The organism is Nostoc sp., from assembly GCF_036917815.1.
In the GTDB taxonomy this organism is placed as follows: Bacteria; Cyanobacteriota; Cyanobacteriia; order Cyanobacteriales; family Nostocaceae; genus Nostoc.
In genome coordinates, this window is sequence record NZ_JBALEK010000041.1 from 1 (window position 1) to 57671 (window position 57671).

Consider the following 57671-nt stretch of genomic DNA (forward strand, 5'->3'; position numbering starts at 1 on the left):
GTGAAGCGTCAAAAATCTCAAAGTAATTTCGCTAAAGACAGGCTAGAGGATGTAGAAACCTCTAGCTCAAGCGAAGCTAGCTAGAGGTAGTTCATTTAACCTTCATATATAGTAAATTCGACACCAGAAACTGTATATTTAACTTCTGTAAATTGGCTGACATCCAAAAAGTCTTTCAAAGTGTTACTCAGATAAAACTTGCCAAACTGACCTTTATCTTGAGCCATTTTGGAAGCAACATTCACTGGATTACCAGCGATGTCTCTACCACCGAGTGCTAAATCAAAAATTAAAACTGGGCCGGCATCAATACCAATACGAGTAGCAATACCTTTGGCTGCAAATTCTTGGCGTAATGCTTGGACAAAGTTGAGCGCCACGGTAGCCTCATCAAAAGTATAAATTCCGATAGTACCTACTACTTTGATTTCTGTACCTTGATTTTGCTCTAAAAGACGCAATCCTACATCTTTAATAACAGCAGAAAGCGACAGATTAGTAAATAAAGCAGTTTCATGAGCTTCTGTTTCTTGACTTTCCCGCTCAATTAGAACAACAACTTTATTTTGCAAGTACTTATCAGCTAACTGTTTACCAAAGTTGCTATCAGTCAGTCGGCTTTCATAAGCTACCAAGTCAGCATAAAAAGTTTCAGAATAGGGAATAGGATATTGGGTATTTAAAGGCGGCACATCTGGTAAACTCGGTCCATCTACCACACGGAAAATATTACCTATCTCTGTTGCTAATTCGCTTCTTTGAGTCATAGTGAAATTGTGGTTAGCTGGCAACAGGTCATAAAAGGCTTGGCTAATAACTATCTCACCACCTTCGGTTTCATTTTCAGCAACCTCTTCGATGGCATCTGCTTCTAATCCATACAATCCACCGTTAATGTAGTAAAACTCGCCATAGTGTGCGCCCAATCCAATTTTAATTTGGCAACGTTTACTAATTTCCTGTTGAACTGTTAGCAGTGAAGACAAAATAGTTTCTGGACTAATGGATGCCGGATAAAACATTTGAGTATTGTCAGCAGCCCAAATACCAACTCCTTTGCCACCAATGGTAGTACCAAAGCTGTAGACAATTTCTTTAGGCTGGTTAATGATTGCCAAAATTTCTAGCAAGCCCTTTTGCTTAGTCAACTTAGTCAGTCCAGCAGAGTCAGAAGATACGCTATAACCTGTGACTTTATATGGTTCGAGTAATTTCAAGGCGGCTTCTGGGGTTTGCTCACTCTCCAACCACTCTTTAATTAGTTTCAGTGGTAGTGTCCCAATGATGTCTTGGGTGATATCAAATAAGGCTGGGGAGTATAGATTGGTGGTAAATTTGCTGGTCATATTGTGTGAATTAGACTTTTAACTCAAGTGCTTCAAAATACTTACCTAAACCTATCTAAACGTGTTTAGAGATTTCTTCCCGTGTCCACCAAGGCAGTCGGCTGCTTCTTGTTAACGGGCGTAAATTCCGGTCAAGCCAACCGTATTTTATCAAGAGGGGCATCCCTTAAATTAGTCGCGGCGTTCTCATCGCGGTCTTGAGTATTGCCACAGTTTCCACAGTTATAAACCCTTTCTGATAAAGGCATAGGTTGAATATGCCCACAATTGCAACACATCTTTGATGATGGGAACCATCTATCAACCAACTCAACTTTAGTCCCAAAGAAGGGTTGCTTGTATGTAAGCATTCGCCTAAACTCATAGAATCCGAGATTAGCGATCGCATTTGATAACTTATGATTAGCCATCATCCCGCGCACGTTCAGATCCTCAATGCGAATCCGGTAGTAGTTACGGCTAATATCAGTAGTAGTTTTCTGTAAAAAGTCCTGCCGAATATTTCCGATATGCGCGTGAGTTTTAGCTATCTCACCAAAATACTTCTTAGCCTTACTTGATGCTCTAATGCCCTTGCGACGGTTGCCAAAATGCTTATTACGATTACGCCACTGCTGCTTACTTAACTTGATTTTCGCTATTTTCAACTGCGGTGGTGCTGTAATTGTTTTACTGTCTGACAAGGTAGCAAAGCACTTTATACCCAAGTCAATTCCAACTGACTCTACAGCATGAATTATCGGTGGGATTCTCTCGGCATCCAACATAAACGCAACATACCATTTATCAGCAGTTCTAGAAATTGTAAATGTCTGACTAGAACACAGAAATGGTGCTGGACGTTTTAGGCGAAATTCTCCTAATCCAGGGATGCTGATTTTATTTCCTGGATGCAATACTTGCCTGTTTGTAAATGGCAGAAAAGGTTCACCCTTGACAGGATAAATACCAGCTTTTTTTAAAACGGTAAAACTATCGCCGCGCTTCTTTGATTTGTACCTCGGAAACTCAGAATCACCTTTGCGCCATCTATCAAAAGCTTTCCCTAAGTTACGTAATGCCGACGAATAAGTAGCTGAGGCATACTGCTGCATCCATGAGTAAGCAGGATTGGTTTTTACATAGTTGGTGAATATTTTTTCTATTGCCGAGAGTCGCTTAGAATCGCTTGCTTTTATACCTTCAAAGTCCCAAGACTGGGTAAGCATCGACAGCCCATAGTTGTAAACAAATCTCGCAAACCCCGCGCATCCACTAAGCCGAGTTTTTTCCTTGTTATTCAGTTTTAACTCTAACTTTAGTGAATACATAGTGAGTTGATTCGCTTGCCTACACTATAATTAGTTTAGTCTCCCAAGCTGGATTTAGTCAATGAGAAAAGGTAAAAAAGCCACACGGAATCAACCACTATTCTATGAAGAGTTGAAAAAGAAGCATGGAATATGGCTAACAAATACATCTTGGGAGATTTTAGTTATGCAGGCTGCCATTGAAGAGATAAGTATTAGTGAATTCCTAGAGAGATACGCCAGAAGCTTTATTCGTGAGGAACTATGAGTAAGTTCACGGAAGTTTTTGGCTATTTAATCTAACTCTAAAGAATTTACTGGTTATTATTCTACACTTCTAGTAATGACTGACCGAGATAACCTCCAACAGCTTTGACACCAGGTAAAGCGAAGAAATATCCACCACCAATTGGGCGAATATACTCCTCTAAAGGTTCTCCAATCAAGCGATTTTGCACTGTCACAAAACCCTTTTCTAAATCAGCTTGAAAACAGACAAACAACAAACCCATGTCTAACTGTCCAGCTTTGTCAAACCCGCGTGAATAGTTGAAACCACGCCGCAGAATCAAACTCGACTCTGATTTACGAGGATTAGCAAGGCGGATATGAGCATCTAGGCGGATTTGTTCACCTTTGGGATCTTGAGCATAATTGGGAATATCTTTCTCGTGATTCATCCCCAAAGGTGCGCCAGAGTCCTTACTGCGTCCAATAATTGTCTGTTGTTCCTGTAGTGGTGTACGATCCCAGTGTTCAACTAAGTTGCGGATCACCCGCACAACTTGATAGCTTCCCCCTACTGTCCAAGCCGGTTCATCGTTGTTTGGCTCTACCCAGACAATGCGGTTCATCAACTTTTCATCGCTAGCATCTAGATTTGCTGTGCCATCTTTGAAACCAAGTAGGTTTCGCACTGTGGTTTTTCCCAGCTTTTTATGAGTATTCGGCGGCAGAAAACCTTCTATTTGCCAACGCAGAGTGATCAAATCAGACAGATTCTTGATAATATCCCGTAAAGCGTGGATATTCCCTTCCTCAGTATTGGCACAAAATTGCAGCAGTATATCCCCATGACACAAATCTGGGTCAAGTTGGTCATTGGGAAAACCTGGCATGGTATTTAACCGTTTCGGTTTCAATTTGCCAAGTCCAAAACGGTTATCGAAGAGCGAGTCACCTACTGCTAGGGTGATGCTGAGGTTATCGGGAACCACTACAGGCCCAAGAATTCCCGAATCACTGGGTGGAAATTTGGAGTCGCGTGATTTGGGTGTTCCCCCTGCCATGAGAAACTGAATGCGATCGCTCAAGGTTTGAAACAACCGCACTAAATCGGCTTTGGTTTTAGCAGTTGTGTCAAATGCCACCATTAGCGCTGAAGCTTGGGCCGGGGTAATAATACCTGCTTGGTGAATACCAAAAAATGGCACAGTCTCTTCAGATGGGTCTTCGGTAGTTTCCGAAGCAGCGTGATAACCCAAACTGGTCAAAGCTGCTACTCCACCTGCTGCTGCCATCCCTATGAGCAAGTCACGACGCCTGATGCGGGGAGTAATGCGTAAACTTGGTTGCTCTGAACTAGACATAGTTTACTCCTCTAGAATGATTCAAAAATTTAGTTAACGCCTAGAGTGCCACGCAGCTGAGACAAATCTTCAGCAAGGGCAGCGATCGCTGTTTTCATCTCTTTCTTGTCTGTTTCACTCACCTTGTCGTAGTTAACAAAACCACCATCAGGGGTTTTGTATTTAGCAAGTCCTTGGTCAACTTTGGTGAAATTTGCATCCACACGCGCCAGTAGTTCTGGGTTGGCTTTTTGGATGGCGGGGCGCAATAACTCCACAATCTTGTGGGAACCATCGACATTGGCGCTGAAGTCCCAGAGGTCAGTACGGCTGTAACGGTCTTCTTCTCCAGAAATCTTGGTTTTACCCACTTCTTCAATCAAGTCAGCAGCACCGCCAACCATGTTTTTCGGTTCAATGGTCAAGGTGGCAATGCGCTTTTGTAAATCTAGTGCATCTTTCTGTAGCTTTTCGGCATAGGGTTTCATGCCTTTTGTCGTTTTGTCCTGGAATAAAGCTTTCTCTAGGCGATGGTATCCGGTGAATTGTGGATCGGCCTCTTTTTTGGCAAAGTCATCAGCACGGGAATCCATGCTTTTGTCGAGGTCGGAGAACAATTCAGCGATCGGTTCTGTGCGTTCATAGTGAAGATGGGCAGATGCATAACTTTTCTGAGCCTTGGGAAGGTCGCCAGCAACCACGGCATCTGTCAATATCTTGGTCTTAGTAACCAGTTGGTCAATTTCTTTGATGATGTAGACTTTATATTCTGCGATCGCACCGACTAATTGACCTTGATTTACAGTCCCCTTCGCTTGAGAATCTCCTCCAGCCTTGACTGTGAGTTTGCCTTTGGGATTGCTGCGTAAACCGCAAGCCATGTCATAGTCACCCGGTTCTAGGTTGGTTTTGAGTTTTTGAACGAAACCAGGAGCAATATTTTCCTTTTCCTCAACGACTTTCACCCCAGACAATATCTCCCACTCCACAGGTTTGCTGCTTTTGTTGGTCAACACAAAGCTGTTTTGCCCAGATGCTACTGTCAGCTGATTGGGTTCGCAACCTGTATCTGTCACAGCCAAAGCAGTTTCCACAGAATTGCTGCTAGAAGTATCGCTGGCTACTTTCGCCTCTGGAGTATTATTCGCGGAAGTATCGCTTGATTTGTTGGATTCACAGGCGGCTACTGTCAAGGCAATTAGACAGATAATTGTTGAATACTTTAAAACATTTTTCATTGTTGTCTTTTCCTAAAAGTTATTGAAGTAGCTAAGAATGCCTTGCTGTAGTCTTCTGTCCAGCATTCTCCCCTAAGAAGAACAGCGACATGGTAGGAATTAGATAGCCAAGATAGGCGATCGCCTCGCTAACTGTGGGGGCATCGTTATAGCCAAAAAATCCTGCCAAAAGTGAACCGAGAAACCCGTTATTGGGAAGTACCCCGCTAGCATCGAATACCACTGTTTGTAGTAAATTCCACACTCCGGCTTCATGAAAAGCTCTCACCCCACTTCCTAAGAGTCCAGCCGCAACCAGGATAATGAAGGCTCCTGTCCATTTAAAAAATCGCCTCAAGTTGATGCGGATACCACCCTGATAGATGCCTACACCAACGGCTAGTGCGGCTGCATATCCAAACAATGCCCCCACGGGAGCTTGGATTCCCAAATTTTGCTGAAACGTGGCCAGCAGAAACACTACTGTTTCCAGACCTTCCCGCAGGACTGCAAAGAATGACATCCACACCAGTGCTGTACCCCATTTATCTCCCGACTGAATGGCAGTTTCAATCTGAGACTGTAACTCGCCTTTCATCGAACGAGCCGCACGGCGCATCCAGAAAACCATCCAGGTGAGAACCCCAACTGCGACGATGGAAATTACCGCTTCAAATAGTTCCTGTTGTTTCTGCGGAAACTCCTGACTGGTTATTTGCAAAATAATCCCAGCTGCTAGACAAATAAAAGTCGCTAGGGCGATGCCAATCCAAACTGACTTCATCAAATGGGTACGTCCAGTTTGCTTGAGATAACTGGCAATTATCCCCACGACAAGTGCAGCTTCAACGCCCTCTCGGAACATGATCAAGAAGGGAAAAAGCATGGATAACCTTATTAACTATAATTACTATCAAATCATCATGAGAATAATAGCTTACTTGAGAAGATTTGTATATAAGCGCGAGTTCAAAAATCTCTAAAATTCTAGAAGCATAAATTTTCGGATAAAGGACTGCAACAGGTTAAGGCAAGAGACGCGATAAATCGCCGTCTTTACAATAATCAGTCCTTTGTAGAGACGGCGATTTATCGCGTCTTTGCTTTGCGATTAGCGGCGTGTCATCAAAAAACCTTATCCGAACCGTATTGCGACTTCTCTAAGAAGTCGGGGATCTGAGTCTTGTGATTTGAACGAATTACAGCAGTTTTCATGTATTTGAACCACATCTGTCGTAGGGGCAATTCATGAATTGCCCCTACCGCGTGGTATATTTACCTGAAAATCGCTGTAAAATAACGTAAGTTCGACAAGTCTTATTTGACCTCTCCCCCAGCCCCTCTCCGTGTCGGAGAGGGGAGCAAAAAGCTGAATTTTTCGTTGCTCTTTCCGTTTCGGAGAGGGAGGCTGGGAGGGAGAGATTCATCGAACTCACGTTAAAATAATTGATACGTACTTCTACTTGTACTCTTGCAAAGCCCCTAACTTCCGAATTCCCGGCCAAATCATGGCTGTAGCAATCACTACTACAATTGTGCCAATTCCACCACCCACAACTGAAATCACGGGGCCAAATAAAGCCGCAGTCAAGCCTGATTCAAAGCCCCCCAATTCATTGGAGGCACTAATAAACACGCTATTAATAGCAGCAACCCGACCACGCAAATGATCCGGTGTTCTGATTTGAACTAATGTATGGCGAATCACAACGCTAATACTATCTAATGCGCCACCAAGGATTAGCATCAACATAGATAGCCAAAAGGAACGAGAAAGTCCAAAGATAATTGTGACAACCCCAAAGCCAACTACTGACCACAATAAGGCCGGGCCGGCTTTGCGTAATGGTGGTAAATACGCCAGGGTAATGGCCATAGTTAAAGCACCGATGGAGTTGGCTGCTTGTAGATATCCCAACTCCACTGGCCCCACGTGTAAAATATCTTTGGCAAAGATGGGTAGCAAGGCGATCGCACCACCCAACAAAACAGCAAACATATCCAAGGTAATCGCGGCTAAAATTAACTGATTCTGCCAAACAAATTTAGCACCAGCCGACAGTGCTTTAAATGAGATTGGCTCGGTTGCGCGGATAGCTTTTTGCTCTTTAATCGCCAGTGTTAAAATAAAACACAGCAACGCCGCGATCGCAGCTACTACATATACGCCTGTAGCATTTCCGAACAGCGCAATCCCGAATCCTCCGAAGGCTGGACCAATGACTGCGGCTAACTGAAAGCTACTACTATTCCAGGTGGCTGCATTGGTAAACGCACTGACAGGTATCAACTGCCACATCAGAGCATCACTGGCAGGTCTGAGGAAAGCCCTAGCGACTCCTGTTAATAGCAAGCAGGCGTAAATTAGAAAAATTGCACCCTTAGTATAGGAAAGCACTGCCAAAGCCAGGGAGCAGAGAGCCAGCAACATCACCGACAGTAAGATGATGAGTTTGCGATCGCGGCGATCGGCAACATGGCCGACAATTAAGGTGAGAGCAATCATCGGCAAGACTTGCGCCAGCCCTACACCACCTAAAGCGATCGCTGAGTTAGTCCGCTCATAGAGTTCCCAGCCGATGGCTACAGTTTGCATTTGCGATCCCACGAACAGCACTAGCCGTCCAATGGTAAATAGCCGATAGTCTCGAAACTTAAAGGCTGCAAAGGGATCGTGCTGTGCAACCTCAGAGTTAGGGGGATTTGAGTTCTGTTTGCTCGAAGACATTTTTTAGTAGAGTTAAGCCTTCTTCAATGTTGGAAATTTGGTCTTCTGTCAGACCTTTCAGCAAGTCGGTAATATGAGCGCGAGTTTGATCTTGGGATTGCTTGAGATGATGTTTTCCATCTTCAGTTAAATTCAGCAGCACCCGCCGCCGCTCTTTCGGATGAGCAATCCGTTGCACGAAGTCGCGTTGTACCAGGCGTTCTATAGTTGCTGATGCTGTGGCTGAGGTGACACCTAAATGCTCTGCCAACTCACATAATGAAGTTCCAGGATTACGGTTGATAAATGCTAGCGATCGCAATTGAGGTATAGATAAAAAGGCGGCACTATGGGCACGCATATCCGCTCGGATAAACCGCATCATTAATGGAACTGTTTCCATTACCCTAGCGGCACATTCTTCGGAAGTTGCAGGTTTATCCAAGGTCATGGGCTTGTTGTTCTCCTGATTACATGGCCACCCGTGGATAAAGTTTTCCACCAATGATGGCCAAAATTATTAATGTCAATAAGAGAATTGTACAATCCAGACCAAAGCCATAGATGCTAGTGCCATTCAGCAGCATACTGCCGCGTAAGCCGTCAACCTCATAAGTCAAGGGATTTAAATGGGAAACGAACTTTAACCAACTGGGCATCAGCGAGATCGGATAAATGGCATTACTAGCAAAAAATAACGGCATAGTTAACAATTGTCCAATACCCGTCATCCTTTCTCGGCTTTTCACCAAGCAGCCAATAATCAAGGAAAAAATGCAAAATGTTCCCGCCCCCAGTATGACTATCACTAGTACTTGGAGAATAGCTAAAGGATGAAGATTGAGTTTGACACCTAATAAAAATGTCAATGCGTAGATGAATACTACTTGAGATAAGCACCGCACCCCACAGGCTAGAGCTTTACCCAAAACCATCGCCTCACGGGGTGTTGGACTAGCGAGAAATTTATGTACAATCCCTAAATCTCGCTCCCAAATTAGGGTCATCCCACCAGAGAAAATTGCCACAAATAGAATACTCTGAGCCAAAATGCCAGCAGAAATGAAGTCTAAATAGGGTAAGTTTCCCGTAGGAATCGCGTGAGTTCGGGAGAAAACTTGCCCAAAGATCAGGAGCCATAATGCTGGTTGCACAGATCGAACTACTAAATCAGTGGGATCGTGGCGGAGTTTACGCACTTCCAATTCTGCGATCGCCAGGGTTTTTATAACTAGCTCTTTAATTGCAGAGATGATATTTTCTCGGTGAATAGCTGGGGTTTTAACCCAACCGTTGAGCAGTACGTCTGGTTCTTGCTGTGTCACGGTAGTTGACTCCTGATGTTAACTGGTTGCCTGTATAGTGAATAAAGACATCATCTAAAGTTGCGTTCGGCTTATCTAAAGAGGCTTTTAAGTCGCTTGGTGCGCCTGTAATTACCACTTCACCTTGCTGCATAATCGCCACGCGGTTACACAAGATGTCTGCTTCTTCTAAAAAGTGGGTTGTTAAAAATATAGTTGTGCCGTAGTCAGCACAGAGTTGTTCTACAAGCTGCCATACTTGAGTTCGAGCGATGGGATCTAATCCGACAGTCGGCTCATCAAGAAACAGAATTTGGGGTTGATGTAAAACTGATATGCCAATTTCCAGCTTGCGGATCATCCCACCAGAGTAGTTTCGTACCAAGCGTTTCGCCGCATCTTCCAAACCCATGTATTCTAAAATTTCATAGATGCGGCGATCGCGTCCTTTGGCAGGTATTCCATACAGTTTGGCAAAAATTAACAGATTTTCGTAACCGGTGAGACTACCATCAGCAGAGAGCGCCTGGGGTACATAGCCGATCGCCCGTCTCACAGGATTAGATTGACGAGTCACGTCATAGCCAGCCAGAGTTGCTTTCCCTGCACTGGGAGGCAGTAATGTTGTCAACATCTTAATAACTGTACTTTTCCCTGCTCCATTGGGGCCAAGCAGTCCAAATACTTCACCCTGTTCCACAGATATGCTCAGGTTATTAACAGCCGTTAACTTCCCAAAACGGCGTGTGAGTCCCTGAGTTTCCAAAATCAACGGTTTTGGCTCTTCTTGAGGTTCTGACCGATTTATTTTTCCCGTCAGTATTGTCACAAGTTTGATGCACTTTTATTAATTAGTTTAGCTAACTATTAGTCTCTCAATATATTTGCCTGAAGTCAATAGACTTGTTACAAAAATCTGAATCAGAGTAAAATGAAACTCAGTAGAGTGGCGGCGAGGTTATCGATGGGTGAAGTATGACTGACAAATTAAGCGCAAAGACTTGCTAAGATAGCCAATAGGTGAGGAAATGTTCAGAATGCCTACTGCTGCCCAGCTAGAGAGTCTATACCGCATCGCCTATCAACTGACTTATGTTATGCTTCAGCCGATACATCTTGTTTGTGTTGATAATCGCACTCGCAATCTGTATTTATTAGCTGGTTATAGCGAAGAACTAGAGTTTCAAATTCTACCCAACGGGGAGTTTGCTGATGAGCCGCGTTAACTATGATGCAATGTCTAATGCCGAGTTGAGAGAGTATTTTCTCAAACATCGTAAAGATGAAGCTGCATTTCAGGCGTACTTAAACAGAATTAACCAACGTCCACTCAGAATTATTGCATCTCTCAACGACCCTGATTTTGATGAAAAGGTTCAGGTAGCTATTCGTCAAAAGTTAGAAGCTGCAAGAAATGTTAGCAACCAGCCATCTAACACAGCATTGGAGCCGCAAGATCAAGATTGATCACAGTCTACCCATCGCCCGCAAGTTCTTTATATCTTGTTCAAAATCCTCGACCCCGTAATGCACTGAAATTTGACGACTTGCGAGTAGATGCTGAAATGCTATACGATTCATCCCTGCAAGCCGGCTGGCTTGAGCAAGGGTTAACTTTTCTTTTTGAAAGAGCATCACCGCAATTTCCTGCTTCATTTCGCCTTCAGTCATCCGAGTTGCGGTTAATACTTCATTAGGAATGACGACGCTCATAATTATAATCCTCTTTATCACTACTATTCTAAGCAGCTTGGCGATCGCCAATTCATAATCAGGTCAATTTGCAGTCAGTATTTAAACCATCACCAGTGTAATGGAAAAATAAGGTTTACAATATTCTCTAATGAGAGAAAAAAGAGCGTTAGGAGAAATTGATTTATGAGTTTGAAATATATTGCCAGTAAAGCCGTTGAAGAAAGTGCAGAAATTGCTATAGAAAAAACTTTAGGCATTAAAAATAAAGACCTAAAAACGGTACGAGCGATTGCAGAGACTGGCGCTGCTGCTGGTGCTGCTGTTAGTGCTGCTACAGGGTTATCTGTTGCAGCAACTTCAGGAGCGGGAATTACTTCGGGTCTGGCTGCGGCAGGTGGTGTAGTTGGTGGTGGCATGGCCGCTGCTCCTGGGGTATTGGCAGCAGGCCCAGCTTATGCTGGCGCAAAAATAATGAATGAAACTTTGTTCAAAGACCAACTGGATTTGTCTCAGGAAGAACGTCAAGCTCGTGCAGCTGCAAGAACAGCTACAAATATTGGGGCTGCTGCTGGTGTGGCTGGTGCTGGTGCTGTAACAGTAGCTGCTGGTGCTTCTGGTGCTGCAATTATGACTACCCTTGCAGGTATAGGTGGTGTTGTTGGGGGAGGTGCAATTGCTGGTACTGCCATAGTTGCTGCTGCACCTGTTGCTGCTGCGGCAGCTATTGGATACGGGATATACAAACTTTTCGGGGGAGGTAAATAGCGTTAGACGATGTTTGAAAAGTTGAATAAAATTCAATAAATACTCCCTTGCTAAGAAATGCATACCGCTATGAGGGAGACAAAGCACAAGCCGCCTCTTAATTTCTTTAAAGTGTTGTAACTATTTGTACGATCTATGCAATTATCAATTAAGTCTGCTCTATCATGGCTGGAAAAACTGCTGCCTTTGAATTTTCAAGCAATTCTGTTAGTTTGTCTATTGACATGGACTCCTTTACTTGCAATCACTACTTTGCAGGTTCAGCACTCTTGCAACCCTATGATTCATTGGTCTGGTGAATTTCCAGCAGAATGCAAACAAATAGCAACTGAATCAAAATCTTCCATTAATCAGCAAAACAAGACTACTAAAGTTAAACCGGACAGTAAACCTAAAAGTGAAGTCTACAAGCCTCTAAATATAATTACGGAACATAAAAGCAGTCCCGAATGGGAAGAAGAAAGAGCAATTTTGGAAGCTATAAAAGAACAACCTGATATTACTGGTGGTGCAATTGGTATAGCTGTTGCAACAGGTGTTGCTTTAATTGGAACCGCTCCAGCACTTATTGTTGTTGGCTCTGGATTTCTAATTTGGCTAGCTATTAGAACAGCTTTGTCAATTGATTCAATTGAATTATCTAATTTCAAATAGTCAGACACTTCTTTTAGGAATAGCTCAAAATGCAATCTCCATCTCAAGATAATAATTATTCAGGCAATAGCGCACAACAATCATCAAATTCTTCTATCGATACAACAAGCTCTAATAATCAACTTGGTAATAATGCAGGAATACGAGTATGAGCTTGATTGAAATCCGCAATGTTTCTAAAACCTTTCGGAAAGGCTTTAATGAATACCCGATTATTCAAAACATGGATTTTTTTGTTGAAAAAGGAGAATTTGTAGTATTGCTAGGAAACAATGGTGCAGGCAAAAGTACATTACTTAATTTGATTTTAGGGCTTGTCCAGCCCAGTGAAGGAGAAGTAAAACTTATGGGTCTTTCTCCTCAACAATCTTCTGCAAAAAAAGCTGTAGGTGCCGTTTTACAAGAAACAACAGTTCCTAAAAATTTGAAAGTTAAAGAACTTGTGCAGCTTGTACGAAGTTACTATCCTCAGTCATACACAGTTCAAGATATTTTGAAAAGGGTCGGTCTTGAAGATAAATCTGAAGCATGGGTTAGTGAGTTAGCCGGTGGGGAAAAACAACGTTTGTATTTTGCTCTTGCTTTAGTGGGTAATCCAGAACTGCTTATACTTGATGAACCTACAAAAGATTTTGATAAGAAAGGTCGTGAAATGTTTTGGCAAGAAATAAGATTTTGCCAAAAGCAGGGAATCACAATTTTAATGGTGATACACCCTGAACAACCTGAGTTAGATAAACTTAGCCCACTTGCCACTCGTTATGTCACTCTCCATGAACTTTCTGAAGCACCACCAGAAGGTCAACTTAGTGAAGATACGAGTCAAGAGATAATTCAAATTGATAATCAAAAAGTTTCACAAGGTATACCTGTAATTCAACCACAAGGTGCTGCATTTATCTTTTTGCAGCAAATGCGGGTAGAAATAATTCAGCTATTTCGTACACCTCTCTTTTTATTAGGTATTATCCTGTTTGCGTGTTTCAGCAGTGTTCTTCCATTTCATGGTGAATTAGCAAAACAAGCACTAACATCATTTAGTGTATTAATTTTATTGACGATTGCCATTGATAGGTTAGGTAAGAGAGTCTCAGTTGAACGCGCTGAAGGTTGGTTAAAATTGCTCCGTATAACTCCATTACCACCAGTTATCTATATCGCTGCAAAAGTTGTAACAACTCTGATATTATGCGCCATAATTATTACCTTAATTATGATATTAGGGATTTGGCGCTTAAAAATAGATATTAATCCTGAACAACTATTGCTTCTTGTCTTCAGCTTAGTGTTGGGAGTTATACCTTTTGCTGTTTTTGGTCTAGCACTAAGTTATTTAACAGAACCTAAAAGTTATGACTCTATTGCTGGATTATCTATTCCACTTGGGTTAGCAAGTTGTGGTGCTTTACCTCTAACTAATCCACGTTATTTACAGGATTTAGTTGCTTTCTCCCCTTTTTACCACTATAGAGAACTAACCCTATGGGCAGCAGGTCTAAATTATGACAAACACCTGTTATTACATTTACTATGGCTATTGTGGGCTGGAGGTATGTTTGGATTGATAGCTGTATGGGCGTATAAACGCGATTCGGTAATTCAATAGCCTTTTCTCGTCTATATAGAACATAATGCGATCGCCTATTGTAGTGATGAGTGCGATCGCATTCCAATTTGATGTGTTTTTGGTTAACTTCGACTAGACGATTTACAGTGTAGACGTAGGTTGGGTGGAGCGGAGCGCAACCCAACACATACCAGGATGTTGGCTTTGGCAAAGCCTCCACCCAACCTACAATTATTTTGTAACATTTTAGCCTTGACACGCCACTACAGTACCTAATTTTGTTCAAAAATCAAATAGTAATCCTATAGCAAACTCAAAATCTTTGATGCACTGCTAGACGGCAATCATTGAGAAGTATGTCAAGTTCTTTTACAACTGTCAAGGGATTTCTAACTCTAAATACAGCAGCGATACCTTCGGTAGGCTTCGCTAACGCAGCTTCATAAGGATTTCTACCTGTTTTTTTGACAGCATTTATTGCAGCTTGCTTTGATAATCCTCGGACACTAACTAGCCAAGCCGCTAACACATGTCCAGTACGTCCAATTCCACCAGCGCAGTGTACAACAACTTTCTCATTTTGTTTATCGGCTTCTATTAAGAAAGGAAGTATTTTTTGTGTGAGAGTTTCTAAATTAGATAAATGGAAATCTGCAATTGGTGCCCAACAAACTAGCTGATTCCCAAATTCTTGTTTGTATATATTTAGAAGATCAGAGTAAGAAGCTAGCTGTTGTTCAGGAAGAAGACAGCAAACACGCTTGATATTTTGGCGCTTCATGAATTCTATCCAATCCTGAACATTGTTGTCAGTGTATCCAGGCCGCGCAGCACCAAAGACTATTTGCTCTTTCTCCCAAGCTGGGGCAAACTTGTACATATTTATCTGTCTAGAGTCGGGGTTGGTAAATCTCATCAATGGCAGAAAATGGCGATCGCAGTCTAAGAGGATGTTTGAAAAGTTTTTTTTATACGCCTAACCCTTGGAGATCCCCCTAAATCCACGCCACGTGCTTCTCCCAAGGGGAGACGCTGCGCGAACAAGTCGGGGAACCGCAAGGGCGCAGTGGCTCCCCTTAAAAAGGGGGACTTTGATTCCGGTTCCCCCCTTTTTAAGGGCAGGGCTGTTTCATTCGTTCAGATCAGAATTTTGTCAAGAGTATCAACCAGAAAATTTAGTGAGTTGGTAATCGAAAAATTACTGTTTCAATCGGTAAATTTAAGTGCGATCGCCTGGTTTTTGACCCAATTAGAGTGTTTAAAAACCTGATTTTTTTGACTGATACGCTTGTAAATTAAGGTCTTTTAGGGAATGAATCAGCCCTGCTTTTTAAGGGGGGTTAGTGGGGATCAATGAGTGCCTAAAATCACACCTAACTACTTTTAAAACAACCTCTAAAAATCCACTTACACCCTGTGCTAACTAAAGTAACTATATCAAAGACTTAGGATAATACCTACGTATACCCTAATATCCTGCTGTAGGCTGATACTGCACTGTATCCAACCTGGAAGAGAATAAAATAAATCGAATGGTAATAATAAAGTTTTTCAATAAATTTTATATTTTTGTGAATTGCATTGCTGGCTATATTACCTCTAATGCTTATATTTAGGGCTTTTGCCCCTTACCTAGCAAACTCAGTTGTTACCTTGACTAATCAATGAGGTTAAGAGAGACTAACTAAATACTGATGTATATGCTTATAATATTAATAAGTTTTGTAAAGATTCTGAGATATATATGTTGGAATATGAAACATTAGTTAGCAAATAGCAAGTTTGTATCTAAGTAAAAATGTTCCTAAGGCTATATTTTTAGCCGTCTGCGAAGGCAGTACAATTTAAGTTTACTTATCCTGGTTGGCCAACAACATGGAGACATTAGAGTTCATAATCTATCCAGACGGTCGGGTACAAGAGAAAGTCACTGGCATTGTGGGTAATTCTTGCGCTGAGGTTACAGCAGCAATAGAAGCGCAGCTGGGACAAGTACTTAATCATGAGCCAACCTCAGAATATTTCGCCGCTCAGGTGCAGCAATCAAATGTGGCGAATACACACACCACTTACAGCGATTGGTAAGTTTTCACAGTAGTTTAGTGTTATTAATTCACAACCACCATGTCACACTTTAGCCAAATTAAGACTCAAATCCGTAACCTTGATTCTTTGAAAGAAGCTTTGACTGAATTGGGCGTAGACTGGAAACCCGGCCCGCGTGAAGTCCGTGGCTATCGCGGTCAAACCCATCCTGCGGAAGTTAGTATTGAGCAGGAAAATGGCTATGACATCGGCTTTAGATGGAATGGCAAGGAATATGAACTGGTGGCTGACTTGCAATATTGGCAACAAGACCTGTCTGTAGACGGATTTTTGCGCCAGGTAACACAGCGTTATGCTTATCAAACAGTTGTGAAAGAAACCGCTCGTGTTGGCTTTCAAGTTTCTGAACAACAAAAAAATGAAGATGGTTCAATTCGCCTAGTAGTACAGCGCTGGAGTGCGTAATGGCTGATTTTCTGCCGTCGCCGGAAGAACAAGAAGATAACCGTTCCGGTTTGGAACCAGAGTTAGGGGGTTTTTTACGGGATGCCCCAGAACGTTCTGGTTTAGAACCGGAATTGGGTGGTGTGTTGCGGCAAAATGGTGTTTACGTTGACGAAATCACCTGTATCGGTTGCAAGCATTGCGCTCATGTTGCGCGTAACACCTTTTACATTGAACCAGATTATGGGCGATCGCGGGTGGTTCGGCAAGATGGGGACGGTGAGGAAATTATCCAAGAAGCAATTGACACTTGTCCAGTTGATTGCATTCATTGGGTTAATTACACTGAACTGAAAAAGTTAGAAGAAGAACGCAAATACCAGGTAATTCCTGTAGTGGGTTATCCGGTAGAACAGGCAGTTGCGGCTGGGGAACATCGGCGTAAAAAGCAAAAATTAAAGACTAAAAAATCCCGTTATTAAGATAAAAAAGTTAAATCAATATAATAAAGGACTGGTATATCCAGTCCTTTTGTTTTCGTCATTGTCTAGATCACGTCAAGTTTTATATTGCTGAAACAGCTTTTTTGTAAAGCCTGTTCATCCAAAATTGGTATATAGCGGTTCCCACTCAGATGCGGTATAAAATTAGATCGCAAGGTGTAGGGGCAATTCATGAATTGCCCCTACGGGTGCAATACTGTTCGGTTAAGGCAAGAGACGCGATAAATCGCCGTCTCTACAATAATCAGTCTTTCCTCTTGACGGCGATTTATCCCGTCCTTGTGATCATATAATTTTCATCAAAAAACCTTAACCGAACTGTATTGCCTACGGGTGTACCTCACGTGAACGAGAACCGCTATAACTCCATTCATTTGAAATTTAGAGGATCGTGTTGTGAAAGCAATTTTTCTACTTTTGCCTCGTCTAACCCCTCCCCGCAAGCGGGGAGGGGAGAGTTTGCATTAGCAAATGCGGGGTGGGGTTCTTTATTTTTGATTTATTCAAGAGGTCTAAGCTCAAGAGCAATTGGAGTAAGTAGAAACTGGCACAAGATTTGTACCAGTTTTACAAGTGGCATTAAACGGATTAATTTACTTATTAATCTGGAAAAGTCTGTACCTTGCCATCAGGACTGAGAACAGCTCGAATTCTAAAATTTTGTCCGCGTGTATTGGGGGAAACAAAAGGTTTACCAACTTCAGGCATCCCAGCACTATCAACGAATTCTCTTGCCGCCTTATTGAGGGGAAAAATTCGTTCAACTGTGCCATCAACACTGACTATCAAACTATACTCTAATGTTTCTGTTAGTCCAGCAGGTGGTTGCCAACGCTTTTTTAGGTATTCTCTAGCTTCTGCTACTTGAGGTGTATCAAATAATGTGCCAGTAGCTACTTCTGTGGATGTGGGAGTTTTGCGTACATTCCCTAATTGATCGATAAAGGGATTATTATCGCCAGTTCTAGAAGAGGAAAGTTTTGAAGTCGGTTTCTCTCCAGCAGAAGATTGCTGTAGGGAATTGATTGTTTCGTCTAGCTGTTGTGAGTTTAATGGGGTGGGTTGAGTAAGGCCACCACTATTATTGGGTATGGTGTCAAGAGAGGGGGGGACTACTGGTGAGATATTAGTTGGTAAACTGCCTGGATTAGAAGATAGTCTGGGTGGCAAATTCCGCCGATGAGGGAGACCACCAGCTTGGGAACTTGACCCTGTAAGGTTCTGTTCCAGATTTGGTAATATGGCAATTTCCTTTCCGGGAATTTTGCTAGATGGTGCGTTAGAGAAGCTCGCCGTTCGCGGAGCGTCTTGTAGAGTTGGCATCGCACCATTCTTGAGAAAGGTTGAAGTCGTCCCCTGAGATATTGTCAGTCCCTTATTTAGATTTAAAGGTGGCGATGGAGAGAAACTAGAACTGGGGACTGTTAGAGGTGCTTGGGGCAAAGTGGATGTGGGAAGTGGAGGGGTGGAACCTAGCAAATTATCTGATGGCGTGGTGAGTCCAGCTTCAGGCGTGGGAAAGTTTAGTGGGGGTGAAGGTTCTAAAGCAATCTTTACTGCTGCTGGATCTGCTGTTTTGGCTGTGTGCTGTTGCTTTTCCCTAATGTTGTTAGCATATTGCCAGGTAACTGGTAAAAAACCTACACCTAATACTAATACTGCGGCAACAGGTGCCCAAGCAGGGAATCTCAGAGTGGAACTCGTGCTGTTGAGAGTTGGGAGTGCCATGACATCAGTCGAGTATTCATCTAAAGCACTTGCTAAATCAAATAGTTGTAGCAGGCTGAGTTTAATTACGGGGCCAGATGAGTGGTTGGCGAGAGAACCGAGAACTAAATTGTGATTTAAATAGCCACTGGGTTCTAAGCGGATACTTGCCCCTGGAATCTGGGTACTAAAGGAATTTAATGTTTTTGTTGAAGACTTTAATTCCGGTTCATCCAGTGTTGTGCTTGACTGCTCTTGACTGGAGAAACTGACCCGAAAGCTTTCTGGAGGCTGTTGGAGAAATTGCTGTACATAGTTGGTGACGGCATCACATAAAGCTTCAAGTTGGTCGCGATCGCCTCGAATTGGCACTCTGTTTTCTTCTGGTAGTCGGGGATCATCAAAACATAGCTCAAAGCTTAGGTGTTTAAGGACAGTTTTCCCCATCCAACGGGACAGAGGTGAGCTTTGGGCGAATACTTCTAGCGTGCAAGTCGGGGGTGTGTAGCGACGAATGACAGAATTTGATAGAGGCATAGCAGGAACTGCGAGGAAGACTATTTGGGATTTTGCAAAAAGTTGAGCCAGTTGCTTGCAAAGAAAAGTTGAAACAGAACTTTGTCAGGTTCCTTCCCTTATCGAAACTGGTGTGCAAGGAGGAAGCAGTGCTGATAGTGCATCGCCCAAGGGCTAGCGAACATCAAAAGGGAATCCTTACCTAGCAAACAAATCACAAGCGAATTTTGGTTGAGGAATTTCAAATCTAAAATTTAAAATTTTGTCGAACGGTCTATAAGTGCTAGCCAGAGACGGCGATGCCCACCAGTAGCGCTGTAAAAAAGTAAATCTACAAGCAGTTTTAGTGCCAGGTTGGTTAGTAAATCCGTTGAGATTTGCTCGTCCTCTTCCATCCGCTCTTGGTAGGTGTTGCAAAAAGCATCAATATAGTCTCCAAGTAAAGCAGCCTGGTGAGGTTCCCGGTTATTTTCTGCCATTTGTTCCAACAGGCCAACAGCGCGGCGAATCAATTCCTGGTGCTGTTTGGCTAGGTAGCAGATAATCAGAACAAGCGATCGCGCTTCTTCGACATCTAGCTTTTTTCGCCCTCCTTGACCTTTGCGTAGGGGATTTGATTGGCGCAATCGCCATAAAGCTACGCGGTCTGGCACTCTTGACTCTAAATTCAGATCAGTTGCCGCCGAAAGCATAGCCTCTGAACCAATGCCAGTTAAGGTTTCTAGCGCCAACAGCACCAAGTCTAATTGGGTTTTGATATTGTCCCATTGAACTGTGTTTGGGGCTGGAAGCTTGATTAAATCCTCCCACTGGGAATTTGGAGTGGCTGAGTTGGCGGCCGAGTGCATAACTTTTAGCATAGGTGATCAAGCTGATAGGGGATGTTGCTGTTACCCATTTTGAAACCAGACTCTCAAGCATCAAGCTTGGTTTCCCATTTTCTATGTGGTAAACAGCAGGTATCTCTGTCCTACTCTAGATGAAAATTTATTTTGGACAAAGTAGAAAATTATCAATTCTAGTTAAGGTTTACCCGACTTTTGCTGCTAGTTCCGTACAAGAGTATAAATAAACTATTGTTTTGAATACTAAACGCTAATTATTTAGAATACCTCTTAATTTATTTGCGGTTTTAAATTTTGAAATTTCTTGATGTTTATTACTTGGTCTTCATCTATACATAATTACTATACAAATCTTTTGCCTGTTTGCTAAAGGCGCTTCTTGCTGCTTTCCATCATCCCACCACATTTTCACTGATGTGCAACCTGTTATTTCAGGACAGGCTGGGCAATATCAGGATGATTCATACCTCCATAAAACTGAGGACAAGCTTAAAAGTTTGATCGAGTTAGGGTTTCAATATCTTGAGCTATTGATTTTCTCCAACTTAGTTGGTAGTATAGCTCTAACCGGAAACCACGCACATCTCAAAACTCATTTATAAACTTGATGAGGGGAGTAATTATTTATACGTTTAGCCGAAATAAATACTTGAATAATACTTGCAAATAATTCACTCAATAGTAATAGCAACACAATAATATAACAACTATGAAAAAGCATTTTTTTGCCTTTTCACTGATAGCTTGTGCTATCGGTGTGACTCTGCCAACTCAGGCATTCGCGGTTAAACTATACGGTGCTGGTAGTTTGCGCGATAGCCTCACAGAAGTAGCTAAATCTTTTAAGGAGAAATATGGGATTCCAGTAGAAACGCAATTTGGCCCGTCTGGTTCAATACGAGAACTTATAGAACAAGAATTATCCAAAACTGGAAAATCCGCAGATGTTTTTGCCAGTGCAGATATTAATAACCCTCAGACGTTGTTTGAAGAAGGTTTAAGTGAACCTGTAGTGAACTTCACTAGCAACCGCATGACTGCTGTTGTCAGATCAGGACTTGGTATCACATCAGATAATTTGTTGGATTTTTTGCTAAAACCCGAAATCAAAGTGGGAACCTCCACACCTGTAGCAGATCCATCTGGTGACTATGCATGGCAGATATTTGATAAGACCAATCAGATTAAACCTGGTAGCTCTCAAATTCTGAAGAATAAAGCTTTGCAATTAGTAGGTGGTAATCCTAATGCTCCTATAGTTCCTAATGGTAAAAATAATTTAGTCTACTTTCTAGAACAAACAAAGCAGGCAGACATCTTTTTAGCTTATTACACCAGTGGGAAGGCTGCTCAAGCAATATTAGGTAGTGACAATCTCCAAATAGTAGAATTACCCGACTATTTAGCAACAAAAGCTAATTATGGATTGACTACACTGAAAAATGCCGATCCTGATGGGGAAAAATTAGTTGAATATATCCTCTCACCAGAAGGGCAAGAAATTTTGGCCAAGTATGGATTTAGCGCACCCTCTACTTCTGTTCCCGAACATCAGGGTGGGGGTGGAATTTTACTGGCTGTAGGTGTAGCTTTCATCTTGAATAAAAAGCAATTAATTAAATTAGACTACCACCGTTAAAAACTTACTAATCTTGTCTTTTTTTGAAGGTGATAGTACATTCAATAAGGAATCAAAATATGAAAAAACTGAATATATTTCCTTTTCTCTCTGAAAAAATAGCAAAGGCGAGTATAGGTCTGATAGCAGGAATTTCATCAAGTATTCTCCTTGCTAGCCCTATTTATGCAGCCACCCTTGGTCAAAATCTTATTGTTAATGGGGATGCAGAACAAGGGCAAGGAGATCCCATTGGTAATGCTGTTGGGACTGATATCCCCTTTATCCCTGGCTGGATTCCAACTGATAGTTTTAGTGTGCTGCAATATGGAGCAACAGGTTTTGAATTTACTAACCCTTTGGGCAATATAGTTGCTGTTAGTGGACTTCCTGATCCTAATAGTTCAGGGCCAAGTGTACGTGGAAAAAATCTCTTTTATGGTGGTGCTAATAGAGGCTCATCAAGTGGTTCTCAACTAATTGATCTAGCTGACATTGCTTCTATAATTGATGCTGGTCAAGGAGCATACGATTTGAGCGCTTGGTTAGGTGGCTACGGCACTGATTTAGATAATGTGAAGTTTAGTCTTAATTTCCTCAATCAAGATGGTCAATCTCTAAACACAGCATTCATTACTTCTCCCACTCCAGACGAAAGAAATAATACAACAGGTTTATTATTTAAGTCCATCCAGGGTTTTGTTCCTGTCGGTGCAAAACAAATTAATGTTGCTCTAGATATGAACTATGTTCGCGGGCGCGTCAATGATGGCTATGCTGATAACCTCTCGTTAGTAATCACCAAAGTTCCAGAACCAACAATCTCAGGTTTCTTGCTAGTTAGTTCATCTTGTTTGATGGTATGGAAATTACGTAAAAAGCGCCAATTATTGCCGTAGATTACATTATCTTCATCCTAACTTTGGGTGGTGAAATCATAAATTGGTGACAGGGAATAAGAAAAGACATTGACGTTTTTTTGAAGAAGCAGCTAACAATAGTTTTATCCCACTAGTAGTCTGTCCCATTAATTATTTCCAGCACGCCTTGACTGTAAGCTATGCGATAACTGCGATTGTCTCCCAATTCTGCTAAAATGCGTTTGTATGCCGACCAGGAGACATCTTTAATCAACGACTGATGACCGGCTCTAAGAATTAGTTGATTGAGTTCAAATAACATAGCATTCCTGCTCTTTATTTTATGTGAGCAACGGTAACACCACTGCCCCCATCTGCTTGTTCTGCTGGTTCGTAGTTCTTAATTCTGGGATGCTGTTGCAAAAAGGCGTGGACACCTAACCGGAGCTTACCAGTACCGTACCCGTGAATAATCCAGAGTGGGCTTGTAGCTTCAGAAATGGCTTTATCTAAAATGTATTCGGCATCAGCTACCCGTTTACCACGCAAATCGATGGTATTTTGGGAAGTCCGAATTTCTGGGACACTTTGCGGTGGTGGGGTTACTGGTGGTGGGGCTGGTTTGGCTTTGACGATTGGTTCTGCTTTTTGGCCATCTAGAGATTCTACATCTTCCAATTTCACAGTCATTTTCATTAGCCCAAAGCGAACGCTTAACTCCCCATCTTCATTAGGGGCGGTGATCACATCGGCAATCTGTCCCAATTTGGGAACGCGGAGGCGATCGCCTACTTTGGGCATAAATCCAACTTTTGGTTTGGCTGGCGTTGCTGGCTGATATTGCTGGCCAATTTGATTCAAAGCAGTGGTGGCTTGTTGGGCTTCTTGGGCTGTGGGCGTACCTTTCTGCAAACGGCGGATTACTTGGGCAATTTCACCTTTGGCCTGGGCGATCGCTTGTTTTACTGCTACTTCTTGTGAAGCCCGCAAACTGCTTTCCCTTTCCTCCAAACTTGCGGCTTTTGCGGATACTTCTTTGTATAAACGTTCCGCTTGCTGCAACAAACTTTGGGCTTCCGCAGCTTTGGTTTCTTGGCGGCGGCGTTGCGCTTCTAACCCAGCAATCACCTGGTTAACTTCATCTGTGGCTTCTCCTACTTGGGTTTTTGCCTGTTCTACTACTTCTGGTTTTAATCCCAAGCGCAGGGCAATGGTTAAGGCATTAGAACGTCCGGGGATGCCCCACAGCAGACGGTAAGTAGGCGAGAGAGTACTTTCATCAAATTCTACAGAGGCATTTTCAAAGCGATCGTCTTCGTATTTTAGGGCTTTCAGTTCGCCGAAGTGAGTGGTGGCGATGGTTAGCTGGGCATGGTTGGCGAGATATTGCAATAAGGCGATCGCTAAGGCGCTACCTTCAACTGGATCGGTGCCGGCACCAACTTCATCGAGTAAAACTAGGGATTGGGGATTAGGAATTTCCTTTTCCCCAGTCCCAAGTCCCAAGTCCCCAGTCCCCAATGCTTCTAAAATCCGACTAATGCGGCGGATGTGTCCAGAGAATGTGGATAAACTTTGCTGTAAGGATTGTTCATCGCCAATGTCTGCTAGCACTTGATCAAACCAAGGTATTTCTACTGGTTCGCGGGCGGGGACAAATAAACCCACTTTCGCCATCAATGCTGCTAATGCCAAAGTTTTTAAGGTTACAGTTTTACCGCCAGTATTTGGCCCAGTAATTGTCACTACCCGAATTTGCGGACTAATCAGCAAATCTACAGGAACTACTGGTTGTCCTTGTTCGTGCTGTTGCTGCCACACTAACAAAGGATGCCGTAAATTTCGTAAGGTAATGATTTCCCTATCTTCGCGCTGGATAAATCGTGGGGGATTCGCTCCTAGCCAATAACTATATCGCGATCTAGCGGTTGCCAAATCCAAAGTGGTAGCGATCGCTAACAACCTCTCTAAATCTGGTTTGACTGCGGCTACTTGTTCTGTCAAAACGCGGCGAATCGTTTCTTCTTCGGCTTGTTCTCTTCTGATGATCTGCCGTAGTTGGTTGCCCAAGGGCACTACCGAATTAGGTTCCACGTACAGGGTGGCACCACTGGTAGAGGTATCGTGGACAATGCCGGGGATGGCATCTTTCTGGGGTGCTTTTACGGGGATGACAAAGCGATCGCTCCGTTGGGTAATTAGCTGTTCCTGAACTGCGCCAGATTTGGCCTGTAAGATATTTTGCAGTTTTTGAGTAATTTGGCTGCGTAATCGCCGTAAATCTGTGCGAATTTCTCCCAGTTTTTGACTGGCGCGATCGTTTACCTGGGCGCGTTCATCAATACAACGGTGGATTTCCTGTTCTAGTTCGGGATAAGTCCGCAAATCGGCAACCAAACCGGTCAATATCGGTAAATCTTCCTGATTGTCAATGACACGACGCAAATTTCTGGCACCAGCGAGGGTGGTGGCGATCGCTAACAGTTCATCGCCTGTCAAAACTCCACTGCGTTCTGCCCGTTCTAAGGAATCGCCAATATCTTGAATTCCCTCAAATGACAGTCCTGTGGTGAGGCGAGTTTCCAGTTGGTAGATTTCTTTGGTTTGCCCTAACAACTGTTCGCTTTGAGTCTGAGAATCGGGTATTTTCAGATGACGCGCAGCTGTCGCCCCCAGCTTAGTTGCCGCGAAGGTGGCAAGATGCTGGCAGAGGCGATGCCATTCTAATAGTTCTAAGGTTTCAGATTGGATCAAGGTTTCAACATCTAATCTGAAATTATCGTAACAATTATAGCTCCCCGATGGGTAAATATTAAAGGAGAAAATTTTGCTTTAGTCAATAGTCAATCCCTTTGGGATTTTAGATTGACATTTTTGGATTGACCATTTCCTGCACCAAAACGTAAGGCTGGACGATGAGGGTATGAAATCGCTTGTCGCGATTGCCATTCCATTCTCCGATCTGTACGGTCGTGGGTTTGGTAATCAATTGCTCATTAATCCATTGTTCTACTGATGGAATGCGATCGCTGGCGATCGCTACTCCAACATCCACCAAGTTTAACTCCGGTGCCACCAAAACTACTGCATCTCTTTGTACATGAGGAATTAGCCACTCCCACTCTGCCTCATCCAAAATTTCTGTTAATTCTGCTCTTAAATCCGACATCATTCCCCAATTTGTCTTGGCTAACAAACTATTTTACATTAGACCTCTGGCAAAAGTCGAACACCCGCCCGAAAATTTATTTTCGGGCTAATAGCTCAAGTAGGTTTAAACAGACTAATCACAGTAGTTTTAGTCTCTTTCAACGGACTTTTGCTATTAGCCAGGGAATCAAGTCCCTGGCTGTTAAAATATTTTCGCAATAGTTTATTAATTACTATTTATTAACTCCTGTAGAGACGCGATTAATCGCGTCTTAACTCTTAACTCTTAGAGGTTGTTTGAAAAGTCCTAACTCCTAACTCCTAACTCCTAACTCAACTTCTGATTTCACCGTCCCAAATCATGCATTTCGTTAATTACCGTGGCACACTTTTGTGTCAACGCCTCTAATTCCCCTTTATTAGTGGAACTGGGAGCATCAATCAAGTTACCAATTCTCACAGTGACGGGAACTGAGCGAGGTAGGGACGATCCTTTTTGTAAAATCTCCTCAGTACCCCAAACACTCACCGGTAATATTTGGGCTTTTGCTTTCGCCGCCAGCAGCAATGCGCCTCTTTTGGGGTCTGTAATTCGACCATCTGGGGTGCGAGTACCTGCCAAGAAAATACCGACAGCCCAACCGTTATTGAGATATTGTAGGGCAGAACGGATAGCACTGCGATCGGCATTTCCCCGACTTACCGGGTAAGCACCATACAATCTAATTCCTTGCGCCAAAATGGGGATATTAAATAACTCTTCTTTAGCCATATACGCCACTGGACGACGTACACAGATGGAAACAATTGGCGGGTCAAAGTAACTGGCGTGATTACTCACTATCAGCAACGGCCTTGATTGGGGGACATTTTCTGCACCATAAATCTTACCCCGAAAGTAAGTGTGAAACATGGGGCTGATCACTGACCATTTTAAGGCGTGGTAAAGTGCCAGACTGATAAACGGTTCGCGGTTTTTATCCACAGAAGATAAGATAATTCAAATTAAACTGAATTTAGCTTGACACTCTCGTGCCTCAAGGCGAGGAGATTCTTAAAACATCGCTGTTTTGATATCCTGCTTCCACAGGTTCCTGGGCTGCACCACCTTTGCCCATTACGGCATAGTGGTGATATCTCCTGACGATTTTCGGGTGTAGACTTTCCCCCAGTCCGGGGGTAGGTTTAAATCTTGTACTGATTGGAGTATTTTACCATATCGAATGTAGCCTAAAGGCTACTGTTAGTTTTCAACCCAAGGGACTGTTCGCGCTTGCATCTCCCCTTGGGAAAAGTACGAATTACGGCACTATGTGTTTGCTTATCAAGGGTTTTCGGCATTTTTCTGATCGGCGATCGCCAGGCCGATTATAAATTGCTTCACCCGTCTGGGAATACTAAATCTAGAAACCTTTCGGATTTAGCAGTATGGTTAGCACTACAGTCACCATTCCTGGATATAAAATTAGTGAACAACTCTACAACGGTTCTCGAACCTTGGTGTATCGCGGTTATCGAGATGCTGACTCATTACCTGTAGTGATTAAATTGCTGAAAAACCCTTATCCTACTTTCAGCGAACTCTTGTCGTTTCGCAATCAGTATACCATTGCCAAAAATCTCAATTCACCTTTAATCATTCAAACTTACAGCCTCCAAGCGTATCAAAATGGCTATGGGTTGGTGATGGAAGATTTTGGAGGGATTTCTCTTAAAGATTATTTTACCTCTGACCAGACGCAATATATCGCGTCTCTACAAGAGTTTTTAGAAATAGCGATCGCACTCTGCAATACCTTAGATATACTCTATCATCAGCGCATTATTCACAAAGATATCAAACCCGCCAATATTCTAATTAATCCTGAAACCAAAGAAGTTAAATTAATTGACTTTAGTATTGCATCTTTATTACCACGAGAAACGCAAACGTTAGTCAATCCCAATGTGTTAGAAGGGACACTCGCTTATATTTCTCCAGAACAAACAGGAAGAATGAATCGGGGAATTGATTACCGTACTGATTTTTATTCTTTAGGTGTGACTTTCTACGAATTACTCACGGGTGAGTTGCCATTTAAATCAAACGATCCAATGGAGTTGGTACATTCTCATATTGCTAAACTTCCACCAATGTTAGGGGATAGGGGACAGGGAATAGGGGATAGAGAAGAGATTCCCCAAGTTCTCTGTGACATCGCGATCAAATTGATGGCGAAAAATGCTGAAGACCGCTATCAGAATGCATTGGGATTAAAGTTTGATTTAGAAAATTGTTTACATCAGCTACTAGTTGATGGTAAGATAAAGGATTTTAAAATTGCACAAAGGGATGTGTGCGATCGCTTTATCATCCCCGACAAACTTTATGGACGAGAAACCGAAGTATCAACCCTACTGCAAGCATTTGAGCGAGTTAGCCTTGGTGCAACAGAAATGATGCTGGTAGCTGGGTTTTCGGGAATTGGGAAAACTGCGGTTGTCAACGAAGTTCATAAACCAATTGTTAGACAACGTGGCTATTTTATCAAAGGGAAATTTGACCAATTTCAAAAAAATATTCCCTTTAGTGCATTTGTGCAAGCATTCCGAGATTTAATCGGGCAATTGTTGAGCGAAAGTGATGCACAAATTCAACAATGGAGAAACAAAATATTAGATGTTCTTGGCGAAAATGGACAGGTAATTATTGAAGTTATCCCCGAACTATCAAGAATTATTGGTGAACAACCACCCGCCATAGAATTATCAGGAACATCCGCACAAAATAGATTTAATTCATTATTCCAAAAGTTTACCCAAGTCTTTACCAGCGCAGAACACCCATTAGTAATGTTCTTGGATGATTTGCAATGGGCAGATTCAGCATCACTGAAATTAATGCAGCTTTTAATGGCTGATACAGGTTATCTTTTCATCATTGGTGCATACCGTGATAACGAAGTCCACCCAGGACATCCATTAATGTTGACTTTGAGTGAAATCCAAAAAACACTCTTCACGATTAATACGATTACCTTAGCACCATTGAGTCAATTACAAATCAATCAATTCGTCACTGATACGCTGAAATGTCCAGAAAAATTGGCATGGAATCTTTCTATATTGATCTATCAAAAAACTCATGGAAATCCATTTTTTGCTACCCAGTTTCTCAAGTCGTTATATCAAGATGGATTAATTCAATTTGATTTAGAGCTAGGCTGTTGGCAATGTGACATTGCACAAGTGATAACTCTTGCGGTTACAGATAATGTTGTAGATTTTATGAGTTTTCAATTGCGAAAACTACCGTTATCAACTCAACAGGTGTTGCAGCTAGCAGCTTGTATTGGCAACTCTTTTGATTTAACCACATTGGCAATTGTTTCACAACAATCACAGGTAGAAACGGCTACTGATTTGTGGAAAGCGTTGCAAGAAGGATTGATTTTACCGATTAGTGATGTTTATAAGTTTTATCAAGATGAAACAGCTAATATAAATCAACAAATAGCTATTAGCAATGAGCAATTAGCAAATTATAAATTTTTACACGATCGCATCCAACAAGCTGCGTATTCGCTGATTCCCGATAATCAAAAACAGACGACTCATTACCAAATTGGACAACTACTTTTACAACAAATTTCCCCATCAGCAACAGAAGAGCGCATTTTTGAAGTGGTGAATCAATTAAATCACGGAGCTGCTTTAATTAGCCAACCAACAGAACGATCAGAACTAGCTCAACTTAATCTGATTGCCTGCCGCAAAGCCAAAAGTGCCACCGCCTATCAAGCCGGGCGTGAATATGCCAGCACGGGCTTATCATTACTGGGAGAAAATGCTTGGCAGCAGCAATATGAAATGACTCTTTCATTCCATAATGATTTGGCTGAATTGGCTATGCTCTGCGGCGACTTTGAGGTGATGGGAAAATTCATTGAGACAGTCATTGCTCAGGCACACTCTTTACCTGAAAAAGTCCATGTTTACCGCCTGAGAATTCAAGCAAATCTCTCTCAGACTAAACTGAATGAAGCCATTGCCATTGGTACACAGCTACTGCAACAGTTAGGCGTAACTATTCCAGAATCGCCGACACTAGCAGATATTCAACAGTCAATTCCAGAAATTAGCGAACTAATTGGCGATCGGCAAGTTGAAGATTTTGTTGAGCTCCCGGTTATGACAGATGCGAAAACAATTGCCATTGTCCAGATCGTTAACAGCATCATGGCAGCAGCCTATGCCTCTGGCTCTCTCTTGTTCCCATTACTGATTGTCCTATCAGTCAAATTATCCCTGCGGTACGGAAATATCGCTGCTTCAGCTTCTAGTTATGCTTGCTATAGCATGATTGTCTGTAATATGCAGCAGGATGTGGATTTAGCTATCCAGTTTGGACAGTTGGCATTGAATTTAGTTGCAAAGCTCGATGCTAAAGCGAGTAAACCTGAAGTATTAATGATTCTGGGATCGTCTGTCTTACATCGCAAAGCTCACATCAAAGAAACTTTACCACTTTTGAGGGAGGGATACACCACTGGACTAGAAGTCGGAAACCTGGAATATCTGGGACATTGTGGAATCGTTTTCTGTCTGAATTCTTTTTGGTGCGGTCAACCCCTTGCTACCTTGGAGCAAGATACGCGCACTTACTACAATGCTTTGGTGCAACTTAACCAATTGATACCAGCCAATAACTGTCTGATCTATTGGCAATCTATTCTAAATTTACTGGGAGTTGGGTCGCATCCCACCCTGTTGTCTGGATCGGCTCTCCAAGAGACAGAATTTCTGCCCCTGTTGCAGTCTGCAAATGACCTCTTTGGACTGTATAACTTCTATTTGCATAAGCTAATGCTTGGTTTTTTGTTTGGGGAAGTTGAGCTAGCTAACAATTATGCAGTTGAGGGCAGAAACTATTTAAAGGTGGCTGTGTCATCAGTCACCGAATCGACATTTTATTTCTATGATTCTTTGATTGCTTTGGCACTATTGAGTCAAGCTCCAGGCGAGATGTTAACAGCATTGGAGCGGGTGGCACAAAACCAAGCCCAGTTACGGCATTGGGCGCACTATGCCCCGATGAATTACCAACATAAGGTTGATTTGGTAGAAGCCCAAAAATGTCGAGTGTTAGGACACAAAGTAGAAGCCAGTGAGTTTTACGACTTGGCCATATCTGGAGCTAAAGCCAACGAATATATCCAAGAAGAAGCCTTAGCCAACGAACTCGCAGCTAAATTCTACCTCGACTGGGGCAGACAGCGCATAGCTCTTGACTACATGATTGAAGCCTACTATGGCTATGCTCGTTGGGGTGCGAAAGCCAAGGTTGCCGACTTGGAAAAACGCTATCCGCAACTGCTGGCTTCTATCCTCCAACAAACTCGCACTGCCTTCTCGGTTAACGAAACCGTCTTCGCCACGAGTACAGTTACCTCAACTAGTTCTTCTAGTTCTTCCTCCAGTGTCTCTGACTCTCTCGATTTAAAAGCTATTCTCAAAGCTTCCCAAGCTATCTCAGGCGAAATCGAACTGGAAAAACTACTTTCATCGTTGCTTGCGATCGTCATCGAAAATGCGGGGGCTGATAAGTGTGTGTTAATGCTGTTGCAAGACTCGCGCCTGCTGATCAAAGGGTCAATTATTGAGGGTTCGGAGCCAGTTGTATGGCAGCGCCTTCCCATTGAGTCCAGTCAGGATATTCCCCTGAAACTAATTTACAAAGTCAAGCACAATCGGCAGATTACTGTGCTGATTGATGCAACGGCTGATCCGACTTTAGCCAATGATCCCTATATCCTGCGTCAGCAGCCGAAGAGTATTTTGTGTAGCCCGATTTTGCATCAAGGTAAGTTGATGGGCATTTTATATCTAGAAAATAATTTAGCAAAGGGGGCGTTCACAAGCGATCGCGTTGAACTGCTCAACTTACTTTGCGCTCAAGCGGCAATTTCTTTGGAAAATGCTCAATTGTATGAGCGATCGCAGCAATATGCCCAACAGCTAGAACAGTCATTGGGCGAGTTGAGCCAGAGTAACTCTCGCTTTGAGAAACTTGTCGATAATGTTCCTGGCGTTGTTTATCAATACTGCATATCTGCTGATGGTGCAATTTCCCTAGTGTACATCAGTGCAGAATGTTACGACCTATATGAAATTACGCCAGACCAAGCCATGTCCAATTGGCAGTTGCTGATAGAAGCCATACATCCAGATGATACTGCAAGTTACCAACAGTCTGTTACCAACTCGATGCAAACCTTAACTCCTTTTAAGTGGTCAGGGCGAATTATTACACCATCTGGAATCGTCAAGTGGATTCACGGCGAAGCTCGAATCGAACAACTTGCTGATGGATCTCTAGTTTGGGATGGATTAATATTGGATATTAGCGAACGCAAACGGGCAGAGCAAGAACTGCAAAACGCCCAATTACAAATAGTGCAAAGTGAAAAAATGTCTGCACTAGGTAATTTAGTCGCAGGTGTAGCCCATGAAATGAATAATCCTCTCGGTTTTATTGCTGCCAGTCTAAAACTTGCTAAACCCACCCTAGCTGATATTGTTGAACACTTGAAACTCTATCAAGAAAATCTCCCAAATCCAGCCGATGAAATTACAGAACATGCAGTCGAAATCGACTTGGAATATAGCTTACAAGACTTGCCCAAGATGATTGATTCCATGTTTATGGCCTGCGATCGCCTCAAAAACATCAGCACCAGTTTACGTACTTTTTCTCGTGCCGATCAAGACTACAAAGTACGATTTAACATTCACGAAGGTATTGATAGCACAATTTTAATTTTGAAACATCGTCTCAAGGGTAATGAACAACGTCCCGCGATTGAAATTGTGACAAAATACGGTAATTTACCTCAAGTAGAATGTTTCCCCGGTCAATTAAATCAGGTATTTATGAATCTTCTAGCCAATGCCATTGATGCCTTGGATGAATCTAACACCGGACGCAGCTTTCAGGAAATTAAAGCCAATCCTAACTGCATTACAATTACAACCTCAGTTGAAAGTAATCTAGTGAAAATTGCCATTGCTGATAATGGTAAGGGAATGAGTGAACAAGTCAAATCAAAAATATTTGACCATTTATTTACAACAAAAGCTGTTGGGAAAGGAACAGGATTAGGACTAGCGATCGCTCGTCAAATAGTTGAAGAGACCCACGGTGGCAAATTGAGTTTTAACTCTGTTTTCGGTAAGGGTACAGAATTTATAATTGAAGTTCCACTTTAAAGCTTTGGTATTTTTCGTAAATAACTTCAGATATCTGGGAATACTAAATCTGGAAGTCTTAAGGATTTAGCAGCATGGTTAGCACTATTGTCAGTATTCCCGGATATCGCATCAGCGAGGAACTCTACAATGGTTCCAGAACTCTGGTTTATCGAGGGGATCGAGAGACTGACTCAATATCGGTAGTGATTAAACTGCTGAAAAATCCTTATCCCAATTTCAGCGAATTGTTACAGTTTCGCAATCAGTACACCATTGCCAAAAATCTCAACTCACCTCTGATTGTCCAAACCTATAGCCTAGAACCCTACCAAAATGGCTATGCGCTGGTGATGGAAGACTTTGGGGGAATTTCTCTTAAAGAATGGGGAGTAGGGAGTGGGGAGTGGGGAGTGGGGGGAACCTTAGAATCTCTAATGGAGTTTTTACAGATAGCGATCGCACTCTGCAATACCTTAGATGTACTCTACCGGGAGCGGATTATTCACAAAGACATCAAATCCGCCAATATTCTCATTAATCCAGAAACCAAACAAGTTAAATTAATCGACTTTAGTATTGCATCTTTACTACCACGGGAAACCCAAACACTAGTAAATCCCAATGTGCTAGAAGGGACACTAGCTTATATTTCCCCAGAACAGACAGGAAGAATGAATCGGGGGATTGACTATCGGACTGATTTTTATTCTCTGGGTGTGACATTCTACGAGTTACTTACTGGAATTTTACCATTTCAATCAAACGATCCGATGGAGTTGGTGCATTGTCATATTGCGAAACTTCCACCCCTAGTACATGAAATTAACCCACAAATCCCGTCTGTAGTCTCGGAGATTGTCAGTAAATTGATGGCAAAAAATACCGAATCCAGATATCAGAGTGCTTTGGGATTGAAGTTTGATTTAGAAAGTTGTTTACATCAGCTACAAGTTGATGGTATAATAGGGCAATTTGAGATTGCACAGAGGGATGTGTGCGATCGCTTCATCATTCCCGACAAACTTTATGGGCGAGAAACCGAAGTTCAAACATTACTTGATGCATTTGAGCGAGTCAGCCTTGGTGCAACAGAAATGATGTTGGTAGCTGGTTTTTCAGGAATTGGTAAAACTGCCGTTGTCAACGAAGTTCATAAACCAATTGTGCGGCAACGCGGTTATTTTATCAAAGGAAAATATGACCAATTTCAACGGAATATTCCCTTCAGTGCATTTGTGCAAGCATTCCGAGATTTAATGAGACAATTGTTAAGCGAAAGTGATGCACAAATTCAACAATGGAGAAACCAAATATTAGAGGCTATTGGAGAAAATGGACAGGTAATTATTGAAGTCATCCCTGAACTAGAAATAATTATTGGTGAACAACCACCCGCCATCGAATTATCAGGAACGTCTGCACAAAATAGATTTAATTTATTATTCCAAAAGTTTACCCAAGTCTTTACAAGTTTGGAACATCCATTAGTGATGTTCTTAGATGATTTACAATGGGCAGATTCGGCATCGCTGAAATTAATGCAGTTATTAATGGCTGATACAAGTCATCTGTTCTTAATTGGTGCCTATCGTGATAATGAAACGGCACTTGCTTCAAGCCGGGAAACCCGTCCAACGCAGTGCCTCGTCAGCCCAGGACATCCATTGATGTTGACTTTGAGTGAGATTAAGAAAAACCAAGCAACAATTAATACAATTACTTTAGCACCACTCAGTAACGAGCAAGTAAATCAATTAGTTGCAGACACACTTAAATGTCCAGAAACTTTGGCATCGCCTCTTTCTCAATTAGTCTCTCAAAAAACTCAGGGAAATCCGTTTTTTGCAACCCAGTTTCTTAAAGCATTGCATCAAGAAAATATCATTCAATTTGATTTTGAGTCAGGGTGTTGGCAATGTGACATTGTACAGGTGACGACTCTTGCAGTTACAGATAACGTTGTTGCTTTTATGGCATTTCAATTGCGAAAGCTGCCACAATCAACTCAAAATGTATTGCAATTAGCTGCTTGTATTGGGAATCAGTTTGATTTAGCAACTTTGGCAATTGTTTCGGAAAAATCGTCAATTGAGACAGCTGCTGATTTGTGGAAAGCATTACAAGTAGGGCTGATTTTACCACTCAGTGATGTTTATAAGTTTTATCAAGATGAAACGGCTAATAGCTATTTGTCCATTGCTAATAGAAATCAACAAATAGCTATTAGCAATGAGCAATTAGCAAGTTATAAATTTTTACACGATCGCGTCCAACAAGCTGCCTATTCTCTGATTCCCGATGACCAAAAACAGACGACTCATTACCAAATCGGACAGTTACTTCTGCAACAGATTCCCTCAGAAGCTAGAGTTGACCGGATTTTTGAAATAGTTAATCAATTAAATTACGGAACTGCTTTAATTAGCCAACAAACAGAACGAGATGAACTAGCTGGGCTTAATCTGATTGCCTGTCGCAAAGCCAAAAGTGCCACCGCCTATCAAGCCGGACGTGAATATGCCAGCACTGGATTATCATTGCTTGGAGAGAATGCTTGGCAGCAACAATATGAAATGACTCTATCATTCCATAATGATGTGGCGGAATTGGCAATGCTCTGCGGTGACTTTGAAGCGATGCAACAGGGAATTGATATTGTCATTGAACAGGCACACTCTTTACTGGAAAAGGTCAATATTTACCGCCTTAGCATTCAAGCAAATACCTCCCAGAATAAACTGATTGAAGCTATTGCCATCGGTAAACAGATATTGCAAGAATTGGGTGTGAACTTTCCCGAATCACCGACAATAACAGATATTCAACAGGCAATCCAAGAGATTAACGAACTGATTGCTAATAAAGACATTGAAGATTTTGTTCACCTCCCGGTGATGAGAGATCAGAAAAAAATTGCCATTATTCAGATTGCCAGTAGTCTCATAGCAGTAACTTTTATCGCTGGCTCTCCCTTGTTCCCCTTCATGATTTTGCTGTCAGTCAAACTATCTTTGCAACATGGAAATACCTCTGGTTCAGCCCTTAGTTATGCTGCCTATGGCATGATTCTGTCTAGTCTATTGAAAGATATCGATCAAGCAACCCAGTTTGGTCATTTGGCACTCAATGTTGTCTCCCAGTTGGATGATAAAGCGAATAAACCTGCTGTCTTAGATGTGATAGCGGGATACATCCTGCACCGCAAATCTCCTGCTAAAGAAGCGATCGCACTTTCCCAAGAGGGCTATGTAATTGGTCTAGAAATTGGCAATCTGGAATATGCTGGCTTCAATATCAGCAAATTTTGTATCAACTCTTTCTGGTCTGGTCAGTCTCTTGTGGCTTTTGAGCAGGATACTCGTGACTACTCTCATCAATTGTTTAAGTTGAAGCAGTTGACAGCAAAGAATTATTGCCAAATATATTGGCAAGCTACTTTTAATTTGCTAGATGTTGGGGAGGAGCCTCGCAGTTTGTTGGGAGAAAGCTATCTCCAGGAGACGGAATTACTGCACCAGTTATTATCTACTAATGATGCAAGTGGATTGTATTTATTCTATTTGCATAAATTAACGTTTTGCTTCTGGTTTGGAGAAATTAGTGCCGCTAACAATTATGCAGTTGAGACTAGACGCTATTTACAGGCTAGTCCGGGAACTATCTGTGACCCTGTATTTTATCTCTATGACTTTCTAGTTGCTCTGGCACAGTTGAATGCAAATTCAGACGAGCAATTAATATCAGACACCTTAGAGCGGGTGGCAGAAAATCAAATCCAGCTAGAACACTGGGCGTACTATGCGCCGATGAATCACCAACATAAGGTTGATTTGGTGTCAGCGGAAAAATGTCGAGTGTTAGGACAAAAAGCCGAAGCCATTGAGTTTTACGATCGCGCCATAACTCTAGCCAAAGCCAACGAATATATCCACGAAGAGAGCCTTGCTAACGAGCTGGCCGCTAAATTCTATCTGGAATGGGGCAAAGAAAAGGTTGCCGTTGGATATATGCAGGAAGCCTACTATTGCTACGCTCGCTGGGGAGCTAAAGCCAAAGTGGTTGACTTAGAAACCCGCTATCCACAATTACTCCAATCGATTTTACAACAACCCAAAACCAGCTTCGATCCCCTAGAAACCCTGATAAATATTACTCATTCATCCATCCAAGCCTCCAGGATAAGCCCTAGCATTTCCGATGCCCTAGATTTTGCCTCTGCACTCAAAGCCGCCCAACTCCTCTCCAGTACCATCGAACTCGATGAACTATTGCAACAACTGACTCAAATTATTCTGCAAAACTCTGGGGGCAGTAAGTGTATATTAGTCTTGCCCCAAAATGAAACTTGGCAGGTGAGAGCTATTTCCACCCCGGAAGCTACAGAACTCTGCTCAGAACCCTTAGACGATCATCCTGACGTTCCCACTAAACTAATTCAATACGTTAAACGGACACAATCTGTAGTAGTGATCGACAATTTGCAAACAGATTTACCAGTCATTGATGACTATCTGATCCAACGCCAGCCTAAGAGTGTTTTATGTTTGCCGATTCTCAATCAGGGGCATTTAGCGGGGATTCTTTACCTGAAAAATCAATCTAATGCTGGGGTATTTACGAGCGATCGCCTCACAATAATCAACTTCCTCTGTACTCAAGCCGCAATTTCTTTGGAAAATGCCCGTCTCTATGAAGAATCTCAGACCTATGCCCAACAGTTAGAGCGGTCCCTAGCAAAATTACAGGTTAGCGAAACCCGCTTCCAAAATTTGGCGAATAATATTCCGGGGGTAGTGTACCAATTTCGTCTAGGGACTGACGGTTCAATTTCCACACCCTACATTAGTGCAGGTTGTTTAGATTTATATGAGTTAGACCCAGAATCTGCGATGGCTGGGAATCATAGTCTTTACGCTCTGCATCATCCTGAAGATCACCCAGCTATTGCCCAAGCGATCGCCTACTCTGCCCAAAATCTGACCCAATTTGCCCAAGAATGGCGCATTATCTTACCTTCAGGAACTATCAAATGGATTCAAAGTGCTGCTCGTCCAGAGCGACAAGCTGATGACGCAATCCTTTGGGATGGGGTAGTTATAGATATTAGTGAGCGCAAACTTGCAGAGGAGCAACTCCAAGCATCCCAACAGTTTTTACAATTGTTGATTAATAATATTCCCCAGTTGGTTTTTTGGAAAGACCGCAACTCTACCTTTTTAGGTTGCAACATTAGTGCTGCTAAAACTGTAAACCTAGAGTCCCCAGAGCAGATCGTGGGCAAGAATGATTATGATTTTTGTATTCCTGAAGAAGCAGAATGGTATCGCCTGTGCGATCGCCGGGTTATGGAATCAGGAAAAGCTGAATTCCACATTATCGAAACGCAACAACAAGTCGATGGTACTCAACACTGGCTCGACACCAACAAAATTCCCCTGCGAGATTCAGAGAACAACGTCATCGGTATTTTGGCCACAATAGAAGACATTACCGATCGCAAACACGCAGAAGCCGCACTTCAAGAGAAAGAGCAATTTCTCCGTAGCATCTACGATGGAGCCGAGATCGCTATTTTTGTCCTGGATGTATTGTCAGATGGCAGCTTTCGCTATGCCGGATGGAACCCTGCCGCAGAAAAGGCAAGCGGAATTCGTAGCGTTGATGTGGCGGGGAAAACGCTCATAGAAGTTATGGGAGAAGAAGAGGGCGAAAGGTTGCGACAATGGGTTGCCGAAACTGTAACAACAGGGATAAACGCGGATTATGAAGAGCATCTGTGCCTTCAGGGGCAGGAAAGCTGGTGGTTTGCCAACCTCAATCCCATCAAGAATTTGGAGGGGCAGGTTTATCGGATTATTGGCACATCGTTTAATATTAGCGATCGCAAACAAGCAGAGTTTCAATTACAACGACAGGCACAAGCCGACCAATTGCTAGCCAGCATCGCCCAATCAATTAATCAATCAGTCCGACTCGATCAAGTCATGGAGAATTGTCTGCAACAAGTGCGGCAATTTTTCCAGAGCGATCGCGTCCTGATTTGCCGCTTTGATGCCGATTACAATGTGGTCATTGATCTAGAAGTGCTTTCACAACCAGAATTGTCTCTTTTAGGACAAACCATCGTAGACCCTTGTTTTGATCAAATATGGGCGGAACGCTATCGTCAGGGGTACATAACTGCCTGCAACGATGCCCAAGCCGCAGATATCACTCTCTGCTATGCCGAATTCCTGGCGCAAATACAGGTGCAGGCAAATCTAGCCGTTGGCATTTTGGGGAATGACCAGATTTGGGGAATGATGATTGTGCATCACTGCCATACAACCCATGTCTGGCAACAGTCTGAAATCGACCTGCTCAAACAATTGGGCTTGCAAATTGGCATCGCTCACCAAAAAGCCAACCTCTATACCCAATTAGAAGCCGAACTAGCAGAACGTCGCCTCGCTGAACTTGCCTTACAACAAGCGCTAACTGATTTGCAAAACGCCCAATTACAAATGGTGCAAAGTGAAAAAATGTCTGCACTGGGTAATTTAGTTGCTGGTGTCGCTCACGAAATGAATAATCCCCTCGGTTTTATTTCTGCTAGTCTCGAACAAGCTAAACCAACCTTTACTGATATTATCGAACACTTGAAAATATATCAAGAAAATTTCCCCAATAATAGTGAGGAAATTATTGACCACGCCGAATCAATCGACTTGGATTATAGTTTAGAAGACTTGCCCAAGATAATTGATTCTATGTCGATGGCGTGCGATCGGCTCAAAAACATCAGCACCAGTTTACGTACTTTCTCTCGTGCCGATCAAGATTACAAAGTGCCATTTAACATTCACGAAGGTATTGATAGCACAATTTTAATTCTCAAACATCGTCTCAAGGCCAATGAACAACGTCCCGCCATTGAAGTTGTCACAAATTACGGGAATTTACCTCAAATTGAATGTTTTCCCGGTCAATTAAATCAGGTATTTATGAATCTGATCGCAAATGCTATTGATGCCTTAGATGAATCTAATCAGGGAAGCAGTTTTCAGGAAATTAAAGCCAATCCTAACTGCATCACAATTACAACCTCGGTCGAAAACAATAACGTTAAAATTGCTATTGCTGATAATGGTAAGGGGATGAATGAACAAGTCAAATCAAAAATATTTGACCATTTGTTTACTACCAAAGCTGTTGGTAAAGGTACAGGATTAGGGTTAGCGATCGCTCGTCAAATTGTTGAATCAACCCACGGTGGAAAATTGAGTTTTAACTCGGTTTTAGGTGAGGGTACAGAATTTATCATTGAAATTCCGGTATAGTTTAGTCCTCAGATCCCCGACAACTTGCGCGAAGTCGGGGATCTTTTTTGGGAATACTAAATCTGGAAGCCTTAACGATTTAGCAGTATGGTGAGCATCCTTATCAATATTCCCGGATATCGCATTAGTGAAGAACTCTACAATGGTTCCAGAACTCTGGTTTATCGAGGGGTTCGAGAAACTGATTCATTACCAGTAGTGATTAAACTGCTGAAAAATCCTTATCCCAACTTCTCTGAACCCTTGTCGTTTCGCAATCAGTACACCATAGCCAAAAATCTCAACTCACCTCTGATTGTCCAAATCTATAGCCTCGAACCCTACCAAAATGGCTATGCGCTGGTGATGGAAGACTTTGGGGGGATTTCTCTTAAAGATTATTTCACCTCTGACCAGGGGCGATATATCGCGTCTGGTGAAGAGTTTTTACCAATTGCGTAGGCATAGCCCGTCGTAGATATCGCACTCTGCAATACCTTAGATGTACTCTACCGCGAGCGGATTATTCACAAAGACATCAAACCCGCCAATATTCTCATTAATCCAGAAACCAAAGAAGTTAAATTAATTGATTTTAGTATTGCATCTCTGCTACCACGAGAAACCCAAGAAATTCAAAACGCCAACGCTCTAGAAGGCACCCTTTCCTATCTCTCGCCAGAGCAAACTGGGCGGATGAACCGGGGTATTAACTACCGCAGTGATTTTTATTCTTTAGGTATCACTTTTTATGAGTTACTCACCGGACAATTACCTTTTATATCTAACGATCCAATGGAATTGGTACATTGCCATTTAGCAAAAAATCCTATTCCAGTTCATGAGATAAATTCCCAGATTCCGTTAGTTTTATCGGCAATCATCAATAAGTTAATGGCGAAGAATGCAGAAGATCGCTACCAAAGTTCATTGGGAATCAAATATGATTTAGAAACGTTTCTACAACGATTACAACTTAATAAAAATATTGAATACTTTGAAATTGGCCAGAGGGATTTAAGCGATCGCTTCCTGATCGGAGAAAAATTATACGGTAGAGAAACAGAAGTTCAGCAATTACTAGAAGCTTTTGAGAGGGTTTCTCAAGGCAGCAGCGAACTAATGTTAGTAGCAGGATTTTCTGGTATTGGCAAAACTTCCGTAGTCAACGAAATACATAAGCCAATCGTGCGACAGCGCGGCTGCTTATCAGACTTGCCCAAGATGCTTGATTCTATGTCTATGGCGTGCGATATCATAATGGCTATGCGCTGGTGATGGAAGACTTTGGGGGGATTTCTCTTAAAAATTATTTCACCTCTGACCAGGGGCGATATATCGCGTCTGGTGAAGAGTTTTTACGGATTGCGTAGGCATAGCCCGTCGTAGACATCGCCCTCTGCAATATCTTAGATATACTCTACCGCGAGCGGATTATTCATAAAGATATCAAACCCGCCAATATTCTAATCAATCCCGAAACCAAACAAGTTAAACTAATCGACTTTAGTATCGCATCTTTACTTCCACGGGAAACGCAGACATTAATCAATCCCAATGTGTTAGAAGGGACATTAGCTTATATTTCCCCAGAACAAACAGGCAGAATGAATCGGGGAATTGACTATCGAACTGATTTTTATTCAGTCGGTGTCACTTTTTACGAATTACTTACAGGCAAGTTACCTTTTGCGTCAAACGATCCAATGGAGTTGGTGCATTGTCATATTGCTAAGATGCCTATGGCATTAGAGAACAGGGAAGAGATTCCCCAAGTACTCTGTGATATTGTCATGAAATTAATGGCGAAAAATGCGGAAGATAGATATCAGAGTGCTTTGGGGCTGAAGTTTGATTTAGAAAATTGTTTACATCAGCTACAAGTTGATGGTATAATTAAGGGTTTTGAAATTGCGAGTAGGGATGTGTGCGATCGCTTCATCATCCCTGACAAACTCTATGGACGAGAAACCGAAGTTGAAACCCTACTGCAAGCATTTGAGAGAGTTTGTCTCGGTGCAACAGAAATGATGCTGGTAGCTGGGTTTTCCGGTATTGGAAAAACAGCAGTTGTCAACGAAGTTCATAAACCAATTGTGCGGCAACGCGGTTACTTTATCAAAGGCAAATTTGACCAATTTCAACGCAATATTCCCTTCAGTGCTTTTGTCCAAGCCTTCCGGGATTTGATGGAGCAATTGCTAACAGAAAGTGACGTTCAAATTCAGCAATGGAAAAATCAAATATTATCAGCAGTTGGTGAAAATGGACAAGTAATTATTGAAGTTATCCCCGAATTATCAAGAATTATTGGTGAACAACCACCCGCCATAGAATTATCAGGAACATCCGCACAAAATAGATTTAATTCATTATTCCAAAAGTTTACCCAAGTCTTTACCAGCGCAGAACACCCATTAGTAATGTTCTTGGATGATTTGCAATGGGCAGATTCAGCATCACTGAAATTAATGCAGCTTTTAATGGCTGATACAGGTTATCTTTTCATCATTGGTGCATACCGTGATAACGAAGTCCACCCGGGACATCCATTAATGTTGACTTTGAATGAAATTCAAAAAAACCAAGCAACGATTAATACAATTACGTTAGCACCATTGAGTCAAGAAAAAGTTAATCAGTTAGTAGCTGACACACTCAAATGTCCAGAAGATTTGGCATGGACTCTTTCTCAACTGCTATATCAAAAAACTCAAGGAAATCCGTTTTTTGCCACCCAGTTTCTCAAAGCATTGCATCAAGAAGAACTGATTAAATTTGATTTTGAGTCAGGCTTTTGGCAATGTGACATTGCACAAGTAATGACTCAATCGGTTACAGATGATGTTGTGGCTTTTATGAGTTTTCAATTGCAAAAACTGCCACCATCAACTCAACAGGTGTTGCAGCTAGCTGCTTGTATTGGCAATCAGTTTGATTTAGCAACTTTGGCAATTGTTTCAGAGCAATCCCAAATCGAAACGGCTGCCGACTTGTGGAAAGCTTTACAAGAAGGGCTAATTTTACCGATTAGTGATGTTTATAAGTTTTATCAAGATGAAACTGCTAATAGAAATCAACAAATAGCTATTAGCAATGAGCAATTAGCAAGTTACAAATTTTTACACGATCGCGTCCAGCAAGCTGCCTACTCGCTCATTCCTGAAGCCCAAAAAGGAATTACTCACCTTTGCATTGGACAACTTTTGCTGGATAGCACTCCCATTGAAGAGCGAGAAGAGAAAATCTTTGAAATCGTTAGCCAGCTTAATCAAGGAAGTCATTTAGTCAATGGTGAGTCTCAACGTGAAGAATTGACCCAGTTGAACTTAATGGCTGCCCAAAAAGCCCAAGGCTCAACAGCTTACGCCGCAGCAAATGAGTATTTAGCAAAGGCATTGGATCTTTTAAGTTCAGACTGTTGGCAAAACCAGTATCTTCTAGCTCAAGCTATCTATAAAGCAGGTGCAGAGGTTAACTATTTAAGCGGCGATTATGAAAAAGCGAACGAGCTGATCGATCGTGCCATGCAAAAGATTGATCGTCTGCTAGAAAAAATCCCGCTTTATAAAGTTAGAATTCAAATTTTGATTGCCCGAAACCAGTTGGCTGAAGTCATAAATCTTACCTTAAATGTGCTGCAAGAATTAGGAGTCTTTTTCCCGGAAGAAATTACGTCAGATGATACGCAACAGGCGATGGAGAAAACCAAGTCTCGCATCTTTGCTCACAGCATGGAAGAGTTGCTCAATCTGCCGGAAATGAGCGATCCCCTCAGCATTGCCATCATAGAGCTTTCAATGCTCATTGTGCCAACGGCTTACTTCACTAATATCAGACTACTTGTTTTGATTCTAGCCCAGAACGTAGAGCTATCGATCCAAAAGGGGTGCTTTAGCTGGTCTCCCTATGCTTATGCTTCCTTTGGTATGATACTGGTCGATGCCGGTGGAATTGAAGAAGGTTATTTAATTGGTCAGCTTGCCTTATATCTGGTTTATCAGTTTGACTATAAAACCGTAAAATCTAGAGTGCTGCAAATATTCAATGGTCATATACATTTCTGGAAAGAACATCTTCAGGCAACAGTGCCAGCCCTTCTAGAGGGATATCAAGTGGCAGTGGAAACAGGCGATCTAGAATATGTTTGCTATTCGGCTTTAATCTACTGCTATCATTCTTACTTCCTGGGCAATCCTTTAAGCGAGGTTGCCGAAGAAATGAAGAAGTATGAACTGGCTATGCAAAAGCTTGGTCAGAATAAAGCATTGTGCTGTCATCAAGTGTATTCCCAGTCTGTCCTAAATTTGCTAGGGAGAGTTGACAATCCTTGTTTGTTGATAGGTGAAGTCTTTGATGAAGAGCAAACAGTTGAGTTTTTGCGCTCTAATCAAGATTTTCATTCTCTTGGAATGTTTTATGTCAATAAGCTCAATCTTTGCTATCTCTTTGAGAGTTATGGGCTGGCGCTGGAGGCTGGAAAGCAAGGTGCAAATTACCTGGAGAATATATCAGGAACATCAACCATTGCGATTTATTATCTTTACGATTCTTTAGTAAAACTTGCTGTTTGTCCTGAACTGGCTATCTCTAACCCCACTGGTTATAGTGAATATTTGGCAAATGTAGAAGCAAATCAAGCCAAGATGCAGAACTGGGCAACTTATGCTCCGATGAATTTCCAGCACAAATATGACTTGGTGGAAGCCGAACGACATCGTGTTTTGAACCAGAGGGCTGCCGCCGCAGATTTGTACGATCGCGCCATAACTCTTGCAAAAGAACATCAGTTCATTAACGAGGAAGCCTTAGCCAATGAGATGGCAGCAAAGTTTTACCTGGAGTGGGGCAAAGAGCGGATTGCTCAGGAGTACATGACTGAAGCCTACTACGGCTATACCCGTTGGGGTGCTAAAGCCAAGGTTGCTGACTTGGAAATCCGCTATCCGCAACTCCTCGCTCCTATCCTCCAGCAAAATCGTTCTCTTCTGTCAACCAACGAGACTATTTTTGCATTGGAAAGTATCACATCCACAAGTTCCGCCACTTCTAACAGTAGCAGCGTCTCCGTGGCTTTAGATTTAAATGCGATTCTCAAAGCTTCCCAAACTATCTCAGGTGAAATCGAACTCGAAAAACTACTTTCATCGTTGCTTGAAATCATCATCGAAAATGCGGGGGCTAATAAATGTGTGTTAATGATGTTGCGAGACGATCGCCTGTTAATTAAAGGGTCAATTATTGAGGGTTCGGAGCCAGTCGTGTTGCAGAGCCTTCCCATTGAGGACAGCCAGGATATTCCCTTGAAGCTGATTTACAAAGTGAAGCACAATCGGCAGACTACTGTGCTGATTGATGCAACGGCTGATCCGATTTTAGTCAATGACCCGTATATCATGCGTCAGCAGCCGAAGAGTATCTTGTGTAGCCCGATTTTGCATCAAGGTAAATTACTGGGCATTTTATATCTAGAAAATAATTTAGTGACAGGGGCGTTCACGAGCGATCGCGTGGAACTACTGAATTTACTCTGCGCTCAGGCGGCAATTTCCCTAGAAAATGCCCGACTTTACTCGCTTTCGCTAGAAAATGCCCAACAGCTAAAACAGTCATTGGGCGAGTTGAGCCAGAGTAACTCTCGCTTTGAGAAACTTGTCGATAATGTTCCTGGCGTTGTTTATCAATACTGCATATCTGCTGATGCTGCAATTTCCCTAGCGTACATCAGTGCAGAATGTTACGACCTATATGAAATTACGCCAGACCAAGCCATGTCTAATTGGCAGTTGCTGATAGAAGCCATACATCCAGATGATACTGCAAGTTACCAACAGTCTATTACCGACTCGATGCAAACCTTAACTCCTTTTAATTGGTCAGGGCGAATTATTACACCATCTGGAATCGTCAAGTGGATTCACGGCGAAGCTCGAGTCGAACAACTTGCTGATGGATCTCTAGTTTGGGATGGATTAATATTGGATATTAGCGAACGCAAACGGGCGGAGCAAGAACTGCAAAACGCGCAATTACAAATAGTGCAAAGTGAAAAAATGTCTGCACTAGGTAATTTAGTCGCAGGGGTAGCCCATGAAATGAATAATCCTCTCGGTTTTATTGCTGCCAGTCTAAAACTTGCTAAACCCACCTTGGCTGATATTGTTGAACACTTGAAACTCTATCAAGAAAATCTCCCAAATCCAGCCGATAAAATTATAGACCATGCTGAAGAAATCGACTTGGATTATAGCTTATCAGACTTGCCCAAGATGCTTGATTCTATGTCTATGGCGTGCGACAGATTAAAAAACATCAGCACCAGTTTAAGAACTTTCTCTCGTGCCGATCAAGACTACAAAGTGCCATTTAACATTCATGATGGCATTGATAGCACAATTTTAATTTTGAAACATCGTCTCAAGGCTAATGAACAACGTCCCGCTATTGAAGTTGTCACCAACTACGGTAATTTACCTCAAATTGAATGCTTCCCTGGTCAATTAAATCAGGTATTTATGAATCTGATCGCTAATGCAATTGATGCATTAGAAGAATCTAATCATGGACGTAGATTTGAGGAAATTAAAGCTAATCCTAACTGCATTACAATTACAACCTCAGTCGAAAATAATCTAGTTAGAATTGCGATCGCTGATAATGGTAAAGGGATGAGTGAACAAGTCAAATCCAAAATATTTGACCATTTATTTACTACGAAAGCTGTGGGTAAAGGGACAGGATTGGGGTTAGCGATCGCTCGTCAAATTGTCGAAGAAATCCACGGCGGAAAATTGAGTTTTAACTCGGTTCTGGGTCTAGGTACTGAATTTATCATTGAAATACCGGTATGATTTTTAGCTTTTGTTGTTAAACAGCCTCAGATATCTGGAAATACTAAATCTGGAAATCTTACAGATTAGGTTTACCCTTCCCTCAGCGTCCAATTTCCACATCTTCCAGGATGCCAAGTGCATCGGGGATGAGAATCGCTGCGGAGTAGTAGGCGCTGACAAGGTAAGAAACGATCGCTTTTTCGCTGATGCCCAAAAACCGCACAGACAAACTGGGTTGGTATTCATCAGGGATACCCGTTTTGTGTAGACCTACCACGCCTTGGTTTTCTTCTCCAACACGGAGTACCAAAATAGAGCTAGTACCTTCCTTGGTGATCGGAATTTTGTTACAAGGAAAAATCGGATAGTTGCGCCATGCAGGTACAATCTTTCCGTTCACCTGCGTGCTTGGGGAATAGATTCCACGACGGTTACACTCGCGGTTAAAAGCAGCGATCGTGCGAGGGTGAGCTAGGAAAAAATGGGATTTGCGCCGCCGAGAGAGCAATTCATCAAAATCATCTGGAGTCGGTGGGCCGGTGCGGGTAAAGATACGTTGCTTAAGATCGGCATTGTGCAACAACCCGAAATCAGGGTTATTAAGCATTTCGTATTCTTGCCGTTCCCGCAACGCTTCGATAGTCAGCCGTAATTGTTGCTCCGTCTGGTTCATCGGTTCGTTGTAGAGGTCAGCAACTCGCGTATTCACCTGTAAAATGGTTTGAGCGACGCTTAACTCATACTCCCGTGGACTCAAGTCGTAATCAACAAATGTCCTGGGTAACTCAGTTTCCTGACTATGACCTGCGGACATGACGATCTCGGCTTGATTGTACCTATCCTGAGGTTTGCTCAACATAGCTCTAAAGCGATCGACCTGAGTTTGCAACGCTTCAGACTGGTTTAGCAACTCCCGAAACGCCTGTACTGGCAAGGCCAACACCGTGCAACGAGTAATCGCTCTCAGGCTAACCTCCCATGTATCCTGAGATAAAACTATCGCTTCGCCACCAAAACAATCGCCGTCAGCTAGAATATCCCGTAAAGCTTCCGCCTCATATTTTCCGGCCTTAAGCTGATTAACTTTACCATGAGCAATTAATAACACCTGGTCGGCTGGTTGACCTTCCTGGACAATTACCTCACCAGGGGCAAATTCTTGTTGCACAAAGCGGGCTGCCAAGGCGTTGAGTACCTCAATATCCTCAAACCCACGCAGTAAAGATAGTTCACAAAGAGCTTGGGGAATGACCCGTACTTCGGCTCCTGTATTGGTAAAGCTAACCCGTCCATTGCCAACATCATAGGTCAAGCGACGGTTAACCCGATAGGCTCCACCTGTGACTTGCACCCAAGGCAACATCTGTAACAACCACCTGGGGGTAATGCCCTGCATCTGGGGCGGAGTTTTCGTGGTTTTAGCTAAATTCCGTGCCCCTTTGGTGCTTAAGCTCATCTGGGGTTGCCCGTTTTCTTGGTCTAAATTTGGCCCAATCGAAGCATCTGTCATAAAGTTAACGTTTCATGAGACTAAATTTACTTTCCTAAGAGAGAGCATTGGGGGGTAGGGGCGAACGGTCGTACCCTTCGGGAACACTAAGAGCGATCGCCCCTACTTTCAAGAGGATGTCCGACTACTTAGAGACCAATTTCTACATCTTCAAGGATGCCTAAGGCGTCAGGAACAAGAACGGCTGTAGAGTAGTAAGCGCTGACTAGGTAGGAAATAACAGCCTTTTCGTTAATACCCATGAAGCGCACAGATAAACTAGGCTGATATTCATCAGGAATGCCAGTTTTATGAAGACCAATGACACCCTGGTTGGTTGCTCCCACACGCATTAAGAGAATCGAGCTAGTACGCTCTTTTGTAACTGGAATCTTATTGCAAGGATAGATGGGAATACCACGCCAAGACGGAATTGCACTGTTACCCGTGGGGATAGGATCGGGATAGAGTCCTAGACGGTTGCATTCTCGACCAAAAGCAGCAATAGCGCGGGGATGAGCTAAGAAAAAGCTCGGTTCTTTCCAAACAATAGAGATCAATTCATCGAGATCGTCAGGAGTTGGCGGGCCACTGCGGGTAAAGATGCGTTGTTTGAGATCGGCATTGTATAACAGTCCGAAGTTACGATTGTTAACTATTTCGTGTTCTTGGCGTTCCCGTAATGCTTCGATGGTGAGCCGCAATTGTTCCTCAGTCTGATTCATGGGTTCGTTGTAGAGGTCAGCAACCCGCGTATTGATTTGCAAAATGGTTTGAGCAACGCTTAACTCATATTCCCGTGGATTGAGTTCATAGTCTGCAAATGTCCCTGGTAATACTTCCTCTGCAAGGTGCCCGGAGGTAATATCAATCGAGGCTTCCCCTTCTTGGTTTTTGGGCTGGCGCAATTTTTCTCTGAATCGATCCACTTGCGCTTGCAGAGCCTCAGACTGGTTAACCAGGTTTTGAAAGGCTGCTTGAGGCAGAGATAAGATTATAGAACGAGTCAGGGCGGTGAGAGTGACATCCCAAGTATCCTGGGATTCCACTAAAGCGTAGTCACCAAAATGATCGCCATCGGCTAATACATCCAAAACAACTTGCTCGTCATACTTGCCAGGACCAATTTTATTGACTTTACCATGAGCAATCAACAATACTTGATCGGCCTCTTGACCTGCTTGGATGATGACATCTCCAGCAGCAAATTCTTGTTGCACAAATTGACTAGCCAAGGCGTTTAACACCCCGACATCTTCAAATCCCCGCAACAAAGGTAACTCAGTGAGTTCTTGAGGAATGACCTGTATCTGAGCGCCTGTATTGCTAAAGCTAACCCGTCCATCCCCAACTGTATAGGTTAAGCGACGGTTGACCCGATAGCTGCCACCCACTGTTTCTACCCAAGGCAGCAGTTTTAAGAGCCACCGTGAGGTAATGCCCTGCATCTGGGGTTGGGTTTTGGTGGTTGTTGCCAAATTACGCGCCGCTTCTGTCCCCAAACTTATTGGCTGTTGCTCAATTTGATTTTCTAGGGGAGTATTTGCTGCATTAGTCATGATAAATCTCCATTGGTAGTGTTTGTTGACAAATTATTTAATTGACCGGAATACGGATTCAGATTGAGCTAACCTTTAGTTCTTAACAGCGATCCGATTTTGGTAGCTGAAGTCCCTAACCCTGTAGGACCACTCGGTAAGTTCTGCACCACTGGCTGAACATTGGTTTGAGTTCTTTCCTGACCGACACTTGGTCTAATCTGGATCGCCGCAGTGCCTAACCCTGTAGGACCTTGGAGTAAGCGTTTTTCTGTCGAGTTATTCCGCAATTCAAATTCCTTATAGCGGTCTACTGCTCTATGCCATTTGAGTACCCCACACATCCACTGCTCTAGTTTCTTGATATATCCGTACAGTTTCTTGCGGGTGCTTGTATCCAGTCCGAAATCATCACACAAGGCAGGGAGTTCAGTAGCAACAATATGTTCAAACTGAAGGGCACGAGAGGTCATCAGGTCGTTAACAATTGCGATCGCGTGGGGGATATCGCAGTTCAGGAAATTCTGAACCGCCAGCACACCGTTATTAATCTCGCCCTCAAATTCGATTTCTTTCTGGTAAGAGAAAACATCATTCGTCAGACAGGCGAAATCAGCAGCCGAATTATCGATATTCTGCATGGTTCGGGTGCGGAATATCTCTGGTGGGATCTCGTCCCCTTGGGAAAGTCGAGACAGGCTCATGGTTAGATCGGAGCCAAAGGTCTTACGACGCATTTCCACATAGTCTATCGGGTCTGGAATGCGATTTTGGATTTGGTTAGCTAGTTCCCATAACCAGCTTTCCGTCATATCTTCAATCGCCCGACGAAACTGACGACGAGCATTAGGGTTCATGGGGCCAGCCGTCCGCGCCCAAATATCCGCCAAACCCCGTTCGACTGGGTTGGTGGCTTCGGGAACAGGACTCCCATCAAGGGGCATAAAGTCCGATAACCGAGCGTTGAAGATTTTCGCCCCGGCCATGTTGCGGCTATAGCCATACAGCGCCGGGAAGTAGTCATCAGCATAGGTTCCCCAAACCAGCCAGCAGGCTGTGATATTCAACTCAGCACTAGACCCATTGGGATGAATATAAGCACCGCATAAAGCTACGTCAGCCACATCGAATTTATGGTCATCCCAGATGTAAATGCTGGGCATCCCTGGTAGTCTGTCCAGCATCCCCATTTGACGCGCCCATTCCTGAGAATGCTGCCGAGCCTCTTCTAGATGGGGATTCAAACTGGTGGAAAAGGGCATATAAAACTGTGGCAGGGTTACTGGCCCTACAGGCTGATAGGGAACATGGGTGAAGCTTTTAAACCGTTTTAGTCCCAAACTATCGTATAAGGTTCCCAGACGGGCGGCCGATGTGCCTAGTCCAGTGGGGCCACCTAAAAACCAACTTGCTGTCGAAGATTTGTCTGATGTCTGGTTCATGTAGCGGCTCGATCGCGTATGCCACTCATGACCTCCCGACTGCCAGTCTTGAAGTCCTTTGGCATATAGGACAACTTTCAGACGCTCATCAGGAGTCAGACTATATTCCTCGAACAAGGAAGGAAGTTCAGTGACAAAGGTATTCTCGAACTGTTGCACGCGAGATGTGAGTAAGTCGTTAGTGAGGTTGGCTGCTTCTTGGGTACTCACATCGAGGAATTGTTCCAAGACCAAGATACAGTTCGCATTTTCCCCTTCTTCTTCTACTTCTCTTTGATAAGAGAAGATGTCATTTCGCAGATGTACCCCATCAGAAAAGGTATCTTTGAGGACACGCATTGGTCGAGATGGCGCGATCGCAGCCGGAATTTCTGCCCCAACCACGTGTTCCACTAGGTTAGCTGACCAGGGCGCTCCTCCTACCTTACGGCGCATCTCAATGTACTCAATGGGGTTGGCGACTCGATGCTGGCTGATATTGGCGAGTTCCCACTGAGATTCTTTGAGAAGATTGATGGTACTTTCAGAAAATCGGATTACCCAGTCTTGGGAGGCATTGGGAATGGTGCGATTCCAGAGGTCTACTAAACCCAGTTCTACGGCATTGGTGGGTTCTGGCGACGTTTCTTGGGGCTGTACAGGCATAAACGCTGGTAGTCCATTGAGGTACTTCTTAGCCCCGGACATATCTTGGGTACGCTTGTAAAGCTCAAGGAAGTGATCGTCAAAGAAAAATACCCAAACATACCAGTCAGTTACCAGATTGAGCATCTGTTCATCGGCATCTGGATGGGTATAGGAACACAATAGTGCATAGTCATGGGCATCAAACTTGCGCTCATCCCAAATCCCATAATCTTCTGATCCTTCTGCCCCACCCAAAATTCCCATTTCATAAGCCCAAGCTTTAGAATGTACCCGTGCTGCTTCCAGGTTTGGGTTCAGCCGTGCCGGCCAAGGTACATAAAAACTCGGCAACTCAAAAGGTTGCTTACTTGAAGTCATTGTCCATTTAAACCTATCAGTTTAAGCTCATTGTTTTGATTTAAGTCTTGTTAATTTTTTTGATATTTTTGGTTAATCTTTGATACCATGAACTTTCTCCTTATAATCGAAAAATTCACAAATTGCTCTTACCAGAATTTCGTGAAATTGTTTAACCGACTACCGTGGGTTTAAATCCCCCAGTTCAATAACTGGCAAGTTTTGGGTCGGAGTCTAAATCCCCGTCACAAAACTTAATTACGAATTATTTAAGATAATCCACTTTTTGCTGTGCCTACTTAAATAAATTAAGCGGCTTTTTAGTTAAATCTCATTATGCAGGAGTCTGAATGAATATATAGGAGTGCGATTTGATTTCTGAAAAAATCTAAGTATCTGTAGGGTGTGTTATGGCGTAGCCTAACGCACCTAAATCGTTAACTGGTGCGTTAGCCTTTGGCGTAACGCAACGCCAGTTCGCTCAAGTCGGGAAACCCGCCCACACGACTGGCTCCCCTACGTATATTTCAGAAATCAAATATGAGTCCTATATACTGATTGACTATCAATTGCTGCTTCTAAAGGACTAGGTTTACGCCCCGCAGCAACTCGAACTCACTAAGAAAGTTTGTCATACACCTTCAGCCAAGTATTATCTTTGCTTTATCTCCAAAAATAGCTATAAACATCTGTCTTTAAGATCATCTCAGCTTTATCAATAAAATGCAATAACAGTTAAGACGTTTAGTTATCATTAATTGGATAGTTAAGACAGTTAAGAAAATAATTAAGTAGACAGTTAAGACAGTTAAGAAAATAATTAAGTAGACATTTAAGACAGTTAAGACAGTTAAGAAAATAATTAAGTAGAGAATGAAGTGAATAATTAAAATATAAAAAAAAATAATAAGTAATATATCAGTTCCCAATGAGAGCAATGCGATGGTAGTTCCTACAGAACAGTGCAGGTAATCAGAAATAGAGCCAATCCTCCGGCAAACCGAGCCTACAAGTAAGGAAAATCGTTACTGAAACGATCGCTTGTTTTTTGTTCTGAACCTCGAAACCCTATATATTTCGTACCTGCACCTGGTTGTAGGGACTAGCGAAGAAATATTCAGAGGCGATCGCTGGGTAATTGAGGCATTCTCTCAACTGGAACAGCCTGCTATGTTGCGATCGCACAGCGTCTCGTAGAGAGCGTCCCAATACTGCTCGGTTAAGAATCGATCCCCCCAACCCTCCTTAAAAAGGCTTGCTCAGAATGGCTTATTTTTCCCCCTTTTTAAGGGGGACTAAGGGGGATCTCCAATGACTATGCACCAAAACCTACGCAGTATTGGAGAGCATCCTGCTTGAATTTTGAATTCCGCCTTGCGGTACTAGTAATTTGGGAATACTAAATCTGGAAGTTATAAGGATTTAGCAGTATGGTTAGCACTATTGTCAGTATTCCCGGATATCGCATCTATGATTTACTCTACAATGGTTCCAGAACCTTGGTTTATCGGGGGTATCGAGAAACCGACTCATTACCTGTAGTGATTAAAATACTGAAAAATCCTTATCCGAATTTCAGTGAACTCTTGTCGTTTCGCAATCAGTACACCATTGCTAAAAATCTCAACTCACCGCTAATCGTCCAAACCTATAGCCTCCAAGCCTATCAGAATGGCTATGCCTTGGTGATGGAAGACTTTGGCGGGATTTCTCTTAAAGATTATTTCACCTCTGACCAGGGGCGATATATCGCGTCTCTAGGAGAGTTTTTAAAGATAGCGATCGCACTGTGCAATACCTTAGATGTATTGTATCGAGAGCGGATTATTCATAAAGACATCAAACCCGCCAATATTTTAATTAATCCCGAAACAAAACAAGTTCAATTAATTGACTTTAGTATTGCATCTTTACTCCCACGAGAAACACAAACACTCATCAATCTCAATGTATTAGAAGGGACACTAGCTTATATTTCCCCAGAACAAACCGGGAGAATGAATCGGGGAATTGACTATCGGACTGATTTTTATTCTCTGGGTGTGACATTCTACGAGTTACTTACTGGTGTTTTACCATTTCAATCAAACGATCCGATGGAGTTGGTGCATTGTCATATTGCAAAACTTCCACCCCTAGTACATGAAATTAACCCACAAATCCCGTCTGTAGTCTCGGAGATTGTCAGTAAATTGATGGCAAAAAATGGTGAAGACCGCTATCAAAGTACCTTGGGACTGAAATTTGATTTAGAAAATTGTTTAACTCAACTCCAAAAAACTGGTAAGATTGAAACTTTTGAAATTGCCCAAAGGGATGTGTGCGATCGCTTTATTATCCCTGATAAACTCTATGGAAGAGAAAGAGAAGTATCAACCCTACTCCAAGCATTTGAAAGAGTCAGCCTGGGTGCAACAGAAATGATGCTGGTAGCTGGTTTTTCGGGTATTGGTAAAACTGCGGTTGTCAACGAAGTTCATAAACCGATTGTGCAGCAACGTGGCTATTTTATCAAAGGTAAATACGACCAATTTGGGCGCAATATTCCCTTCAGTGCATTTGTGCAAGCATTCCGGGATTTAATGGGGCAATTGCTCACAGAAAGTGATGCTCAAATCCAGCAATGGAAAAGCAATATATTAGAGGCTGTGGGGGAAAATGGACAAGTAATTATTGAAGTCATCCCCGAATTATCTAGAATTATTGGTATCCAACCAGCAGTACCAGAATTATCAGGAACTGCTGCCCAAAATAGATTTAATTCAATATTTCAGAAATTTATTAGCGTTTTTACAACTAAAAAACATCCCTTAGTGATGTTTTTGGATGATTTACAGTGGGCTGATTCGGCTTCTTTCAAACTGGTTGAATTATTGATGGGTGACGAAAGCGGATATTTATTATTAATTGGTGCTTACCGGGATAATGAAGTGTCTCCAATACATCCTTTGATGATCACTTTGGAGGAGATGCATAAAGTGGGTGCAGTTATTAATAGTATTACATTGCAAGTTCTTAGTGAAAATACTTTAAATCGACTGGTTGCAGATACTTTAAATTGCATACACGACCTAGCTACACCTTTGACGCAGTTAATTTATCAAAAAACTCAAGGAAACCCATTTTTTAGTACACAGTTCCTCAAGGCTTTATATGAAGATAATTTGATTGTATTCAACTCTGATCTAGGATGCTGGCAGTGCGATATTACCCTAGTTAAACAAGCTGCATTGACTGATGATGTGGTAGAGTTTATGGCGCAACAGTTACAAAAGCTACCTTTTTCAACCCAAGAGATTTTAAAGTTAGCGGCATGTATTGGCAATCAATTTAATTTGATGACCTTAGCAGCTGTTTCTCAACAGTCAGAAAATGAAACTGCTGCCGCACTTTGGAAAGCTTTGCAGGAAGCTTTGGTTTTACCACAAAGTGAAATTTATAAGTTTTATATTGGCAATAAAGAAGCAATTTACCAACAAGAAATGTCCCATGTTGTTAATTACAAATTCTCCCATGACCGCATTCAGCAAGCTGCTTATTCATTGATTCTTGATGAAGATAAACAAGCAACCCATTTACAGATTGGACGTTTATTATTATCCAACACTTCAGATGGCGAACAAACAGATAAATTATTTGATATCGCCAATCAATTGAATATGGGAATTTCCCTGATCGCCGATGACGTTGAGAAAAATAAAGTTGCCCAAATCAACCTCAATGCTGCTCAGAAAGCGAGAAGGGCAACGGCATATTCATCGGCTTTTAGTTATGCAGAAAAAGGGATGAGTTTGTTAGATGATAATAGTTGGCAACGGCAATATAATATTACTCTTAGTTTGCATAATATTGCCGCAGATACAGCATTTCTGACAGGTAGGTTTGCAGAAATTACTCAATTGATGGAGGTAGTAAAACTTAATTCCCAAACAGTAGTAGATAACCTTGCTGTTTATGAGGCTCAAATTCAAGCTTATAGTGCCCAGAAGAATTATCAAAAGTCGATTGATACGGGTTTAGAATTTCTCCAATTGTTAGGGATTAAATTACCATCGCAGCCAAGTAAATTACAAGTGTTGGCAGAATTAATCAAAGCTAAGGTTTTATTGCGCGGTAAGTCGTCAGAAAAACTGTTGCAATTACCTGTAATGACAAATCCAGAAACTATTGTCGTCCTGCAAATTTGCAATTTAATTTTCTATCCAGCATATTTTTGTTCGCAGTCATTAATGGTACTATTGACATTTCTGGGCGTACAGAAATCTCTTCAACAAGGTAATTCTATCTGGTCATCTACTTTTTATTCAGTCTACAGCGTTATTTTATCAAATTTGCAGGAATTGGAAGCAAGTTATCAAATGGGTCAATTTTCCCTGAAGTTACTAAATAAATTACCAAACCTCTATATTGAAGGACAAATAAAAGTAATCGTGGCAATCTTCAGCCAAATTTGGCAACAACCACTCAGCAACAGTTTACACTTGATTCGGGAAGGCAAACAGGCAGGCTTGGATTGTGGAGATTTTGCTTACGCAGCTACGGGATACTTCAATGAAATTAATATAGGTTTCTTCTTAGGAAAGCCACTCATTGAGTTGTTACCAATCTCTGAACTCTACCATCAAGCATTGACAACGGAAATACCCAATGAAGTGAGTCTACAACAAATTAGTATACTGCGGCAGGTAATGCTAAATCTGACGGAGGCATCTCCCCAACCCCATATATTAGTTGGCACAGAGTGCGATGAAACACAGCTAATTCCCCACTTTCAAGCCAGTAATGATGCTGTCTTTCTTTCTACTATTTATGGCTTCAAAGCACTTATTGCATACTTGTTTAGTAATATCTCAGTAGCACTTGATGCAGCAGATGCTTGCCTTCCCTACGAACAAGAATTAATTGGTATCTATAGTATTATATCTACTTGGTTTTATGATGCCTTAACGCGATTGGCTGCTTATCCTAACTCCTCACCTCAACTAAAAAAGCAGCTACTCAAACGAGTTACCAAAATTCAGTACAACCTAGAACGACGGGCAAAATTAGTTCCCAC

General features: G+C 42.4%; 35 protein-coding genes and 1 pseudogene (1 of these 36 running past the window's edge). 15 read left to right on the plus strand and 21 right to left on the minus strand.

Going from position 1 to position 57671, the window contains the following annotated elements:
• Positions 1–95: 95 nt before the first annotated feature.
• From V7K97_RS11045 to V7K97_RS11085, 9 genes are all read right to left on the minus strand, one after another.
• The gene (locus V7K97_RS11045; RefSeq protein WP_334800959.1) at positions 96–1346 is read right to left on the minus strand and encodes an adenylate/guanylate cyclase domain-containing protein; all 1251 of its coding nucleotides are present in this window, start codon (positions 1344–1346) and stop codon (positions 96–98) included.
• 131 nt (positions 1347–1477) lie between these two features.
• Positions 1478–2656 carry an RNA-guided endonuclease InsQ/TnpB family protein gene (locus V7K97_RS11050; protein WP_334800960.1) on the minus strand — a complete coding sequence of 393 codons (1179 nt, stop codon included), beginning with the start codon at positions 2654–2656 and terminating at the stop codon, positions 1478–1480.
• A 308-nt stretch (positions 2657–2964) separates the two neighbouring features.
• Complete coding sequence (efeB, locus tag V7K97_RS11055; protein ID WP_334800961.1) at positions 2965–4224, minus strand: iron uptake transporter deferrochelatase/peroxidase subunit; 1260 nt, start codon at positions 4222–4224, stop codon at positions 2965–2967.
• A 29-nt stretch (positions 4225–4253) separates the two neighbouring features.
• Positions 4254–5441 carry an iron uptake system protein EfeO gene (gene efeO / locus V7K97_RS11060; protein WP_334800962.1) on the minus strand — a complete coding sequence of 396 codons (1188 nt, stop codon included), beginning with the start codon at positions 5439–5441 and terminating at the stop codon, positions 4254–4256.
• 31 nt (positions 5442–5472) lie between these two features.
• The gene (gene efeU, locus V7K97_RS11065) at positions 5473–6306 is read right to left on the minus strand and encodes an iron uptake transporter permease EfeU (RefSeq protein WP_334800963.1); all 834 of its coding nucleotides are present in this window, start codon (positions 6304–6306) and stop codon (positions 5473–5475) included.
• Positions 6307–6879: 573 nt separating this feature from the next.
• Positions 6880–8148, minus strand: a complete 1269-nt coding sequence (locus tag V7K97_RS11070; RefSeq protein ID WP_334800964.1) for an MFS transporter — start codon at positions 8146–8148, stop codon at positions 6880–6882.
• Entirely contained in the window at positions 8114–8578 is a 465-nt protein-coding gene (locus tag V7K97_RS11075; RefSeq protein ID WP_334800965.1) for a MarR family winged helix-turn-helix transcriptional regulator, read from the minus strand. The genes V7K97_RS11070 and V7K97_RS11075 overlap by 35 nt, the downstream gene beginning before the upstream one ends.
• A 19-nt stretch (positions 8579–8597) precedes the next feature.
• Positions 8598–9452 carry an ABC transporter permease gene (locus V7K97_RS11080; RefSeq protein ID WP_334800966.1) on the minus strand — a complete coding sequence of 285 codons (855 nt, stop codon included), beginning with the start codon at positions 9450–9452 and terminating at the stop codon, positions 8598–8600.
• Positions 9409–10260 (minus strand): ABC transporter ATP-binding protein, encoded by an 852-nt coding sequence (locus V7K97_RS11085; RefSeq protein WP_334800967.1) that lies wholly within the window; start codon positions 10258–10260, stop codon positions 9409–9411. The genes V7K97_RS11080 and V7K97_RS11085 overlap by 44 nt, the downstream gene beginning before the upstream one ends.
• A 208-nt stretch (positions 10261–10468) precedes the next feature.
• On the opposite strand from V7K97_RS11085, the gene V7K97_RS11090 reads away from it, so the two are divergent.
• Positions 10469–10657: a DUF6888 family protein gene (locus V7K97_RS11090; RefSeq protein ID WP_334776064.1), complete on the plus strand. Its 189-nt coding sequence runs from the start codon at positions 10469–10471 to the stop codon at positions 10655–10657.
• Complete coding sequence (locus tag V7K97_RS11095) at positions 10644–10898, plus strand: DUF6887 family protein (RefSeq protein ID WP_334776063.1); 255 nt, start codon at positions 10644–10646, stop codon at positions 10896–10898. Before V7K97_RS11090 ends, V7K97_RS11095 begins: the two co-directional genes overlap by 14 nt.
• On the opposite strand, the gene V7K97_RS11100 is transcribed toward V7K97_RS11095, so the two are convergent.
• Positions 10899–11144: a UPF0175 family protein gene (locus V7K97_RS11100; protein ID WP_334800968.1), complete on the minus strand. Its 246-nt coding sequence runs from the start codon at positions 11142–11144 to the stop codon at positions 10899–10901. It abuts the gene before it with no gap.
• Positions 11145–11309: 165 nt separating this feature from the next.
• On the opposite strand from V7K97_RS11100, the gene V7K97_RS11105 reads away from it, so the two are divergent.
• The 3 genes from V7K97_RS11105 (at position 11310) to V7K97_RS11115 (ending at position 14151) form a co-directional block, all read left to right on the plus strand.
• The gene (locus V7K97_RS11105; RefSeq protein WP_334800969.1) at positions 11310–11891 is read left to right on the plus strand and encodes a hypothetical protein; all 582 of its coding nucleotides are present in this window, start codon (positions 11310–11312) and stop codon (positions 11889–11891) included.
• A gap of 135 nt (positions 11892–12026) precedes the next feature.
• Entirely contained in the window at positions 12027–12545 is a 519-nt protein-coding gene (locus tag V7K97_RS11110; RefSeq protein WP_334800970.1) for a hypothetical protein, read from the plus strand.
• 148 nt (positions 12546–12693) lie between these two features.
• The gene (locus V7K97_RS11115) at positions 12694–14151 is read left to right on the plus strand and encodes an ABC transporter ATP-binding protein/permease (RefSeq protein WP_334800971.1); all 1458 of its coding nucleotides are present in this window, start codon (positions 12694–12696) and stop codon (positions 14149–14151) included.
• A gap of 274 nt (positions 14152–14425) precedes the next feature.
• Here V7K97_RS11115 and V7K97_RS11120 read toward each other — a convergent pair whose 3' ends face one another.
• Positions 14426–14992, minus strand: a complete 567-nt coding sequence (locus V7K97_RS11120) for a protein-tyrosine phosphatase family protein (RefSeq protein ID WP_334800972.1) — start codon at positions 14990–14992, stop codon at positions 14426–14428.
• A 995-nt stretch (positions 14993–15987) separates the two neighbouring features.
• Between V7K97_RS11120 and V7K97_RS11125 the strand changes: the two genes are divergently transcribed.
• Genes V7K97_RS11125 through V7K97_RS11135 form a run of 3 tightly spaced genes read left to right on the plus strand, consistent with a single transcriptional unit; the run spans position 15988 to position 17084 of the window.
• The gene (locus V7K97_RS11125; protein ID WP_190938822.1) at positions 15988–16197 is read left to right on the plus strand and encodes a DUF2997 domain-containing protein; all 210 of its coding nucleotides are present in this window, start codon (positions 15988–15990) and stop codon (positions 16195–16197) included.
• 39 nt (positions 16198–16236) lie between these two features.
• Positions 16237–16623, plus strand: a complete 387-nt coding sequence (locus V7K97_RS11130) for a DUF1257 domain-containing protein (RefSeq protein ID WP_334800973.1) — start codon at positions 16237–16239, stop codon at positions 16621–16623.
• Entirely contained in the window at positions 16623–17084 is a 462-nt protein-coding gene (locus V7K97_RS11135; RefSeq protein WP_334800974.1) for a ferredoxin, read from the plus strand. The genes V7K97_RS11130 and V7K97_RS11135 overlap by 1 nt, the downstream gene beginning before the upstream one ends.
• 621 nt (positions 17085–17705) lie before the next feature.
• On the opposite strand, the gene V7K97_RS11140 is transcribed toward V7K97_RS11135, so the two are convergent.
• Together V7K97_RS11140 and V7K97_RS11145 are read right to left on the minus strand one after the other, a co-directional pair.
• Positions 17706–19349, minus strand: a complete 1644-nt coding sequence (locus tag V7K97_RS11140; protein WP_334800975.1) for a DUF4335 domain-containing protein — start codon at positions 19347–19349, stop codon at positions 17706–17708.
• Between the two features lie 233 nt (positions 19350–19582).
• Positions 19583–20188 (minus strand): DUF3038 domain-containing protein, encoded by a 606-nt coding sequence (locus tag V7K97_RS11145; protein WP_334800976.1) that lies wholly within the window; start codon positions 20186–20188, stop codon positions 19583–19585.
• A gap of 694 nt (positions 20189–20882) precedes the next feature.
• Between V7K97_RS11145 and V7K97_RS11150 the strand changes: the two genes are divergently transcribed.
• Positions 20883–21812 (plus strand): molybdate ABC transporter substrate-binding protein, encoded by a 930-nt coding sequence (locus V7K97_RS11150; RefSeq protein ID WP_334800977.1) that lies wholly within the window; start codon positions 20883–20885, stop codon positions 21810–21812.
• Between the two features lie 59 nt (positions 21813–21871).
• Positions 21872–22690: a PEP-CTERM sorting domain-containing protein gene (locus V7K97_RS11155; protein ID WP_334800978.1), complete on the plus strand. Its 819-nt coding sequence runs from the start codon at positions 21872–21874 to the stop codon at positions 22688–22690.
• A gap of 112 nt (positions 22691–22802) precedes the next feature.
• Here V7K97_RS11155 and V7K97_RS11160 read toward each other — a convergent pair whose 3' ends face one another.
• From V7K97_RS11160 to V7K97_RS11175, 4 genes are all read right to left on the minus strand, one after another.
• Positions 22803–22973, minus strand: coding sequence for a hypothetical protein (locus V7K97_RS11160; RefSeq protein WP_334800979.1), 171 nt, complete (start codon positions 22971–22973; stop codon positions 22803–22805).
• A gap of 14 nt (positions 22974–22987) precedes the next feature.
• Positions 22988–25405 carry an endonuclease MutS2 gene (locus V7K97_RS11165; RefSeq protein ID WP_334800980.1) on the minus strand — a complete coding sequence of 806 codons (2418 nt, stop codon included), beginning with the start codon at positions 25403–25405 and terminating at the stop codon, positions 22988–22990.
• A gap of 106 nt (positions 25406–25511) precedes the next feature.
• Positions 25512–25820, minus strand: coding sequence for a DUF2288 domain-containing protein (locus V7K97_RS11170; protein WP_334801196.1), 309 nt, complete (start codon positions 25818–25820; stop codon positions 25512–25514).
• Between the two features lie 327 nt (positions 25821–26147).
• Positions 26148–26786 (minus strand): lysophospholipid acyltransferase family protein, encoded by a 639-nt coding sequence (locus tag V7K97_RS11175; RefSeq protein WP_334800981.1) that lies wholly within the window; start codon positions 26784–26786, stop codon positions 26148–26150.
• A 443-nt stretch (positions 26787–27229) separates the two neighbouring features.
• Here V7K97_RS11175 and V7K97_RS11180 point away from each other — a divergent pair, with 443 nt between their 5' ends.
• From V7K97_RS11180 to V7K97_RS11195, 4 genes and pseudogenes are all read left to right on the plus strand, one after another.
• Positions 27230–33049: a trifunctional serine/threonine-protein kinase/ATP-binding protein/sensor histidine kinase gene (locus V7K97_RS11180; RefSeq protein WP_334800982.1), complete on the plus strand. Its 5820-nt coding sequence runs from the start codon at positions 27230–27232 to the stop codon at positions 33047–33049.
• Between the two features lie 74 nt (positions 33050–33123).
• Complete coding sequence (locus V7K97_RS11185) at positions 33124–40350, plus strand: AAA family ATPase (protein WP_334800983.1); 7227 nt, start codon at positions 33124–33126, stop codon at positions 40348–40350.
• Positions 40351–40437: 87 nt separating this feature from the next.
• A pseudogene (locus V7K97_RS11190) lies at positions 40438–41532 on the plus strand (protein kinase domain-containing protein); the annotation flags it as partial.
• 188 nt (positions 41533–41720) lie between these two features.
• Positions 41721–47180 (plus strand): AAA family ATPase, encoded by a 5460-nt coding sequence (locus tag V7K97_RS11195; protein WP_442938905.1) that lies wholly within the window; start codon positions 41721–41723, stop codon positions 47178–47180.
• An 82-nt stretch (positions 47181–47262) separates the two neighbouring features.
• Here V7K97_RS11195 and V7K97_RS11200 read toward each other — a convergent pair whose 3' ends face one another.
• The 4 genes from V7K97_RS11200 to V7K97_RS11215 form a co-directional block, all read right to left on the minus strand.
• The gene (locus tag V7K97_RS11200) at positions 47263–48672 is read right to left on the minus strand and encodes a family 2B encapsulin nanocompartment shell protein (protein WP_334800984.1); all 1410 of its coding nucleotides are present in this window, start codon (positions 48670–48672) and stop codon (positions 47263–47265) included.
• A 128-nt stretch (positions 48673–48800) separates the two neighbouring features.
• On the minus strand, positions 48801–50210 hold the full coding sequence (locus tag V7K97_RS11205; RefSeq protein WP_334800985.1) for a family 2B encapsulin nanocompartment shell protein: 1410 nt from the start codon (positions 50208–50210) through the stop codon (positions 48801–48803).
• A 68-nt stretch (positions 50211–50278) separates the two neighbouring features.
• Complete coding sequence (locus V7K97_RS11210) at positions 50279–52636, minus strand: family 2 encapsulin nanocompartment cargo protein terpene cyclase (RefSeq protein ID WP_334800986.1); 2358 nt, start codon at positions 52634–52636, stop codon at positions 50279–50281.
• A gap of 1047 nt (positions 52637–53683) precedes the next feature.
• Positions 53684–53824: a hypothetical protein gene (locus V7K97_RS11215; RefSeq protein WP_334800987.1), complete on the minus strand. Its 141-nt coding sequence runs from the start codon at positions 53822–53824 to the stop codon at positions 53684–53686.
• 221 nt (positions 53825–54045) lie between these two features.
• Between V7K97_RS11215 and V7K97_RS11220 the strand changes: the two genes are divergently transcribed.
• Positions 54046–57671: the 5' portion of an AAA family ATPase gene (locus tag V7K97_RS11220; RefSeq protein WP_334800988.1), read on the plus strand. The gene runs 2341 nt beyond the window's last position; the window shows 3626 of its 5967 coding nt (coding positions 1–3626); its start codon is at positions 54046–54048; the stop codon falls past the right edge of the window.

Bases quoted from the DNA above. Each gene is read 5' to 3' on its own strand.
- V7K97_RS11100 (WP_334800968.1), bottom strand. From the start codon at position 11,144: ATGAGCGTCGTCATTCCTAATGAAGTATTAACCGCAACTCGGATGACT.
- V7K97_RS11185 (WP_334800983.1), top strand. From the start codon at position 33,124: ATGGTTAGCACTATTGTCAGTATTCCCGGATATCGCATCAGCGAGGAA.
- efeO (WP_334800962.1), bottom strand. From the start codon at position 5,441: ATGAAAAATGTTTTAAAGTATTCAACAATTATCTGTCTAATTGCCTTG.
- V7K97_RS11130 (WP_334800973.1), top strand. From the start codon at position 16,237: ATGTCACACTTTAGCCAAATTAAGACTCAAATCCGTAACCTTGATTCT.
- V7K97_RS11210 (WP_334800986.1), bottom strand. From the start codon at position 52,636: ATGACTTCAAGTAAGCAACCTTTTGAGTTGCCGAGTTTTTATGTACCT.
- V7K97_RS11200 (WP_334800984.1), bottom strand. From the start codon at position 48,672: ATGACAGATGCTTCGATTGGGCCAAATTTAGACCAAGAAAACGGGCAA.
- V7K97_RS11095 (WP_334776063.1), top strand. From the start codon at position 10,644: ATGAGCCGCGTTAACTATGATGCAATGTCTAATGCCGAGTTGAGAGAG.
- V7K97_RS11180 (WP_334800982.1), top strand. From the start codon at position 27,230: ATGGTTAGCACTACAGTCACCATTCCTGGATATAAAATTAGTGAACAA.
- V7K97_RS11205 (WP_334800985.1), bottom strand. From the start codon at position 50,210: ATGACTAATGCAGCAAATACTCCCCTAGAAAATCAAATTGAGCAACAG.
- V7K97_RS11120 (WP_334800972.1), bottom strand. From the start codon at position 14,992: ATGTACAAGTTTGCCCCAGCTTGGGAGAAAGAGCAAATAGTCTTTGGT.
- V7K97_RS11045 (WP_334800959.1), bottom strand. From the start codon at position 1,346: ATGACCAGCAAATTTACCACCAATCTATACTCCCCAGCCTTATTTGAT.
- V7K97_RS11135 (WP_334800974.1), top strand. From the start codon at position 16,623: ATGGCTGATTTTCTGCCGTCGCCGGAAGAACAAGAAGATAACCGTTCC.
- V7K97_RS11110 (WP_334800970.1), top strand. From the start codon at position 12,027: ATGCAATTATCAATTAAGTCTGCTCTATCATGGCTGGAAAAACTGCTG.
- V7K97_RS11070 (WP_334800964.1), bottom strand. From the start codon at position 8,148: ATGTCTTCGAGCAAACAGAACTCAAATCCCCCTAACTCTGAGGTTGCA.
- V7K97_RS11075 (WP_334800965.1), bottom strand. From the start codon at position 8,578: ATGACCTTGGATAAACCTGCAACTTCCGAAGAATGTGCCGCTAGGGTA.
- V7K97_RS11140 (WP_334800975.1), bottom strand. From the start codon at position 19,349: ATGCCTCTATCAAATTCTGTCATTCGTCGCTACACACCCCCGACTTGC.
- V7K97_RS11150 (WP_334800977.1), top strand. From the start codon at position 20,883: ATGAAAAAGCATTTTTTTGCCTTTTCACTGATAGCTTGTGCTATCGGT.
- efeB (WP_334800961.1), bottom strand. From the start codon at position 4,224: ATGTCTAGTTCAGAGCAACCAAGTTTACGCATTACTCCCCGCATCAGG.
- V7K97_RS11090 (WP_334776064.1), top strand. From the start codon at position 10,469: ATGCCTACTGCTGCCCAGCTAGAGAGTCTATACCGCATCGCCTATCAA.
- V7K97_RS11115 (WP_334800971.1), top strand. From the start codon at position 12,694: ATGAGCTTGATTGAAATCCGCAATGTTTCTAAAACCTTTCGGAAAGGC.
- V7K97_RS11170 (WP_334801196.1), bottom strand. From the start codon at position 25,820: ATGTCGGATTTAAGAGCAGAATTAACAGAAATTTTGGATGAGGCAGAG.
- V7K97_RS11105 (WP_334800969.1), top strand. From the start codon at position 11,310: ATGAGTTTGAAATATATTGCCAGTAAAGCCGTTGAAGAAAGTGCAGAA.
- efeU (WP_334800963.1), bottom strand. From the start codon at position 6,306: ATGCTTTTTCCCTTCTTGATCATGTTCCGAGAGGGCGTTGAAGCTGCA.
- V7K97_RS11155 (WP_334800978.1), top strand. From the start codon at position 21,872: ATGAAAAAACTGAATATATTTCCTTTTCTCTCTGAAAAAATAGCAAAG.
- V7K97_RS11160 (WP_334800979.1), bottom strand. From the start codon at position 22,973: ATGTTATTTGAACTCAATCAACTAATTCTTAGAGCCGGTCATCAGTCG.
- V7K97_RS11145 (WP_334800976.1), bottom strand. From the start codon at position 20,188: ATGCTAAAAGTTATGCACTCGGCCGCCAACTCAGCCACTCCAAATTCC.
- V7K97_RS11050 (WP_334800960.1), bottom strand. From the start codon at position 2,656: ATGTATTCACTAAAGTTAGAGTTAAAACTGAATAACAAGGAAAAAACT.
- V7K97_RS11125 (WP_190938822.1), top strand. From the start codon at position 15,988: ATGGAGACATTAGAGTTCATAATCTATCCAGACGGTCGGGTACAAGAG.